Genomic DNA, 46,364 nt, shown 5'->3' on the forward strand with positions numbered 1-46,364 from the left:
TGCTCAACTGCCTGACCGCCAATGTGGCTGCCGTGGTTGACAAGAAGCTCGTGCTGTCCAAAGAAGTGAACGGCGACCTGGGTTACGCCTGGCTCAAGACCAACTACGCCGGCTCGGGCGCGATGAAACTGCGCGAGTGGCGCGCCAACGAGGTGCTGGTGCTGGAGCGCAATGACAACTTCTACGCCGACAAGTCGAAGCTGGCCCGCGTCATTTACCGTTTCAGCAAAGAATCGGCTACGCAACGGCTGATGCTGGAAAAGGGTGACGTGGATGTGGCGCGCAACCTGTCGCCGCAAGATCTGGCTGCGGTCGCTGCCAACAAAGACATCAAGACAACAGCCACCCCCAAAGGCACGGTGTACTACATCAGCCTGAATCAAAAGAACCCGGCGCTGGCCAAGCCCGAAGTGCGCGAAGCCTTCAAGTGGCTGGTGGACTACTCGGCCATTGGCGACACCATTATCAAGAACATTGGCGTGGTGCACCAAAACTTTTTGCCCGTGGGCTTGCTCGGTGCCAGCACCGTCAACCCCTACAAGCTCGATGTGGACAAAGCCAAGGCACTGCTGACCAAGGCCGGCTACCCGAATGGTTTCAAGGTCACCATCGATATGCGCACCATTCAGCCGGTGCAGGGTATTACCGAGGCCTTCCAGCAAACCGCCAAGCGTGCCGGCATTGATGTTGAGATCATCCCCGGTGACGGCAAGCAGGTGCTGACCAAGTACCGTGCCCGCACGCACGACATGTACATCGGCCAGTGGGGCGCTGACTATTGGGACCCGCACACCAATGCCGACACCTTCGTGCGTAACCCCGACAACGCCGATAACGCCAAAGCCAAGCCTTTGGCCTGGCGCAATGCCTGGGACATCCCGGAGCTTACCAAGCAGGCGGATGCCGCCGTGCTGGAGCGTGACCCGGCCAAGCGTAAAGCCATGTACGAAAAGATGCAGGCCGAGTTCCGCGCCACCAGCCCGTTTGTGATGCTGTATCAGCAGACCGAAGTGGCCGCTTACCGCACCAATGTGGATGGCCTGCGCATTGGCTCAACGTCTGACTCGACCTACGTTTACCGCGTCTCCAAACGCTGAAGTCTGAAGCGCTGGGCACCGCCTGCGGGTGGTGCCCTTTTGATTCATGAAAATCTCCCGCGCTCTGGCGCGATTTATTTTTGCCATTGTCCTGACCTACCTGGGTCTGCTGGCGGTCACCTTCTTTATCGGTCGGGTGATCCCGATCGACCCGGTGCTGGCGGTGGTGGGCGACCACGCCCCCGAGCATGTGATTGCCCGGACGCGCGAAGAAATGGGACTCAACAAACCGCTTTACGCCCAATTCGGCATTTACGTGACCAAGGTGTTGACGGGCGACTTTGGCACCTCGGTGCTCACCTCCAACCCGGTGCTGCAAGACATCCGCCGCGCATTCCCCGCCACCTTTGAACTGGCCACACTTGGCATCCTGATTGGCGCGGGTTTTGGGGTTCCGCTGGGCGTGTGGGCGGCGGTGCGCCGAGGTGGCGTGGCCGACCAGGTGGTGCGGGTGATGGGGCTGATCGGTTATTCGGTACCGATTTTCTGGTTGGGCCTGATGGCGCTGGTGCTTTTCTACGCCAAGCTCGACTGGGTGGCCGGCCCCGGCCGCATTGACGTCACGTATGAATATATGTTCACTGCCACGACCGGCATCCTGTTGCTTGATACCGCCATGCAAGGTCAGTGGGAGGCGTTTCGCAATGTGTTTTCGCACCTGATTCTTCCGGCCTCGCTGCTGGGCTATTTTTCGCTGGCCTACATCAGCCGCATGACGCGCTCGTTCATGCTCAATGAGCTGAGTCAGGAATATGTGGTGGCGGCACGTGCCAAAGGTCTGAGCGAGGCACGCATTATCTGGCGCCACGCACTGCGCAATGCGATGGTGCCTTTGGTGACGGTGATCACGCTGTCTTATGCCGGACTGCTCGAGGGTTCTGTGCTGACTGAAACCGTGTTTGCCTGGCCGGGTTTGGGCCTGTACATCACCAACTCACTGCAAAACGCTGACATGAACGCAGTGCTGGGTGGGACGATTGTGGTGGGGTCGGTGTTTATCGGGCTGAATTTGCTGTCTGACCTGCTTTACCGCACGCTGGACCCAAGGACGCGCGCGCGATGAGCTGTACGCCAGAAATGACGATTGCCCAGGCCGGTGGCCTGCATGCCTGGCTGATGTCGGAGCACCCGGCCTCGCGCCGGCAGGCAGCGCTGGGCCGGGCGTATGGTGCGTGGCGCACTTTTGCGCGCAACCGCTTGGCCATGGCTGGTTTGCTCATCGTTGTGTTGCTGGTCGGGGTGGCGGTATTTGCGGATGTGCTGGCGCCTTTTTCACCGTTCCAGGGTGATTTGCGCACCACCCGATTGCTGGCTCCCTCTGGTGTGCACTGGTTTGGCACGGATGATCAGGGACGTGACATCTTGTCGCGGCTGATCTACGGCTCGCGCATTACCTTGTTTGTCGTGGTGCTGGTGGCGGTGCTGGCGGCGCCCATTGGCCTGCTGGTTGGCACGGTCGCGGGCTACGCTGGGGGTTGGGTGGATGCCGCGCTGATGCGCATCACCGACATTTTCCTGGCCTTTCCACGGCTGATTCTGGCGCTGGCCTTTGTGGCGGCACTCGGCCCAGGCATTGAAAATGCGGTGATTGCCATCGCCATCACGTCCTGGCCTGCCTATGCGCGTCTGGCACGTGCCGAGACGCTGACGATACGCCAGACCGACTACATTGCCGCAGTCAAACTGATCGGTGCCTCTCCCTGGCGCATTGTGTTTCGGCATGTGATGCCGTTGTGTGTGTCCTCCGTCATTGTGCGCGTCACGCTTGACATGGCGGGCATCATTCTGACCGCTGCTGGCTTGGGTTTTCTGGGTCTGGGCGCGCAACCCCCCAGTCCGGAGTGGGGCGCCATGATTGCCAATGGTCGTCACTATGTACTGGACCAGTGGTGGGTGGCCGCCGCACCCGGTGCAGCGATCTTTTTGATCAGTCTGGCGTTTAACCTGCTGGGCGATGGCCTGCGCGATGCGCTCGACCCCAAGGGAGTGAAATGAACCAGACCGCGCCGTCGCAGGAGCCGATGCTGGTCGTGGATGACCTGCGTGTGTCTTTCCCAAGCCGTGATGGGGGTTGGGTGGAGGCGGTGCGCGGTGTCTCGTTCACCTTGGGGCGTGAGCGGCTTGGCATTGTGGGGGAGTCGGGCTCGGGCAAGTCGCAAACCGGCCGCGCCATCTTGGGCTTGACCGCCCCTGAAGGGCGGGTCAGTGCCAAGCGCCTGGCCTTTAACGGCGTGGACCTGCTCAACTGCTCGCCCAAACAGCGCCGCGAGCTTCGTGGCGGACGCATCGCCATGGTGCTGCAAGATCCCAAGTTTTCGCTCAACCCGGTGATGACCATTGGTCGCCAGATCATGGAAACCCTGCAGGCGCACAGCCGCGTGTCGACTGCCCAGGCACGGGCACAGGCGCTGGCCGCTCTGGCGTCGGTGCAGATCGATGACCCCGAGCGCGTCTTCAAACTTTATCCACATGAGGTTTCGGGTGGCATGGGTCAGCGCGCCATGATTGCGATGATGTTGATTGCCAAGCCTGACTTGTTGATCGCCGATGAACCGACCTCGGCGCTCGATGTCACCGTGCAATTGCAGGTGTTGCAGATTTTGGATGCTCTGGTGCAGCAGCGCGGCATGGGCCTGATTTTTGTCTCGCACGACCTGCGCCTGGTGTCTACCTTTTGCGACCGCATTCTGGTGATGTACGCTGGCAAAGTGGTCGAGGAATTACCTTCGGGCAACCTGGCACACGCGCGACACCCCTACACCCAGGGCCTGCTGAACTGCCTGCCCAAGCTGGGTGACGACCGCCACCCCTTACCCACGCTGAACCGGCAGCTGGAGTGGGCGCAATGAGTCAGATGCGCGCCGGCTTGAATGCGGTGGGGCTGCAGGTGAAAAACCTGCGCGTTCGTTTTGGTGAGTTTGTGGCGGTGGCGGACAGCTCTTTTGAGGTGTTGCCTGGTGAGAGTTTTGGCATCGTCGGTGAGTCGGGTTCGGGCAAGTCGACCGTGCTGCGGGCCATTTGCGGACTGACCCCCATGGCCGGTGCGGTCAAACTGCTGGGTGATCCCGGTGCAGTTTTGCCCGCGCCGGGAAGCAAGGCGTTTCGCCGTCTGGTGCAAATGGTATTTCAAGACCCCTATGGCTCACTGCATCCGCGCCACACGGTGGACCGCATTCTGGCCGAGCCGCTGGCGATCCACGGGCTGGACGACGAGCAGGGTCGTATCGAGCGCGCTCTGGACGAGGTGGGTTTGGGTAGCGGTTTCCGGTTTCGTTACCCGCATCAGCTCTCAGGCGGGCAGCGCCAGCGCATTGCGGTGGCGCGCGCGCTGATTCTGGAGCCGCAGATTCTGCTGCTCGACGAGCCCACCTCGGCACTGGATGCTTCGGTGCAGGCTGAAGTGCTGAATTTGCTCGAGGATTTGCGACGCCAGCGGGGTTTGACCTTCATCATGGTCAGCCATGACCTGGCGGTGGTGACACACCTGTGTGAGCGCTTGATGGTGATGCAGCGCGGCAAGACCGTTGAATTGCTGGACTCGTCGGATCTGGCGGCACACCGCGTCAGCGACCCCTACACACAGAAGCTGATGGAAGCCTCTGCGGGCTTTCAACGCGACCGTTGCTGAGTCGGTTGTGCCATGTGCCTGATCGCCTGGAACTGGCAGCCAGACAGCCCGTGCCCTTTGCTCCTGATCGCCAACCGGGACGAGTTTTATGCCCGTCCAACCGCTGCCTTGCACCTCTGGGCGGATGCACCGTTGGTGGCCGGTCGGGATTTGCAGGCAGGCGGAACCTGGCTTGGCGCGAGCCTGAGTGGGCGTGTGGCGGCGCTGACCAATCACCGCGATCCCGCCATGACGCGGTCCGATGCTCCGTCGCGGGGTGAGTTGGTCAGCGCTTTCTTGCAGGGCGAGATGGGCGCGCACGACTATCTGACGCAGCTCAGCGATCGGGCGCCCCGCTACAACCCTTTCAATTTGCTGGTGTTTGATGGGCGCGAATGCTTAGGCTTGCAAAGTCACCCGGCGCGGGTAATGCGTTTTATGCCCGGTGTGGGTGCGGTGTCCAACGCCCGTTTTCATACCCCATGGCCCAAGCTGGTGGCGATCCGGGACGGCCTTCGTGAGTTGCTGGAACGCGGGGGCGAACGTGATGCTGATTTGATGGCCCTGCTGCAAGACCGCCAGGTTGCCGCTGACGCTGATCTTCCGGTCACCGGCATTGCGCCCGCGCTGGAACGCGTGCTGTCGGCCCGCTTCATTGCCACACCCGACTACGGTACCCGTGCCTGCAGTGTGCTGCGTCTGGAAGGTGCGCAGATCAGCTTTCTGGAGCACAGTTTTGATGCACGGGGTGCGACCGGAGAGGCCCTTCAGCGTTGGTCAATTGCTACCAGAAGAGTATCTTGAAAATCAATTGGCCATTTGGCTGAAGGCGAAAAATTGTGAAAATTCCGGGTCAGACCAATTGCAGAAATTCCAGTACTTCACCGAGGTGCTGTTCGTAGTCACTCAAGGCGTGGTCACCGGCGTCCAGCAATTTGATCCTGGCAGCGCTGTAGTGCTGGTGCATTTCACGCCAGTCCAGCACCTCGTCGCCTTTGGCGATCACAGCGAAATAGCGCTCGGGGCGACTGATGTGATCGAGTTCCATGGCGTGAAGTTCGTCGATGTAATGGGGCTCCAGCACGAAGTGGGTATCGGGTTCGTGCCACAGGGTTTGTTTTCCGACATGTGGCGCGAGATCACGGGCCGGGCGAACCGCCGGGTTCAGAAGCACCGCCCTGCAGCCCAGTTGCTCGGCCAGCCAGGTCGCATAGAAACCACCCAACGAAGAACCCACAATGGCCGTCGTTCGGCGGGGCCAATGGGTGATGGCGTCCATCACGTCCACCATGGCTTGACCCGGTGACGCCGCCAGCATGGGGCAGTGCCAGATGGCTGAGGGATGGCGCTGGCGTACTGCCGCCGCCGTCATTCGCGCTTTGTTGGATGCCGGCGAAGACAGAAAACCGTGCAGGTAGAGAAGGTGGGTGGTGAGCATGGCAGTCCGATAAAAAATCACTTTAAATCTTTAAATACATTGAAAAACATTGAAAAATATTAAAATATGGTCATACCGCGCCACAAGTCTTGCGCTGTGGCCTGGAAAATGTTTCCTGCTTGCGCGATTCTGCCCCAGAGCGCGCGGGCCAACCGATTGGTGTATCGGGTGGCATGTTGAAATTTCTTGAAGCGAGTTCCTTTGAGTCAAATCCTGATCGTCGGTGACCATTCCGATGGGGCTCAATCAAGTCAAACCCGAATGGTGGACCCGCGTCTAGGCTTACCCAACGGCTGACCGCAAAAACCCCAAAGCCAATGGCAGACTGACCATGCCCGCCAATGTTGATAGGGTGACCAGTGCTGCCACATAGGCACCGTCATATCCCATGCGTGCTGCCAGCACATAACAGCTTGACGCGGTAGGCAGGGCAGAGAACATCAGCAAAATTGTGGATTGCACCGATGTGAGACCCAGCGACCGCGCGACCACAACCGCGATCAAAGGCATCAGCAAATGCTTGATTAACAACAGCGCGGCACCCATGGATTTGGCATGGTTCAGCGCGCCGAGTTGCATGCCCGCGCCCGCTGCCATCAATCCCAAGGCCAGTGAAGCACCACCAATGCGGCTGACTGTGGGTTCCAGCCAGGCTGGAATCGTGAGGCCCGCCAGATTGGCCAGCAGGCCGCTGGCGGTGGCGATGATCAGCGGATTGCGCAGCAACTCCCTCACAAAGCCACGTTGGCCATGCCGTGCCATCGGCCACACAGCCGCCACATTCATGAGCGGTACGATGACACCAATCAACAGCGCGATCACGGCCAACCCTGGTGCGCCGGCCAGTTTGTCGGCCAGCGCCAGGCCAATGAAGGAGTTAAACCTGAAAGCCACTTGTGCTGCACCGGCATGTTGGCGCGCGGCAAAGTGACGGCGCAAACCCGGTACATAGGGCAGCGCATAGGCCAGTGTGATCCCGCCCAGGGCCAACAGCCATCCCGCCCCGACCAGGTTGCCAGCCGTCCCGAGGTCCAGGGGGCTTTTGATGATGGACTGAAACAGCAAAACCGGGAAGAACAGAAAGTAGACCAGTTGCTCCACCTGCGCCCACACCGGGCGGTTCAGTGGCGTGAAGCGGCACACCAGGTAACCGATCAGGATCAATGAAAAATCGGGAAAGAGCAGTTGGAAAAAGTTCACCCGGCGAGAATAGCAGCCATGGCACACCCGACATTCAGCATGGCGTCCGAACCCGATTCCGTCATTGACAGCTTTGTGGATGCGTTGTGGCTGGAAGACGGACTCGCCAAAAACACCTTGGCCGCGTATCGACGCGATTTGTGTCTGTTTGCCGCCTGGCTGGCGTCCCAGGAATGCAGCTTGCTGCAGGCCACGCAGGATTACATCAACGGCTATTTCGCCACCCGGCACTTTGAAACCAAGGCCACCACCGCCAATCGCCGCCTCACCGTGTTGCGGCGCTTTTTTCACTGGGCCTTGCGCGAACGTCTGATTGGCACGGACCCGACACTCAAGATGCTGGCGGCCAAGCAGGCACAGCGAATGCCCAAGACCCTGACCGAAACCCAGGTGGAAATGCTCCTGGCAGCACCCGATGTCAGCATGGCACGCGGCGTGCGGGACCGCTGCATGCTTGAACTGATGTACGCCAGCGGCCTGCGGGTGAGCGAACTGGTGACACTGCGGGTATTCAATATCAGTCTGGGTGAACAGGTGCTGCGGGTGTTTGGCAAAGGCAACAAGGAGCGGCTGGTCCCTTTTGGCGAAGTGGCAGCGCTGTGGCTGACGCGTTACCTGGCGCAGCCTCGCGCCGAGTTGCTGGGCGGTCACCAGAGTGAGGATCTGTTTGTCACGCAAAAGGGCAGCACGCCGGGTACTGCCATGAGCCGGGTTGCATTCTGGATGCTGGTCAAAAAATACGCTTTCGCGGCAGGCATTGCGGTGCCGATGTCACCGCACACACTGCGCCATGCGTTTGCGACCCATCTGCTCAACCATGGTGCAGATTTGCGTGCCGTGCAACTGCTGCTGGGTCATGCCGATATCTCCACCACCACCATCTACACCCACGTGGCGCGTGAGCGCCTCAAGCAATTGCACACCCGCCATCACCCCAGGGCCTGACAGGGCAGGCTGTCTCAGCCACCCGCCGTGGTGAGTGTTTCGGCCCAGACCAGCGCCTGCAAATGGGCCCAGTTCACCTGGTCCCCGGTCAGTTGCAGAGCCATCGCGTTTTCGGCAAAGGGCTGATCCGAGGCGTTCTCACAGGCCAGCGTCAACTGCAAAAAAGGCGCCAGCTCGCCGCGCTGGTGCAACAGCGCATCGGTCACCGACTGGGGCAGCGAGATACCTGCCAAGGCCTGGTCAAGCGGCACCCCCAGCATGGTGTCCAGCAAGGAAAACACACCGACCACAAAAGCGTTGTCACATTCCTCGGGGGGCAACAGTTCTGCCGCCAGCAGTTCCATCAGCCGGCCCCGCACCACCGCCACGTGGCCTACCGCAGGCGAAACGCTGCTATCGCCTGAAGTGGTCATCAACAAAGCGGCCCAGCGAAACAGTTTTTTCAGTCCCAGCAGCATGACAGCGTGGCGAAACGAGGTGATTTCGCAGCGCAAACCGAAGCCGGCCGAGTTGATGAAACGCAACAGATTGAACGACAGCGTCGGGTCACGCTTGAAAACTTCCTCGATGTCGGTGGTGCTGGCTTGCTTGCGGACCAGGTTGATGAGTTGCACGATGGCCGCCTGGGCCGGGCGCAGGCTTTGTCCCTTGATCATCACGGGCCGGGCAAACCAGTATCCCTGGAACAAGCACATACCCGCCAGACTGGCATGTTCAAACTGCTCGGCACTTTCAACTTTTTCTGCAATCAGCTGCGCTCTGCTGGACTTGTCGAGTTGGCGCGTGAGGCCAAACAGCTGCGCTTGGGTGAAGCAGCTGATGTCGATCTTGATGAACGAGGCCAGTGCCAGCCACGACGCGTAGGCTGGTGCCAGCACCCGGTGGTCAAAGGCCAGACGGAAACCGCGTTTGTGGACCGCGGCCAGGGTTTGTTGAAAGGCGTCAATGTCTTCGGCGCTGTCCTGGTCAATGGTCAAAGCGGGTATTTCCAGCACCACACGCTCCGGGTCAATCAGCTCCAGGTGACCCCCGGCGAGCGTTTGGTGGGTGCAGTTGATGAAGAGGGGCTTGCGTGAACTCTGGATCTCACTGTCGGCAGCGCACAGCAGGTTGAATATCAGGGCAGCATCACTGGCGGCGCTGAAGCTGGACCCAACTGCTGAGCGATCAAACAGCTCATAACCGAAAACCGCACGTTTGGCGTCCAGGATCGGTTGCCGCGCAATGGCCAGCGTTTGGCCGGGTGGTGCGGCGTTTTGCGGCGCTGCGGTCGGTTGGTTCATGATGTCAGTCCGGTCCTGTCAGTCAATTTTCTGGAAGCGACACCGGGTGTAGCACATAAGGCGTCCAGTTCGTCGTCGGCAAAACCTGCCGCCCTGCGGGCGTCAAGGTTGAACGGGCCTTTCAGGACTGGTGCACCGTACTGTTGGGCCAGACGGGTGTAGGCAACGAGCGGGTCAAGCCCTCGCTGCTGGCAGACGAAGCGGTACCAGTGGTTGCCGGTGGCCACGTGGCCAATCTCGTCCCGCAGGATGATGTCAAGAATCTGCGCCCCGCGCAGATCGCCGACCGAGACCAGTTTCTTCCTGATGGCAGGTGTGGCGTCGAGTCCTCGCGCCTCCAGCGTGCGTGGTACCAGCGCCAGGCGTGCCAATACGTCATCACGGGTGCGCTCGGCCATGTCCCATAGGCCATCGTGCGCGGGGAAGTCGCCATACCGGTGACCCAGCGTCATCAGGTGATCGGCCAGCAACTGGTAATGCAGCGCCTCTTCCTGTGCCACACCCAACCAGTCGCGGTAAAAGGCCTCCGGCATGTGGGGGAAGCGCCAGACAATGTCCAGCGCCAGGTTGATGGCATTGGCTTCAATGTGCGTCAGTGCATGGATCAGGCTGGCATGACCTTGCGGCGTGCCCACCGCACGGTGGCTGAGCGCGCCGGGTTGCACCAGCAGCGGCCGCTGAGGGCGACCCGGCACCGCGAGGCTTGGGTGGATCGACTCATCACACCCAAGTGCTTGCGCGCCTGCATCTAACGCGCTGACGGCGCGGACTTTGTCGTCAAGCCGGTCGAGCTGCAACAGGGACAGCGCTTGCTGGCGCAGACTGTTGCCGGCCTGCATGGCCATGGGTTCAGGAGATATCTGCATCAGGGTGTTTGCAAGAGGTCGCCCGACGGTATCCGGACATCCCTACAATTCTAGGTAAACAACGACAAAGGACCGTGATGGCAATCTATGAGCTCGATGGTGTGGTACCGCAGCTGGCTGAGTCTGCCTGGGTGGCCGATAGCGCCGAAGTGATGGGCGAGGTGTCCCTGGGCGAGGAGGTGGGCATCTGGTTTGGTGTGGTGGTGCGCGGTGATACGGCCCCCATCTGTATTGGTGCGCGCACCAACATCCAGGATCTGTGCGTGTTACATGCTGATGTCGGCCAGCCGTTGACCATTGGTTCGGGTGTGACCGTCGGGCACCAAGCGATGTTGCATGGTTGCACCATCGGTGATGACAGCCTGATTGGCATCGGTGCGGTGGTGCTCAACGGTGCACGCATCGGCAAGGGTTGCCTGGTCGGTGCCGGGTCTTTGGTGACCGAGGGCAAGGAGTTTGCCGATGGCAGCATGATCATCGGCAGCCCCGCCAAAGCGATACGTCAGCTGACACCCGAGCAGTTGCAGGGCCTGCGCGAGAGTGCCAGCCACTACGTTGCCAATGCGCGCCTGTTCAAGGCGAGTTTGCACAAGATCGCCTGAAAGGCCAGTGTGTCTGAAATTCACAAGTTCCTGTTTGAGGGAGTGCCGGTGCGGGGTGTGCTGGTGCGCCTGACCGATGCCTGGACGGAGATTCTGCGTCGACGTGCGGGCAACACCACCCACGGTGCGTTTCCGCCCGCCGTGCAGCAATTGCTTGGCGAGATGACCGCTGCTGCGGTGCTGATGCAGTCCAACATCAAGTTTGACGGCGCCTTGGTGCTGCAGGTTTTGGGTGACGGGCCGGTCAAGCTGGCGGTGGTGGAAGTTCAGCCCGGGCTGGGTCTGCGCGCTACGGCGACCGTGAACGGTGAAGTCGCCGCGGACGCCCGCTTGAGTCAGATGGTCAACCTGGGCCGCCAGGGGCGCTGCGTCATCACGCTGGATCCGCAAAATCGCCAACCTGGCCAACAGCCTTACCAGGGCGTAGTGCCATTGGTGGACAGTGCCGATCAAACGCTTGAAAAGCTCAGTGATGTGCTGCAGCACTACATGCATCAGAGCGAGCAGCTCGACACGACCTTGGTGCTTGCTGCCGATGACAAGGTGGCCGCTGGCCTGCTGATTCAACGGTTGCCCACTCAGGGCAGTGGCAATCTGTCGAACATTTCAACCGGCACCGATGGGGTTGACCCGTCCGAGGACTATCGACGCATCGCGTTGCTGGCTTCCAGTTTGAAGCGGGACGAACTGCTGACACTTGACGCCACCACGGTGTTACACCGCTTGTTCTGGCAGGAGGATCTGCGGCGTTTCGATCCCGTGCAGGGTGCACCGGCACCCCATTTCGCCTGTAGTTGCAGCCGCGATCGGGTCAGCAAAATGCTGGTTGGGTTGGGTGCGCAAGAGGCGCACAGCATCTTGCAGGAAACCCAGGTGATCGAGGTGGGTTGTGACTTTTGTGGTGTGCAATACCGTTTTGACAGCGTCGACGTGGAGCAGCTGTTTCACCAACCCGAACAGCGCCCACCCTCGGGCGCGGCGATTCACTGAGCTCTCAGAACAACTGGTCGTCTCGGTTGAGAGCTTCATCCAGCCGTTTGCTCAGGGCGGACAACTTGCGGGATACCTCAACATCACTGTCCGTGGCGGCGCGTGCCTGGCCCGTTGGGGTACTGGTTTGCAGCGCGTGCTGGTCCGACAGGTCAAACGCCAGATTCAGGGCCGCCAAAACGGCAATGCGGTCACGCGCACGCACCTTGCCGCTGTCGCGGATCTTGCACATGGCCAAATCCACCCGTTGCACCGCTTCGAGCAAACGCGCATCACCACCGTCAGGACAACCCAGAAGGTAGCTTTGACCCATGATCTGAACTTCAAGCTGTTTCATGCGCTGGCCTGCGGGTGGGGGCTAGCGACCTTGTTGTCCGACATTTCTGGCAGCCGCTCAAGCAGCACATCCACGCGGGCGCGAGCCGCGCTCAGGCGCGATTTCAGTGAGTCGCGCTCCTGCGTCAGGCTGTCGATTTGCCGGTAAAGCAAAGCGTTGGTGCGCGTCAGCTCTTCGTAGCGCAACAGCAGGCGCTCCACGCGTTCGGTAAGCAGATCAAGTTGTGACGGGTCTGACATAGCGCAGATTGTAGGGTTTCGGCAAGTTGACACGACTAGAATCTTGACCGTTGGTGCTCGCGGTGTGGTTCACATGCCGCAGTTCAACGGGAAGCAGAAGGGCGATGCGGGCAACCGCGGGCCTAACCTGCGCTGCCCCCGCAACGGTAAGTGGACGAACCCTGAACGGTTCCGCTGTGATCGAGGCCACTGGGTGTTTGCCAACACTTGGGAAGGCGATGACGGTTGATTCCACCAGCCCGGATACCGGCCAACACGGTGGTTGTGCACACCCTGCGCAACCGTGACGCCCAGGCGCTGTCGGGGACGACGGTGAGGGTCTTTTGTTCCCGGTTTGTCATGAAATCTCTTGTTTTCTCCCAGTGCAAGCCTGCACCCTGGTGCCTGGCAGTTGCCACTATGGCATTTGTTGCATCGCTGCCCGGTCATTCGGCGGCGCAGTCCGTCGCCCAGCTTGATCAGGTGGTGGTCACCGCCACCCGCATTCCGACCCCTATCACCGAAGTGATCGCCGATGTGTCGGTGATCGACCGCAGCGTGCTCGATCAGGCCGGGCAAACCTCGCTGCGTGATGTGCTGGCACAACTGCCTGGCGTGCAACTGTCCAGCAACGGTGGTTACCGCGCTTTGTCCAGCATATTCCTGCGTGGCGCGTCAGCGGCTCAGACGCTGATTCTGGTGGATGGCATCCGCATCGGCTCTGCCACTGCGGGTGGGGCGGCTCTGGAAAATATGCCGCTTGAACGTATCGAACGCATTGAAATACTGCGCGGTGCCGCCTCGGCGCTCTATGGCCCTGACGCCGTGGGTGGCGTCATTCAGATTTTTACCCGAGATGCCAGCGACACACCACAAGGTGCGGCCCATGCTGGCGTGGGTTCGGATGGTCAACGCCAGATCGGTGCGTCGCTGCGTGGGCGAACCGGTGTCCTGGGCTATAGCCTGGGTGGCTCGCGTGAAAAGGGCAAAGGCATCAGTGTCATCAGCAACAGTGTCAGCGGCAATTTCAATCCCGATGCGGATGGGTTTGACGTCAGTAGTGTCGATGCCAGTCTGAAGGCACAACTCTCGGCACAGCATAGCGTGAGCCTGGGTTGGCTGCGCAGTGAAATGGACTACCAGTTTGATGGCACCGCCTACCCCAACCCGCTGGGCCTGAATCGCCTGACCACCGACGCCTGGGCCAGACCGGCCCTGCAGCAGTTCCATCTGAGCTGGGACGCCCAGTGGTTACCCACGTGGAAGTCAAGTCTGAAACTCGGTCGTAGCGATGATGATTCGGTCAGCGACTACCTGCGCGCCACGGACGGTGCGCCCAATGGCAGTTTTGCCTTCAATACCAAACGCCGACAGCTGAGCTGGCAAAACGAGCTGGCTCTGGCCGACGATGTGTTGACGCTGCTGCTTGAACACCGCAGCGAAGCGGTGGACAGCAGCACCGGCTACACCGTCAAGTCGCGCGATATCAACGCCATGATGTTCTCTTACGCACTCAATCGTGCCAACTGGAACGCGCTGGCGGTGCTGCGACGCGACGACAACTCCCAGTTTGGCGGCTTCAACAACTGGGCCCTGTCGGGCGGCTACAAGCTCAATCCGAACCTGCGTGCCGTGGCCAGTCTGGGCACCAGTTTTCAGGCACCCAGTTTCAATCAGTTGTATTACCCGGGCTTTGGTAACCCGGTGCTGCAACCGCAACAAAACCGTGCCACCGAGCTTGGTTTGAAGTACCAGCAGGGCAAAGCTTCTGCTTCGGCGTTGCTCTACCACAACGAAATTGAGGGGTTTATCACCCCGGTCACCAACGAGCAAAGCAGTCTGGCGGTTTTGCGTGGTTTCACGCTGGCACTACAGAACCAGCACGGCGATACGGTGTACAGCGCCTCATACGACTACGCCGACCCCCGAACACAACCCAACGCGTTGCGTTTTGTCCGCGTTGCGCGCCATGTGATGAATCTGCAGGCACGGCACCAGGGCGGTGCGCTGGGCTGGTTTGGGGAGCTCAGGTTTTCCAGTCACCGCGAGGACAACAACCTGAGTTTCAGTGGTCGTGATGTGTTGGCGGGTTATGGCCTGCTCAATCTGGGCGTCGACTGGAAGATCAGCCCAAAGCTGAATCTGCTGGCACGCCTGAACAATGTCACGGACACCCAGTACATGCTGGCCAACAGCTATCAAATGCCGGGCCGCAATCTGTTCGTGTCGCTCCACTGGGCCAGTTAGGAGTGTCGTCATGACCGGTCATGCCTGGTGCTGGTGGCTGCGCGGCAAAGCCCGCGTGGTGCTGCTGTGGCTGGGTATGGCGCTGTCAGCACCGTCACTGTGGGCGTATGCGGTTACCGACGACCGGGGCGTGACACTCACCTTTGACAAGCCACCGCAACGCATTGTGAGTTTGCTGCCATCGCTGACGGAGACGGTGTGCGCACTTGGCCAGTGCCAGCGCCTAGTGGGGGTGGACCGGTATTCCAATTACCCGCTGCAGGTGCGTCAGTTGCCGCAGCTCGGTGGTGGGCTGGACCCCAATCTGGAAGCCATCGTGGCCTTGCGCCCTGATCTGGTGCTGATGGCCACCTCGACCCGGTTGGGCGAGCGACTGCAGGCGCTGGGCCTCAAGGTGATGGCCTTGGAACCAAAAACCCATGGCGACGTGCAACGTGTGTTGATCGCCATCGGGCAGGTGCTGGATGTTCCGCATGCGATGCAGGTCTGGCGTGACCTGGACGCAGGCGTGGTGGCGGCGGCCCAGTCTTTGCCAGCGGCGGTGCGTGGTGCGCGGGTCTACTTCGAAGCCAGTCAAGGCCCCTACGGTGCCAGCGAGGCATCGTTCATCGGTGAAACCCTGGCGCGCCTGGGTGTCAGGAATATTCTGCCGCGCGAGCTGGGGCCGTTCCCGAAGATCAATCCGGAGTTTGTGGTGCGGGCCAATCCGGACCTGATCATGCTCAGTGCGCGCAGCGCCGATGGTCTGTCGCAGCGCCCCGGGTGGCACAGCATCCGGGCCGTGCGGGAGCAGCGGGTGTGTGTTTTCACGGCCGAGCAGGCCGATATTCTGGTGCGCGCTGGCACCCGTTTGGCCGACGCAGCACGGCTGATGGCGAATTGCTTGCGCGAAAAGGCACCGGCGACAGGGATGAAGGGCCCGCCATGAGCCGTCATCAACCACGCATCGTGCTGTTGTGGCTGCTGGTGCTGAGCCTTTTGGCGACGGTGGCGGGGCTGAATGTGGGCAGCGGTGGCATGGATCTGCTGGCCGGTCAGTGGTTGCAAGCCGGTGCAGACCCCGCTGAAACAGCGATGTTGCAGCAGATTCTGCTGGACATCCGACTGCCGCGCACACTCGGCGCCTGGGTGGCCGGTGCCCTGCTTGGGCTGGCCGGCGCGGTGGCGCAAGGCCTGTTTCGCAATCCGCTGGCCGACCCGTTTTTGCTCGGTAGTGCCTCGGGCGCGTCGCTCGGTGTGGCGCTGGCTTTGGTGGGCATAGGTGGCAACCTGGCATTGGCGGGACCGACGGCCCTGCCCGGTGGTGTGATGGTGAGCATGTTCTCGGGCAGTCTATGGGTGCGCCTTGGGCTCACCGGCGCTGCTTTCGCTGGTGCGGCCCTGGCGGTGCTGCTGACACTGGTGCTGTCACGCGGCGTGCAGCACACCCTGCGGCTGTTGTTGTCGGGGGTGATTGTTGGCGTGGTGCTGGGGGCCTTGACCCAGTTGGTGTTGCAGTTTTCACCCGAATCCCTGCAGTCCATGCAGGCATTTATGTTGGGGTCGAGTGCTTTTGTCGGCTGGACTGCCTGTGGCCTGATGCTGGCGATTTGGCTGCCATGTCTGGTGCTGGCATCGCTGCTGGGGCGGGGGCTGGATGGTTTGAGTCTGGGCGAGGCCACCGCGCAGAGTCTGGGCGTGTCATTGGTCTGGCTCAGGTTGGCTCTGGTGGCAGTTTTGGCCCTGGCCACCGGCACGGCGGTGGCGCAAACCGGCTTGATTGCCTTTGTTGGTCTGGCCGCGCCGCATCTGGTGCGCTCGGCCGTGGCGACCACCCATCGTTGGCTGATGTTGCTGGCCAGCCTGGTGGGCGGCTTGCTGCTGACGGCGGCAGACACGCTGGCGCGCGGCCTGATTGCGCCGCAGGAACTGCCGGTGGGGGTGCTGACCGCCGTGCTGGGTGGTGGTTACCTGCTCTGGTTGATGCATCGTCGACGCCGCACTCTGGCCGCAGGAAGCGGGCAATAGAGCTATGACTAATATAGCTATAAGTGCAAATGGAGTATGCGCTAGCATTGAAAATGTTCAGATTTTGCACAACCTCACACTGGCGCTGCCGCGTGGCCGCTGGACCTGCATCGTTGGCCCCAACGGTGCCGGCAAGTCCACTTTGCTCAAGGTGTTGGCCGGACTTTTGCCTTGCACCGGGCAAGTCGGTTTGCTTGGTCATTCCATGCGCAGCCTGACCGATCGCGCCCGTGCCCGGCAACTGGCCTGGCTCGGGCAGAACGAAGTTTCAGGGGATGATTTGACGGTTTGGGATGTGGTGATGTTGGGGCGCCTGCCCTATCAGAACTGGCTGGCTGGCCCGACTGCTGCCGACACTGCAGCAGTGCAATGGGCGCTGCAGGTCGTGCAGGCATGGGCGTGGCGTGCCCGCAGCTTGGGGCAGTTGTCGGGTGGTGAACGCCAGCGCGTGTTGCTGGCGCGTGCCCTGGCGGTGCAGGCGCCGGTGCTGCTGATGGATGAGCCGCTTGCCAATCTTGATCCACCCCACCAGGCCGACTGGCTGGCCCTGGTGCGTCAACTGGTGGCGCAGGGCACCACGGTGATCAGTGTGCTGCATGAAATTTCGATGGCGCTGCACTCGGACGAACTGGTGATCATGGCAGAAGGCCGGGTGCGGCATCAGGGTGGCAGCGCCGATGGAGCGACACACCGTGCGCTGGAGGCGGTGTTTGATCAACGGATCGCCATCTATCCGTTGGCGCAGCAATGGGTGGCATTGCCGCGATGAGTGCCACGGTTGTCCAATGGCAGGAGCCAGCCAGGACGTTGGCGACTTGCATCATGGTTTTGGGCACCACCAGTGGTGCCGGCAAAAGCTGGCTGACCACCGCGCTGTGCCGCCTTTACGCGCGCCAGGGCTTGAAGGTGGCCCCCTTCAAGGCGCAGAACATGAGCAACAACGCGCGGGTGGTGGCCAGCGACCAAGGGCTGGGTGAAATTGGCAGTGCCCAGTACTTTCAGGCGCTGGCTGCCAAAACCGTGCCGGATGTCCGCATGAATCCGTTGCTGCTCAAACCCGAGGCTGACAACCACAGCCAGGTGGTGCTGCTGGGGCAGGTGAATGCCGAACTGACCGCCCTGCCATGGCGTGCCCGCAGCGAGCATGTCTGGCCGCTGATTGCTGCTGCGCTGGACGCCTTGCGCGCTGAGAACGATCTGGTGGTGATCGAGGGCGCAGGTTCACCCGCCGAGATCAACCTGCACGATAGTGACATCGTCAACATGCGTGTGGCTTTGCACTGCAATGCCGCCTGCCTGCTGGTGACCGACATTGACCGGGGCGGTGCCTTTGCGCATTTGTACGGAACCTGGGCGCTGCTGCCGCAACACGAGCGCATTTTGATCAGGGGTTTTGTGCTCAACAAATTTCGCGGCGACGCCGCCCTGCTGGCACCGGCACCGCAAATGCTGCAGGACTTGACCGGCATTGCCACCGTCGCCACCTTGCCGATGTGGTGGCACCATGGTCTGCCCGAGGAGGACGGGGTTTTTGACGACCGGTCCGTCAGTGTCGGTGCAGTGAAACTCACGGTGGCCGTGATCGCCTATCCGCGCATCAGCAATCTGGACGAGTTTCAACCGCTCAAAAATATCCCTGGCGTGCGCCTGATGTGGGTGCGCAGTCCGTCACAACTGGCCGGACTGCAGGCCGGTGACTGGATGGTTCTGCCCGGTTCCAAATCGACTGTGGCCGATTTGCTCTGGCTACGGCATCAGGGGCTGGATGTGGCCGTGGCGGCACACGCCGCGCAGGGTGGGGCGGTGCTTGGCATTTGTGGGGGCTTGCAAATGCTGGGTGAAACACTGGTTGATCCCGTCGGCATGGATGGCTCCGCGCCTGGCCTGGGCTTGTTGCCCTTGCAGACCCGGTTTGCACTCACCAAGTCGGTTCGCCACACGCGGTCGGTTTTCAGTGACTCCATGGCGGGTGCTTCGGCTCGGCCATGGTCGTCTTTGGCGGGTGTGAGTGTCTCGGGTTACGAGATTCACCACGGTCAGACCGTTGCCGTCTCTGGCACGCATCCGGACGCATGCCAGGAGGTATTGCCGGGAGGTTTGGGCTGGCAAAACGCCGCTGGCAACGTGTTGGGGCTGTATTTGCACGGGTTGGTGGAGGATTCGAACGTATTGCGGGCACTGTTTGCTTCTGAATGCAGCGTGTCCGTTCCCACACTCGACCGTGTTTTTGACGGGTTGGCGGATTTTGTGCAACAGCACTTTGCACCCGGTTTTTTGCATAGCTTGCTCAGCGAAAGATAACAGCGATTCGGGTGAACTTGCCAGAAAGCTGAGGGGTTTATGACGAATGCGGACGAAGCATCGTTTTGGGGGTGAAGTCGCACTGTGCCGCCACCTGGCACTCCCAGCACCGCGGTGTTCTGGCCTGGCACACATAGCGGCCATGCAGGATCAGCCAATGGTGGGCATCGCGCAGGTAGGCACTGGGAACCCGCTGCAGCAGGGCATCTTCTACGTCGCGGGGTGTCTTGCCGGGTGCCAGACCGGTCCGATTGCTCAGGCGCAAGATATGGGTGTCCACCGCCATGGTGGGCTCGCCAAACGCCACGTTGAGCACCACGTTGGCGGTTTTGCGGCCAACTCCCGGCAATGCCTCCAGTGCCTCGCGGGTGCGCGGCACCTGACCGCCATGTCGGTCCAGCAGCATCTGGCAGGTTTGCAACAGGTGACGCGCCTTGGCGTGGTACAGGCCAATGGTGCGGATGTGTGACTCCAACCCGGCCAGACCCAGGTTCAATATTTTTTGCGGCGTGTTGGCCACCACAAACAAGCGGCTTGTGGCCTTGTTGACACTCACATCGGTGGCCTGAGCCGATAGCAAAACGGCGGTCAGCAGCTCAAACACGCTGGCAAACTCCAGCTCGGTCTGAGGCTCCGGGTTGGCCTGGGCCAGGGTGGCAAAAAAAACCTCGATGTCCCGCGTCTGCATCGGCTCAAGCCACGTTGATGAACGAATCGCTCGACGGGAAACTGCGCCTCATCCAATCCACATCCAGCGCCAGCTCGGCGATCACATCCTGCGGCAGGGTGTCGACCGTCTCGGCCTGTGCTTGCAGGGTATCGGCCAACAGGCCTGCCAAATGGATCACCGCCCCCATGCGTGAGAAAGCTTGCTCCACCAGCGGATCGTAGGCACGCTCCAGGGCTTGTACCATCAGCATCGGGAAGTTCCAGCGCCGTGCCAGCTCGGCGGTGATCTGGCCCTCCGAGAAACCGATCAGGCGTTTCTCGCGTTCCCAGCGACTCCCCGGCCAGGTGGGTGCTTTTTCAATTTCGATTAAAGCTTCCGGACGGGATTGGGCAATCAGCAACTCACCCAGACGAAGCATCATGCCGGTCAACCAGGCCTGGCCAGCGTCCATGTCCAAACCGCCAGCGAGCCAGCGCGCATAACCTGCGCAGGCCATGCTGCTGCGCCAGAATTCCTGCGCATCGAGACCGGGAATCGGTGGAAAGGCATAACACAGGCTGGCACCCAAAGACAGGCTGCGCACCTTGGCCATGCCGACCATCTGGATCGCCTCGTCGATCGAGCCAACGCCGCGCGGCAAGCCGAACTGTGCGCTGTTGGCCAGCCGAAGCAATTTGGCCACCAGCGCCGGGTCTTTGGCGAGGATGTCCGCCACTTCCTGCACCCCGGCGTCCTCGTCATTCAGCGTTTTCACCAGCGCCTGTGTGACCTGTGAGATGGACGGCAGTTTGACCGTGGCAAAAAAAGCGTCGAGGGAGTGCATGAGGATGTCCTGTTGAAGTATGCAGCTTATCAGAGACAATTTACCCCAATTCGTTGCCTCTCAACGCCGTAACGGACCCGACCTGCCGCCCGGACCACAGATATTTTGTTACTTACCTTTCACCAGACACCATGCAATTTGCTGACCGCCTCCAGAACGTCGAAACCTCGGCCATTCGTGAACTCTTCAAACTGTTGGGCAAGCCCGGCATCATCAGTTTTGCCGGGGGGTTTCCGGATCCGGCGCTGTTTGACGCCGAGGGTATTGCCATGGCCTCGCACGCGGTGCTGGCGGACAAGCCTGGCCCGGTCCTGCAATACGGTGCCACCGAAGGGTATCAGCCCTTGCGCGAAGCCATCTCTGGTTTTATGGCGGGCAAAGGCAGTACCGTGGGGCCGGACGGGTTGATCGTCACGACCGGCAGCCAGCAGGCGCTGGATCTGATTGGCAAAACCATGATCTCGCCCGGCGACAAGGTGATTGTGGAGGCACCCACCTTCCTGGCCACCATTCAGTGCTTCAGACTCTACGGTGCCCACATCATTGGGGCACCGATCGACGCCGACGGTGTGGATGTGGACAAGCTCGAAGCGCTGATCGATCAACACAAGCCCAAGCTGGTTTACCTGATTCCGACCTTTGGCAACCCCAGCGGTGCCACCTTGAGTCTGGCGCGGCGGCAACGGATTTTGCAGATGGCGGTGCGCACGCGCACCCTGGTGGTGGAGGACGACCCGTACGGTGAGCTGTACTTTGACCAGCCGCCGCCGCCGAGCCTGCTGGCCCTGAGTGACAGCGTGCCGGGCAGTCGCGACTGGTTGGCGCATTGCGGCTCCTTCAGCAAAATCCTCAGTCCGGGCCTGCGCGTGGGGTGGTTGATCGCACCGGCGGCCTTGCTGGCCAGGGCCACCATGTGCAAGCAGTTCAGCGACGCCCATACCAGCAACCTGACCCAGGCCATCTGTGCACACTATCTGACCTTGAACCGGCTCGACGCCACGCTGGCGGTGGTGCGTGCCACCTACGCCGAGCGCGCGCGTGTGATGGGGCAGTGTTTACAGCAGACGCTCGGGGCGGCCATCGCCTTTGACGCGCCGCAAGGTGGCATGTTCTTTTGGGCCAGGCTGACCGGCGCGACAGGCCAATGCGCCCTTGCGGCCGATTTTGCCAAGCGGGCGATTGACCGGGGTGTGGCCTTTGTACCCGGTGCCCCGTTTTACGCCCATGACCCGGATCTCGCCACCTTGCGGCTGAGTTTTGCCACCGCTGACCTGGGCCGGATCAGCGAGGGGATTGATCGTTTGCGATCCGCCATTTGATTGGCAAAAATTGCCTCTAGCGCAATTTCCAAAAAGCTTGATAGCTATCAAAAAAACTAGGTCTGGTGGGCAAAGCTGATCCGGTCGCGCCCCTCGCTTTTTGCCTGGTACATGGCGACATCGGCCCATTTGGTCAGATCCTCGGGGCTGGCGTTGTCGCGGCTGCCAAAAATGACCAGCCCGATGCTGGCGGTGCAGCGGTGCGAGACGGGTTGCCTGTGCGGGTCTCCGGAATGCACCTGCAGCGTATAGGGTTCCGCCAAGCTGGCAAGGATCTTCAGGGCCACCGCGTGGGCGTGTTGCTGTGAGGTGTCGCGATCGGCATCAAGTTCGGCCAGCAGTACCACAAACTCATCGCCACCAAAGCGCGCCACCGTGTCGGTTTCGCGCACACAGCTTTTGATCCGGTGTGCCGCTTCAACCAGTAAACGGTCGCCGACCGAGTGGCCATAGGTATCGTTGATGGGTTTGAAGTTATCCAGGTCAAGAAACATCAAGGCACCGTAAACCGGGTTGCGTCGGTTGGCCATGATCGTCTGGCCCAACCGGTCGTCGAGCAAACGGCGGTTGGGCAGACCGGTCAGGTTGTCGTAAAACGCGAGTTGGCGAATTTCGTATTCAAGTCGCTTGCGCTCGGTCACATCGCGTATCGACACATGAATGGCAGCGATGCCATCAAACTCGATGGCGGTGCCTTGCACTTCGACGTCGATCACCGTACCGTCAAGCTTGAGGAATTTTGCCTCGGCAATGGGGTCCAGGTCTTCACCCTGCTCGATCTGGCTCATGCGCTGCTTTTGCTGCACCAGGCTGTCTGGGTGGATCAGATCCTGGGTGGATCGGCCCGACAGCGTGTCCGCATCGGGCGCACCAAAAAGTCTCACTGCGGCCGGATTGGCGTACAGAATCCTGGTGTTTTGGTGCACCAGGATGGCTTCGGGTGTCCACTCGATCAGGGTACGGTGACGTTTCTCGCTCTCCCGCAGCGCCATTTGCATTAATTTGCGTTCGGTGATGTCCTGTGCGATGCCTAGCGCATGGGTAGCTCGGCCGTGCGCCATGTCCAATTCGGCGCGTTGGCGGATCCAGCGGACCTCATCTTTCAGCAGGATGCGGTGCTCGCAATCGAGCAGTCCGTCTTTCAGCGCGTGATGCCATTGCTGTAATAAATCGGGTTGGTCATCCGGATGCACCATCGCAAAGTACTGCGACAGATGGATCGAGGAGCCGGTCGGCAGCCCCAGAATGGCACATCCCTGAACTGACGGGGTAATGTGATTCGCAGCAATGTCAACCACCCAGCTGCCAATTTTTGCCACTGCCTGCGCTCGTTCCAGCAGGTCGCTGTTTTGCTCCAGCAGACCCGTATACTCAGTCAGTTCGTCGCTGAGTTTGTTGAGGTCCTTCAGTCGGAGCTGATACGCCCGCAGGATGAACACCACCAGCACCGAGGACAGTGCATAAACCACCAGACTGTGCAGGGCATAGATTGCAGCACTGGGCAGACCGTTGTCCTGGATCAGCTCCAGACGCTGGGCTACCCACAGTCCCAAGGTCAGTCCGGCCACCAGCAGCGTCAACGTGAGGGCGGCGCGCACATGGCTGAGCCAGCCGATACTCAGGATCAATACCGGGTAGATCACCATGACCGGAGAGCGTACGCCGCCGGTAAAGGCGGCGATGCTGGTGGTCACGGCACACACACCGTACACCAGCACCTGACTGGCCAGCATCGGCTTGCCCAAGCGCAAAATGACCCAGGCACAAATACCGACGGCAAGCATCAACAAAGGGCCAAACAGATTGACCCGGGACTCGGACAGGGACGCCCCCAATGTCAGCATGGTGGCGAACGACCCGACCACCAGCACGGCGATCGCATACCTCAGCAGCACCGCTGAACGCTCAGTGTCTATCGAGATATGGGTCTGGTAGCGCATGGGCCCTTCATGGTGGCGGATTCGACCAGCGACACATCGTGCGTTTTGCCCCGGATTCTACGTTCGACCCACACGATCCACATGCACCTGCAGCCACCACTCCAGCAGCGCAAGGTGCCACAGTTTGCTCCCGTTGATGCGGGTGAAGTGCTCAGGCGCCTCGGGTGCTGCCAGCAGCCTGTCTACATAGTCGCGCTGGTACAGGCCGCGCGCCAGGCAGGCAGGCGACATCAGAATGTCACGCATCATCTCCAGGAATGGCCCGCGCACATAGCGCAGCGCCGGCACCGGGAAATAGCCTTTGGGCCGATCGATCACCGAGTCCGGGATCAGGCCCCTCGAAATCGCCTTCAGCGGGAACTTGCCACCTTCCTTGAGTTTGAGTTCCGGCGGCATTTTGGCTGCCAGCTCGACCAGCTCATGGTCGAGAAACGGGGTGCGTACTTCCAGCGCCCAGGCCATCGGCATGTTGTCAACCCGTTTCACCGGGTCGTCCACAATCAGCGTGGTGGCGTCAAAGCGCCACACCTGATCCAGAAATGTATCAGCGGCAGGCTCAGACAGTCTGCTTGCTACCAACTCAGAAGTGACATCCGCAATCTGGTAGGGCGCTGTGACCATTTTTAGGTACTCATCATGGTCCCGGTCAAAATAGTGCGGGGCAAAACGCTGCAGGGGTGTGCCGCTGCTGGCGTCCATCTTGGGGTACCAGAAGTAGCCGCCAAACACTTCGTCAGCGCCCTGGCCCGACATCACCACCTTGACCTCTTTGGACACCCGCTCGCCCAGCAGGTAAAAGGCAATCACATCGTGGCTGACCATGGGTTCGGTCATTTGTGCCACCGCTTCCGGCAGGCGCGCCATCACCTCGCTGTTGGGAATGCTGAATTTGTGGTGGCGGGTTTTGAAATGCGCCACCACCTGGTCGGAATACTCAAACTCGTCGGCTTTTTCGGCGCCGCCACCCAGGTCTTCAAAGCCAATCGAGAACGTACGCAGGTCTTTCACATGTTCGGCCAGCAGACCCACCAGCAGGCTCGAATCGAGCCCGCCCGAGAGCAGCACGCCTACCGGCACATCGGCGGCGAGCAGCCGGCGCTCGACACTCCGGTCCAGGTAGGCGCGGGTTTGTTCCAGCCATTCCTGCTCGGACGGCGCAACCTCGGGCCGGGTGGCGTCGAGCGACCAGTAGCGCTGCTGCTCGACGCTGCCGTCGGGGTTAAATACCATGGTGTGCGCAGGCGGGAACTTGCGCACGCCTTTCAAGATGGTACGCGGCGCCGGTACCACCGTGTGCAGGGTGAAATGGTGATGCAGTGCCACCGGGTCGAGTGTGGTGTCAACCCCTCCGGCGGCCAGCAGCGCAGGCAGGCTGGAGGCAAACCGCAGGCGGTGGCAGTCCTGGGTGAGATACAGCGGTTTGATGCCAAAGCGGTCGCGCGCCAAAAACAGCTGGCTGCTGCGCTGGTCCCAGATGGCAAAGGCAAACATGCCCTTGAAACGCGTCACGCACTGCTGGCCCCAGGCGTGATAGGCCTTGAGGATGACTTCGCTGTCACCGTTAGAAAAAAACTGGTACCCCTGCGACTGCAGTTCCGTGCGCAGTTCGCGGTAGTTGTAAAGGGTGCCATTGAATACCAGGGTGAGCTGCAGCGTGGCGTCGACCATGGGTTGGTGCGCGTGGCTGGAGAGGTCGATGATCGACAGGCGCCGGTGGCCGAAAGCCAGTGGACCGTCGCTGTAGGTACCCGCATGGTCCGGCCCCCGGCGCGCCAATTGGTCCGACATGTGGCCAATCGCCGCCATGTCAGGGGATTGGCCGTCAAAGCGCAGTTCGCCACAAATGCCACACATCAGATCGTTCCTTGGTCAGGCACCACGATGACCGGCGCAAAGCCGCCGCCCTGGGTGCGAAAGTTGGTGGTCTGTCCTGCGTACATACGCGCGGCCAGCAGTTGCACCTGGCCACCATAGGTGTAGGCGCGAATGTCAAACTTGAGGTCAGTCAGCACGCCATCCACTTCGATCATGCGCGCAGCAGGTGGCACCAGGGCCTGGGCCACAAAATCGCCCACCAGGATATCGCCCCAGACACGGCGTGTCAGCTTGTCACCCCGGTACGCTGCCTTGGCACCGTACCCCGCCACCGGCTTGAAAAACAGGTCGCGCCGTTGTGACCACAGCGCATCCGCCTGGTCATGGGTAACCAGCCGGGTTCGGGGTACCGTGCGGCCTAGCAATAGACGGTCTGCGCTGCTGGCGCCCCAGGTTTGCAGAAGCTCGTCCTGGCTGAGTGCCACCAGATTGCGCTTGTCGGCCAGCAGGGCGTGGGCGCGCGGGTGCGGTGTCAGCACCACGGCACCGGTTTCATAGGCCTGTCGCAAGGGCCGGTTCTCCGGTTCTTCCAGGTAGAAATCAGTGAGACGGTTGTAGATCATGTCTACCGGTGTGTTCTGGTACTGCAGCTGGTCGTCGATCCAGCTCAACTCGCTGGGGTCGGCAATATGGGCGGTCACGCCGTGTGAGGCAAACAATTGTTGAAACAGCGTAAATTCCGGTGCCAGATACTGCGCCGTCGGGTTGCGGTCCACAATCAGCACGTTGCGCCAAGGGGAACCGCCACGCTGCAACTGCCATTCGTTGGCAAACATCGCAAAAAGGGCGTGATGAAGGCTCTCGTGTTGAAGGTTCGATTGAAAAGCCAGGTTCAGCTCGTCGCAACAGGCTTCCTGCGCGCGTGCCAACGCTGCATTGAGGAGCAGGCCGCCCGCATTGGTGTTGATCTCGATCAGTTGTGGGCCGAGGGCGCTGAGGTGAAAGTCATAACCCATGCAGGCCGCAAGCGGCCCCCAGCGGTGTTGCGCGACGGCATCGGCCCGGTCCAGCGCCTGCGCCTGGAAACCGGGTAAGGACGCGACCCGCTCGATGGCAGCCACAGCGGCCTCGATCTGCCCCTGCACGCGGTCGGACATGAACACCACGCTGCTTGAAAACAGGTTGGGGCGGGTGTGGCTGATGTCGTCCAGCAAGCCCTTCAGGCTGGGGTCTGCCTCCAGTTGCTCCCGCAGGCGTTGTGTGTTGAGGGTGCGGCAATAGCAGTCTCGGTTCAGCGCTTCAGCAGAACTGGGGCGCAAGGCAGGTTCGGGGAAGTGGGCAGTGGTCATGAAAACGTGGCAAATTCGGGGCCGCCACGCGCAACGGTGGTCGCCCGGCGTGACAGGGACTGATTTTGCCTCAGACGCGCTCTGCGAGTACGATGTGCGACCAGCATGCGAATTCCCCCCAACCAAACCCGTCAACCGCAGGACCCTCCAGATGAACCCAGTGCTTTTTTCCAGCCGTCGTCGCAGCACCGTAGGACTTGCTTTGGGATGGCCATTGGGTCTTTTTCTGGGGGTGAACCGAGCAGCGCTGGCGCAGTCGACGCCGGCGGGTGCGGCAATGCTCAGTCCGGCGCAGATGGAACGCATGGCAGGCGCCTTGCCCGCCACCGGCAGCCGGATTGCTTTGCCTGAAGTGGCGCTGCTGGGGGGTGGGCAGTTCCGTCCGGCACAAACTGCCGGGCAGGTGACGGTCATTTACTGGTGGGCCAGTACCTGCCCGTTTTGCGCCCAGCAAAGTCCCGAGATACAAAAACTCTGGCAAAGTTATCAGGGCAAAGGTCTGCAGATGCTGGCCTTGTCGGTGGACCGCCAGCCCGAGGAAGCGTTGGCGTATCTGAACAAGAAGGGGTATACCTTCCCATCCGCCTGGGTCAGCGCCGAGGTGCACCGGCGTCTGCCCAAGCCACGGGGACTGCCGGTCACGCTGGTCCTCGGGCGCGACGGCAAAGTCTTGCAGGCCGAAAAAGGCCAGATGTTTGCCGAAGACGTGGCGCAAATTGCCCAGTGGATCCAGTAAGCAGCGTGCGGCTCAGGCAAAACTGTCGCCCATCAAGGTGGTGAACCAGGTGTTCATCTGCCTGAAGTTGTCGCTGCTGATGGTCGCCGCCTCGGTGGCTTTGGCACCCACCGTGTTGCCACCATTGGCGGCCACCACCATTTTGCGATTGACGCCATCATATTGGTAGACCGTGGATAGCCATGACGCCGTGCTGGCGGTGATGGGTGAATAGCAGGCGGAATTCGCCACCGGTGCCGGATCGGGTTGCTGCCCGCCGAGCAGGCGGATGATGGCGTCGGCGCAAATTTTGGCTTCCTGGTTGGCCACGTGCCCGGCTTTGGGCATGGCGCAACTGGCGGCGTCGCCAATCACGTGAATGCCGGGCGCGGTGGTGGATTCGTAGCTCAGCACATTCACCACACACCAGCGCCCATCCGGCTTGCCGCTGGCATCTTGGCTGTTGTTCAGCCCGGCATTGTGCAGCCAGCCACCGGTGCTTGCACCGCGTGCGCGTTGCGGTGCGATCGGGTTGACGACCTGCGCCTGAATCGACTGTGCGGTCTGCAATCCGTCTTTGTAAGTCACCACCTTCGTGTCGGGGTTGACGGTGATGCCGCTGATACCCGGGCGATAGTCAATCACCCCCTTGTGCAGCGTGCCAAAGGCGTAGCTGAAATTGTCAACTTCGGCCTGAATGCTGGCGTTTTCATCCAGAATGATCACTTTGGAGCTGGTGCCGCTGCCAAAGCGCGTTTTCAGGAAATCAGCCACCAGGCAAGCCCGCTCATAAGGGCCGGGTGGGCAGCGGTAGGGCGCCTTGGGGATGGTCATGACAAAAACCCCGCCATTGACCATGCCAGCAATCTGGCTGGCCAGCAAGGTCGTTTGGGTACCCGCGTGCCAGGCATGAGGGGTCTGGTTGTCGTAGTGGCTTTGACTCAGGCCGTAAGCGTTGTCAAACTCGATGCCGGGTGCCAGTATCAGTCGGTCGTAGGCCAAGACGCTGCCATCCGATAGTGTGACGGTCTTGGACGCCTTGTCGATCGACTGCAACGCAGCGTGTTTGAGCGTGACGCCGTATTTGCTGCTCAGATTGGCATACGAATAGGCCAGGCTTGCCACATTGCGCGAGCCATTGAGCACCAGGTTGCTCATGATGTTGGAGGTGTAACTGGCATTGGGCTCAACCAGCGTCACGGCGATGCCGCTGCCACCCCAAAGCCGCAAGTATTTGGCCACGGTGGCACCGGCCATACCTCCACCGACGACCACAACGCGGGCACTGAGCCCGGTCGTGGCCGCTGTCACGGTGGTACTGCCCGAACTGCTACCGCCAGAATCGTTGTCGTCATCGGTGTGGCCAAGCACCGGCACCAGACCGGCACCGAGTGTGGCCATGGCCGTGAGCAACCAGCGGCGACGATTGGGCAAAGTTTTAAGGTTGTGCTGCATGTTCAGGTTCCTGATTTATTGGTTGAGGTAGGCGGCAATGGCATCAATCTGCGCGACGGTATAACCCTGCACATGCGCCGCCATGATGTTGCTGTTGGCGGCTTTGGTCAAAAATTCTTTGATCTCACCTGCACTTTCACCCCGGATGTTGTCAAAACCACCGGTCCCTTCAGTGCCGTGGCACTGGAAACAGTTGGATGCCAGCAGTCGGCCGCTGGTATTGCCGACCTGAACCGTCTGGGTGGGAGAGCCCGGTACGACGGGCGTGGTGGGTGTCGTCACCACAGGGGTTGGCGCAGTGGCCGAGTTTTCGTCGCTGGTGGTGGTGCTTCCACCGCCACCACCACAGGCAGTCAGCAGGGCAGCGGTGAGGGCCAGGATCGACAGGCGGCAATGAGATGCTCGGCGTGGGGTTGCATCGGGATTCATGAGGCTCCTTAAGAATGGTCGGGTCGGTTGACGGCATGACTTGCCGTCGGTGCACAGGACTGAATTCTTGCGATCTGTGCTTAAGAAGGACTTAAGAGCGCGCTCGGCGGCTCTTCTTTCAAGGCTGGCATAGTGCCGATAACTTTCAAGACACAACAAGGAAGCGCCATGACTTATTCGGTACTGTTTGTCTGCATGGGCAATATCTGTCGTAGCCCGACTGCAGAAGGTGTTTTTGCCCACCGGGCGCAGCAGCACGGGCTGGCTGACCGGGTGCGCGTTGATTCGGCGGGTACCCACAACTACCATCCCGACAGCCCGCCTGATGCACGTTCACAGGTGCATGCCAGGCAACGCGGGTACGATTTATCGGCGTTGCGCGCCCGCCAGATTGCTGACGACGACTTCGTTTCCTTCGATCTCATTATGGCGATGGACTGGGACAATCTGGCTTTGTTGCAGGCCGCCTGCCCACCACAGCACCAGCACAAGCTGCGCCGTCTGACCGAGTTCTGTCAGCGGCACGACAGCCCGGTGATACCCGACCCGTACTACGGTGGACACCAGGGCTTTGAGCAGGTACTGGATCTGGTGGAAGATGCCTGTGATGGTCTGCTGGCGCACGCGCGTGGCCAATTGAGAGTTTGAAAGTCGATCCGAACACCAACAGAGCCGCATCTGCAAACGCCGGCAACGGCAACCGAAATCAACGGGTGCCAGGGTGGCGCGGCGGTGCGGTTTGCCGTGATCAATCATCCATTGCCAATGATAATGGCGGCGTCAGAAACTTGGAGTGCAGGGCTTGATGTCAAGGCGTGCTTTGGGGTGGGCAGAGTTTGAAAGGGATCGCTGGCTATGAAGCTGAGAAAGGCATCGAACTGGTTTTCCCTGATTCTGCTGGGGGCTCTGATCGCCAATGCACTCATCATGCTGCAGGTGAAACAGGCCCACGACCAGGCTGTTGCGGCACAGGAGCACAGCCGCCAAGCCATTGCGCTGATCAATGAGATGCGGCTTGAAAGCGAACAGCTCGCACATCTGGTGCGCGCCTACACGGTCACCGGGGAAGCACGCTACTTGCTCTATTACTACGACATCATTGCGATCCAAAAGGGTGAAAAATCGGTGCCGCAGGACTTTGACCCGGGCACTTACTGGGATCGGGTCATTGCTGGCCGGCAGGTTCACGCCCTGCCCAAATCGGGCCTGAAGCGTTCACTGGCCCAGCGTATGCAGACTTTGGGCTTTAGTGCGCGGGAGCTCGACAGCTTTCACTCGCTGATTCGTGCTACCGAAGCTCTGAACAAGATCGAGCAGGTGGCATTCGCTGCCACCCAGGGACTTTACGACCCCCATAAAAAGCAGTTTGTTTCAGACGGAACGCCCGACCTGAAGTTTGCCAGCGGGTTGGTACACGGGCCTCAATACATCGCGCTCAAGGCCATCGTCTCGGATGCGATCCGCAACCTCTCCCACCAAGTTGGCCAGCGGACCGATGATGAAGTCGTCCAGGCCACCCAACAGCTTGATCAGATGATTTCACGTTCGTTGATGTTCATGCTGGGGACATTGCTGGTGGTCAGCGTGGGGTATGCCGTTGTGTTGCGTTCAGTATTGCGGCCGCTGGACCGCATTGGCAAAACAGCAGGCAAACTGGCGGGCGGCGAATACGCCACCCGCTCCGATGTAGGGCATGGGGTGGACGAAATTGTGGCGCTCGGTGCTGCCATGGACGGTATGGCCCAGTCGATACAAGACGACATCACGCACCGCGCTGTCATTCAGGATGAACTGGAAAAGGCTCGCCAACGTGCCGAGGAGGCAACCCACGCGAAGTCGATGTTTTTGGCCAATATGAGTCACGAGATCCGAACCCCCATGAACGCGATCATCGGCATGGCGCATCTGATCCTCAACAGCGAACTCACACGACGTCAGCGCGATTATGCCGGGCACATTCACAGGGCCGCTCAGTCCCTGCTGGCGCTGATCAACGATATTCTTGATTTTTCAAAAATTGAAGCCAACAAGATGGAACTGGATCTCCAGCCGTTTCGCGTGGAGCAGGTGATTGACAGTGCGCTGAGCCTGCTTCGATTGCGAGCGCAGGACGGTCAGGTCGAACTGCTGCTTGAGATTCCCTCGCCGCTGCTGTCGGATGAGAGTGTTGTGGTCATGGGCGACGCCATGCGTCTGGGGCAAGTTTTGACCAATTTATTGAGCAATGCCATCAAATTCAGCCCTTTGGGTCAGGTTCGATTGCGGGTGCTTGTTCAAGAGTACAGTGAAAATCAGCTGATCCTTCGTTTTGAAGTCGAAGATACAGGCATTGGCATTTCGCCTGAACAAAGGGAGCATCTGTTTCAGGAGTTTTCGCAGGCTGACGGCTCAACTACACGGAAATTTGGCGGCACCGGCCTGGGCTTGGCGATTGCCCGGAAATTGGTGGAACTGATGGGGGGGCACATTCAGGTTGAAAGCGAGCTTGGCAAGGGCTCGCGCTTTTACTTCAGCGTCCAGTTTGACCTGGCTGACAGAGTGGCACATCAAGAACGGCCGGAGCCGTCTTTTGCAAGCGTGGTGGAATTGCCGGGTCTTGCGACGGCTGGTTCAGGTCAAGCGCCGGCGTCAGTTTCTGCGTCTGGTTCCAGAACGCTGCCGGCCTGTTTGCCGCGCCTGCGGCAGCTTCTGGGCGAAGGCGACAACCAGGCCGTTCACTTGTGGCGCACGCACACGGTGGCGTTCGCCGCTATATTGGAACCGTTTGACATCCAGCGCATCGAGAATGCACTGAGCCGATTTGACTTCGATACTGCGCTGGAAATACTTGCGACCTTAACGCCGAATGACCATGACTGACGCCGTACTTCATGACTCGGGCCTGGCCCGTCCAACGTTGCTGATCGTTGACGACACACCGGCCAACCTGACGGTGTTGGCCGATCTGCTGCAGGAGGACTACCGGGTCAAGGTTGCCAACAACGGTATCAAGGCGCTGCAATACGCGCGTGCCGCCCCGCCCGATTTGGTATTGCTTGACATCATGATGCCGGGAATGGATGGTTACGAGGTTTGCCGTCAACTCAAGTCTGATGCCACGACACGGAATGTTCCGGTGATTTTTCTTACCGCCAAAGTGGCCATCGAAGACGAGGAGCGCGGCTTTTCTGTGGGGGCGGTCGATTTCATCCACAAACCGATCAGCCCACCGATTGTGGCTGCACGGGTGCGCACCCATCTGGCCATGAAGCATTGGCAGGACTTCATGCGGGACAAAAACCATTGGCTCGAACAAGAAGTCCAGCGTCGCCTGTCGCAGGTACATCGCCTTCAGGATGCATCCATTTACGTCATGATCTCCCTGGCCGAGTTCCGGGACGAATGCACTGGCAACCACATCCGGCGTACCCAGGAATATGTGCAGCTGCTGGCACGGCAGTTGGCCTTGTTGCCTCGGTACACCACGCTGTTGACACCGGACTATGTGGAGATGCTGGCCAAATCCGCGCCGCTGCATGACATTGGCAAGATTGCTATTCCAGACCACATCCTGCTCAAACCCGGCAAGCTCGATGCCGCAGAGTTCGCCATCATGCAAACGCATGCCGAACGCGGCTACGACATTCTGCAGCGAGCCGACAATTTCATGGGCGATCAGGGTGAGTTTCTGGATATCGCTCTGGACATTGCCCGCCACCATCACGAAAAGTGGGACGGTTCCGGCTATCCGCACGGCCTGGCCGGCGAGGCCATACCGCTGACCGCACGTCTGATGGCCCTGGCCGATGTTTATGACGCCCTGCACAGTGCGAGACCCTATAAACCCGCGATGACACATGCCCAGGCAGCAGATATCATTCTGCAAGGTCGCGGTCGTCATTTTGATCCGGAGATTGTGGACATCTTTATTGCCAATGCGGCAGCTTTTGTTGAAATCGCCGACCGTTGGCCCGATGCTTGAGACCCATTACCAGCCAAATTCATCGCCCTCTCATCATGAAACCACTGCTGCTGGCACTGCTTGGCCCTTTGTTTTGCATCTTGCCCGGCACGGGCTATGCCGTGGACTTTGCCGTTTCCGGCTTTGGTACGCTGGGTTATGCCGTTTCTGACCAGCCGTTCAACTATCAGCGCTTCATTGATAACACCGGCACATTGACTCGGGACAGTCTTTTCGGAGTGCAGCTGGACACCCAGTTCACACCGCAATGGAGCACCACGGTGCAGGCCAAAGTGGCTCCGTCGATCAAGAACGACAGCCGTTGGGATGCAACACTTTCGTGGGCATTTCTCTCCTGGCGACCCAGCAATGACTGGTTGATCAGAGCTGGCAAATTGCGCGTTCCCGGCTATCTGAACTCCGAAAATCTGGATGTTGGCGCCACGCTGGATCTGGCCCGCCAACCTCTGGAGGTGTATGCAACCTCACCGATCGTCGATATGACAGGGGCCTCGTTCAACAAGACCTGGGGCTTCGAGAATAGTGAGTTGAGCCTGGACGGCTATTGGGGCAAGGGCAAGACCGAGCTGCGCATCCATGTGCGCGATGGCATTCCCGGCTTGCTGGCGGCAGGTGCGAATTTCACGCCCTTGAATGCTGAGGGCACAGGGCTTCTGCTGACCTATCGTCCTGGAGAGAGTGTGTACCGGGTCGGATATCACTTGGCTTCGGTTGAGCGCACGGATGGGCAGGAGTGGCTGGAAGATCCCAATTTTGTTGCCCTGGCACCCGGCATTGGTTACTACAACTTCCAGCCGGGTCCTGGAATCCGCAGTACCAAGAGCCTTGATTTCACACTGTTCAATTTGGGTGCCGATCTGGATCTCGGGCAAAATATTCGTCTGACCACCGAGTACGCACGCCGCCGCAGCACGACCGGAAATGGCGGTGGCATCGATACTGACGGTGGCTATGTGTCTTTGCGCAAACGCATTGGCAAATGGACGCCTTACCTTTATTGGGCCAGTTTGCGCACCGAAAGCGCTTCACTTGAGCGCTACCAAACCTTCAACACCACCACGGTGCCCGCAGCGCTTGTGGGGCCGGCGGCCGCCGTGATCAATGCATCGCAGCGGGCCGGCGCCGATTTTTATCAGGCGTTTGATCAGGTCTCCTGGGCCATTGGCACCTCTTATGCACTGAGTTCGACACAAAAAATCAAGACCGAATGGGTACGCACCCGTGTTGGGGTTGCCAGCAGTCTGGTCGATGCACCAGCAGGCGGCAATGTCAGCCATAAGAGCATCCATGTGTTCTCGCTGTCGTACAGTTTCGTGTTCTGAGGGGGCGGAACCATGAAACCATTCCGTCACCTCATGTTCACTGTGGCAATTTGCTGTGTCTCTGTTTCAGCCCTGGCGCAAAACGTCGCCGTCATTGGACACCCGTCATTGCGTAAGCTTGATTTGGTCACGATTCAAAAAATTTTCACTGGAAGGGTGATCGAGGTGAACGGCATCGCCATCGTCGCCGTCAATCAGGTGCCTGACAGTCTGGTTCGCAGCCAGTTTCTGGCGGCTTACCTCAGTCAGGACGAAGAAAAGTATCAAGCGTATTGGACCGTACGCAAGTTCATCGGCAAAGGAAGCCCGCCGAAAGACCTTGCAGCATCCAGTGAGGTCATTGACTTTGTCCAGTCGCACCCTGGTGCCATCGGCTACATTCTGGACAGCGATGTCAAACAGAATATCAACGTGCTGAGCCGTAAATAGCCTGGCAGGTTTGACTCAAATGCCGGTGTGTATCCGTCTTTGATCTGGCTGATGGAGCCAATCCAATGACGACGACCTCCATGCGCCTACAACTTCTCGACGATCACGACCCGATGTGCAGCGGGTGCCGGGCCTTTCGCTCGGTCTGCCCCCGCTGAAGGTGATGGACCCCACCTGCCCATGACCCCCAGTTTTGTTCCGCAAGAGTTTGACCGTGTCATGGGCTGCACGCCGGCTGACCTGTTGTCGTGGTTGCCGGGGGCATTACCCGCCGCCGTCTTGAAGCTGGAGCCAGACCATGCCCGCTGCAGCGCGACCTGGCCGGACGGTGTGTTGAACTTGTGTTGGGCGGTTTTGCCGGATGCGCGAATTGCCTTGTTGACGATACCGCGATTGAGGCTGTGTTTTACGTACAGCGGGCTCAACGATGCGCGGCGTTACCAGGTGCAACGCCGCTTTGATCTGGGCACCCAACGCGGCGGTGGGTGAATTGATTCACCCTGGGTGCATGTTTCTGGCCTATGGGTCGCCTGCCTTGCCGCCATCGGCGCGAAGGCCTTGCCCATCAGGTTGTCTCCTGCGCAGTGTAAGAAATGCAGGGTCATGCACGACTATGTCCGCATAAGGTGCGCATTTGTTGCCATCATCAGGTGAACTCCAAAGCCACCAGCCATGAAAAAAATTCTGATTCTCCTCACCGCGGTCGTGCTGGTTATTGGCTTCTTTGTGCTGGATCTGAACCAGTACCTGACTCTGGATGGTTTAAAGGCCAGTCTGGGGCAGTTTGAAGCGCAGCGTGCCGCGTCACCGCTGCTGGTGGGTTTGGGCTTTTTTGCCGTCTATGTGGTGGTCACCGCCTTGTCACTGCCGGGTGCAGTGATCATGACCCTCGCGGCGGGTGCCCTATTTGGCCTGGCGGTGGGCACCGTCATCGTGTCATTCGCCTCCAGCATCGGTGCCACTTTGGCTTTTCTGGCGTCTCGTTATGTGTTGCGGGATTCCATACAACGCCGTTTTGGCGAGCGGCTCAAGGCCATCAACGACGGCATGGCCAAAGATGGCATGCTCTATCTGTTCACGCTGCGACTGGTGCCAATCTTCCCCTTCTTTCTGGTGAATTTGCTCATGGGTCTGACCCCTGTGCGCACCCTGAGTTACTACTGGGTCAGCCAGTTGGGCATGCTGGCGGGCACCCTGGTCTATATCAATGCTGGTACCCAGTTGGCGCAAATTACCAGCTTGTCGGGCATTGTGTCGCCTGGTCTCTTGTTCTCGTTTGCGCTGCTCGGTGTGTTTCCCATGTTGGCCAAGCAATTCATGGGCTTTTTGCAAGGTCGACGGATCTACGCCAAATGGCAACGTCCGGACAAGTTTGATCGCAACCTGATCGTCATTGGCGGTGGTGCCGCTGGCCTGGTGACGTCGTACATTGCGGCGGCAGTGAAGGCCAGGGTCACCCTGGTCGAGGCACACAAGATGGGTGGCGATTGCCTGAACTATGGTTGTGTGCCCAGCAAGGCACTGATCAAGTCGGCCCGTATCGCCAACCAGATGCGTCACGCCGGAAACTATGGCTTGACGGCAACCGAGCCCGAGTTCAGTTTTGGCAAGGTCATGGCCCGCGTGCACGAGGTCATTGCGGCAGTGGCACCACACGACAGTGTGGAGCGCTACACCCGGCTGGGCGTCGAAGTGCTGGCGGGCTACGCAAAGATTGTCGATCCCTGGACGGTGGAAATCCACTTGAATCAGGGTGGCACCCAGCGTCTGACCACCCGTTCCATTGTCATTGCAGCCGGTGCTCGCCCCTTCGTGCCACCGTTGCCCGGCCTGGATGACGTGGGTTACGTCACCAGTGACACACTGTGGGACGAGTTTGCCAAGCTCGACACCCCACCGGCGCGCCTGGTTGTTTTGGGGGGTGGTCCGATTGGCTGTGAGCTGGCGCAGAGCTTTGCCCGCCTGTGCTCCAAGGTGACACAAATCGAGATGGCACCACGCATCATGATGCGTGAGGACATCGAGGTGTCTGACCTGGCGCGCGATGCTCTGACCCGCGATGGTGTTGCGGTGTTGACCAGCCACAAAGCCTTGCGCTGCGAGCGTGATGGCGAGCGCAAAGTCATTGTCGTGGAGCACCAGGGGCAAGAAAAACGCATTGAGTTTGATGCCCTGCTATGCGCCGTGGGTCGCGTGGCGCGGTTGCAGGGGTACGGACTGGAAGACTTGGGTATTCCCACCCAGCGTACCGTGGCCGTGAACGACTATCTGGAAACCCTGTACCCCAACATCTATGCGGCCGGCGACGTGGCTGGCCCGTACCAGTTCACCCACACCGCCGCGCACATGGCCTGGTACGCTGCGGTGAATGCGCTGTTGGGCGATTTCAAGAAGTTCAAGGTCGATTATTCGGTGGTGCCGTGGGCCACCTTCATCGAGCCCGAGGTGGCACGGGTAGGACTCAATGAACAAAAGGCCAAGGAAAAAGGCATCGCCCATGAAGTCACCCGGTACGGCATCGACGACCTCGATCGCGCCATTGCCGATGGCACAGCGAACGGTTTTGTCAAAGTGCTGACGGTGCCAGGCAAAGACCGCATTCTGGGCGTCACCATCGTGGGTGAACATGCCGGTGACCTGTTGGCCGAATTTGTGTTGGCGATGAAACATGGCCTGGGTTTGAACAAGATCCTGGGCACCATTCACACCTACCCAACGCTGGCCGAGGCCAACAAGTTTGCAGCGGGTGAGTGGAAGCGCGCGCACGCCCCACAAACCGTGCTGTCATGGCTGGCGCGGTTTCATACCTGGAAGCGAGGCTGATTGGCATGTTGAAGAGACTATTTTTTGCCCTGATGGTGCTCGCCGGTCAGGCCGGTGGGGTGAGGGCCGAAGGGCCAGACAGTGCCGCCTGGGACGGCTTGCTCAAGAAACATGTGCGAACCTTGCGCAATGGCCAGGCCAGCGCGGTTGATTACGCGGGCCTGAAAACCGATCGTGCCGCCTTGCAAGCTTATCTGGCCAGCGGCGCCAAAGTGAGCCGAACCGAGTTTGACGGTTGGGGCAACCCGGTGCAGCTGGCGTTTTTGATCAATAGTTACAACGCCTGGACGCTGGAACTGGTGCTGACGGCTTACCCGGGTGTCAGATCCATCAAGGATCTGGGCTCTTTTCTCCAGTCGCCCTGGAAAAAGCGCTTCATCCCTTTGCTGGGCGAAACCCGGTCGCTCGACGATATCGAACACGGCCTGATCCGCGGCTCGGGCCGCTACAACGACCCACGCATCCACTTCGCGGTGAACTGCGCCAGCATTGGCTGCCCGGCACTGCGTGCTGAAGCCTATGTGCCCGAACGCCTGAGTGCCCAACTGGACGACGCGGCGCAAAAGTTCTTGTCGGACCGAACACGCAATCGCCTTGAATCGGAAGCGCTCAAGGTCTCCAGTATTTTCAAATGGTACAGGTCAGACTTTGAACAAGGATGGCGTGGCGCCCATACCCTGGGTCAGTTTTTGGCGCTTTACAGCGGCGCTTTGGCGCTCACGGCCGACCGGCTCGGTCCATTGGCAGTTGGCAAGCTTGACATCTCGTTTCTGGACTATGACTGGCAATTGAACGACATCCGCCATGCCGTACCCGTGCTTCAACGCTGATGGCGTCGATCGGGGTGGGTGCGGTAACCACCACCCCACCCGGCCCATGCGCGCTGCAAGGCGGCACGCTCACACCTGGCCGCCTTGCCAGTCTGTGATTTCAATCACGCGACCCCCGGGCGGCACGTCGGCCGGGTCATGGGTGACGAGCAGGGTGGGAATGCGCAAACGCGAGATGTGCTCAAACACAAAGGCGCGAAACTGGGTTCGCAGGACGGCATCGAGCTTGGAGAAGGGCTCATCCAGCAACAAGGCCTGGGGTTCGGCCAGCAGCGTGCGCATCACACTGACGCGCGCCCGTTGACCACCCGACAGCGTGGCCGGATCCCGGTCCTGAAAACCAGCCAGACCCATGTCAGCCAGCGTGTCCACCACGCGCTGGCGGCGTTCATTGGCTGCCTTGAAGCGTGCCGGCAAGGCAAACGCCAGGTTGTGGCCGACACTCCAATGGGGAAACAACAGGTCGTCCTGAAACAGCAGACCAATGTGACGCGCTTCGGTGGGCAGCCGGTCGCAGCGTGTGCCGTTCAGCCACAGCTCACCGCTGGCAGCAAAGTGCGGGTCCAGGTCGCCAATCAGCCAGTTCAGGAGGGTTGACTTCCCGGAGCCCGACGCCCCGCTCACCGTCACGACCTCACCCGGCTCGACACGCAACGACAGCCCCGAAAACAAGGGGGTGGTGGCATGGGAAATGCTCAGATCGCGGATTGTCAACATGTCAGCGCAGTCCCTTTCGATGCCGCCCGAGCCCATAGGCCGCCGCAGCCGCCAATGCAAAAACCGCCATTGGCAGCGCAACTTGCAACAAAGCCTGCACCGCCAGCACGCGGCGGTTGCCACCCGCGCTCAAGGCCACCGCCTCGGTGGTGACGGTGATGAAACGGCCACCCCCGGCAAACAGGGTGGGCAGGTACTGCGCCACACTCACTGCAAAACCCACCGCCAGCGTGGCCAAAATCGGCCGTGCCAGGATCGGCCATTTGACGCGCAGGCAGGCGCGCCAGGGTGCATTGCCCAAGGTCCGTGCGCTGGTCAGCAGGCGCTGGTCAAACGCTCGGTACGGCCCGATCAGCGTCAGCACCATGTAGGGCAGCACCCACAACAGGTGACTCCAGACCAGGGCCAGCGCACTGCCGTCCAGTTGCAAATGCAGCAGGGCAGCGTATTGAGCGGCCACCAATGGCAAGGCCGGTACGATCAGTGGCAGGTAAAGCCACCCAGTCAAGCGCTGTGGACCCCATTCCAGCCAGATCAGCACCAGCGGCAAAGACAGCAGACTTGCCGCCGCGGCCAGCCACAGGGTAGTCCAGAAGGGCAGCAAGTCGGCCTGTTGCCAGGTGGCCATGGACACGGCAGCGGGCAGCAGGGCCGGGAAAAACCAGCTTTGCGCCACTGACCAAAGCAGCAGTACCGCCATCACGGCGTAGCCCACCCACACCAGGGGGATCGGCACCCAGAGCCAACGCCAGCCGGTCCCGGGCTGACGCTGCCCGTCCGGGTAAGGCCGATGATGTTGGCCCAACCACCACAGCGTCCGCACGCCGAGCACACCCAGCAACAACAGCCACAGCAAAACCATGGATGCAGCACTGCCGCGTGCCTGCATGGCGGGGTCAGGGTCGGTCAGCCAGCGCCACACCAGCACCGCCAGGGTTGGCGGTGTACCCGGCCCCAGGATGACGGCCATGTCCACCACCGACAAGCCATAGGCAAACACGGCCAGCAGCGGCCAGGCCATGCGTGGCAACACCTGGGGCCACAGAATCAGCCGCCAGGCTTGGCTGCGGTTATAGCCCAGCGAGCGCGCCATTGCCATCTGTCGGGCCACCGCCTGCTCCCCCAACACCGCAGCCAGCACCCAGAGCAAAAACCAACTCTCCTTGATCGCCAGCGCGAGTGCCAGACTCAAGGCATAGGGGTCTTGCACGGTGACCCAATCGGGTGGACTGGTCCAGCCAACAAAATGCGCGACAGCCCTTGCCAGCCAACCAGAAGGCGCTATCAAAAAAAATATTCCGACGGCAAATGCGGCGTGTGGTACCGACAGCAACAGGGGCAAGCGGCGCTGCAGCCGCATCCACCAGTGACCGGGGTAGTGCAGAGTAGCCAGCCAAACGGCCACCCCACCCGCCAGCATCGTGCTCAGCACGCTGGATAGCACGCTGGCCCGCAAGGCCAGCGGCCACTGCGTGTCGTGCCACAGCGCCAACCACACGCTGGCATCCATGGCGGGTGCCAGAGCCCAACCAAGCCCCGGCAGCAGCGGGGCAAAGATGAGCAGCACAGGCAAAGCCGCCAACCGCGCGCGTTGGGTGTCCGCTAGGGGCTTGTCCACAAGGCGAAGTACCTCACTTCAACGTGCGCCGTAACGTCTGAGCCATTCGGCCTCCAGGGCTTCCACCCAGCTGGCGTGCGGCTCCGGCAAGGTGGGCACCACTTCGGTCAGGGCGCCGGGCGCTGTCTGGCGGATCCGGGCCTGGGCGGCGGGCGGAAGTTTGCCGATGTCCAGCACTGTGCCGTCGCCCCAGACGGCAATGTCGGCCTTGTGCGTTTGCGCCTCGGCAGAGAGCAGAAAATTGGCAAACACCTGCGCGGCGGCTTTGGCGCGCGCATTGACAGGTATGGCGACGAAATGCACGTTGCCGATGGTGCCTGCGGTGAAACCAAAACTGTAGGCGCTGGCGGGCAGTTGTTGGCTGGCGATCAGATTGGCGGCCTCGTTGGGGTTGAAGGTGATCGACAGCTTGAGCTCCCCATCGCCCAGCATGCGGTGCATCTCGGCGGCGCTGGCGGCGAAGGTCTTGCCCGCTCGCCAGAGATGCGGGTGCAACTGGTCAAGGTAGGCCCACAGGGGCTGTGTGGCGGTGGCAAAGCCTGCTGGCGTAACGGCTTGTTGCAAGGGAGCCGAATTGGGCGTCAGCGCCAGCAGCATCTGTTTGACAAAAGTGGTGCCATGAAAATCCGGCGGTTGTGGGTAGCTGACGCGCCCCGGATTGGCCCGGGCAAACGTCAGCAGCTCGGCAGCTGAACGCGGTGGCGTGGGTGTTTTGGCCCGATCAGCGATGAACGTGAGCTGGGCGGTACCCCAGGGCGACTCGTAGCCCTCGGTGGGTACCGAAAAATCGGTTCGTACCGGTTTGTTCAAGTCCACCAGGCCCCAGTTGGGCAGACTCTGTGCCCATGGGCCGAACAGCAGACCGTTGTTTTTGAGGTTGCGGAAGTTTTCACCGTTGACCCACAGGAGGTCGATCGAGCCGTCGCGGGCTCGCCCGGCCGCCAGCTCGGTCTGTACCCGCTTGACGACTTCTGCCGCATCGGTGATCTTGACGTGCCGCACGTCGATACCATAGCGCGCTTTGGCTTCCTTGGCGGCCCAGGCAATGTAGTGGTTGCTGGCCTCGCTGCCCCCCCAGGCATTGAAATAGACAGTCTGCCCTTTGGCTTCCGTTTGAATCTGTGCCCAGTCGGCGCTGGCCCCGGTGGGCGCAACCAGACTGAGCGCGAGGGTGGCAAGCGTTAAAAATTTCATGCAGAATACTCCGTGGGTGAACGATTTTGCTGTTTGGTCGCCGAGACGAGGCAAAACCTTACAGTCGAGGGTGGAATCAGTGTCGATGATTCACCCCATTGTTGCCTGCCAGACGAATTTGCCCCTGCGCCAAGTTCTTGTCATCCAGCGTGCCAAATTTCAGTGCACGGTCCAAGCGTACACCCGCGTTTTCCGGCGGATTGGCGGACGCCAGGCGCTACCATAGCGACATGAAACAAGCTCAGGACGACATGGACAGTGATGCAAGCAGTTTTGCGCTCACCCTGATCACCACCCGCCAGACCATTTTGCCCAAGCGCCTGTTTGCACCCGGCCCCAGCGCGGATCAGGTGAGGGCAATGTTCCTTGCCGCTGCCGCAGCGCCGGATCACCGCACTGTTTTGCCGTGGCGGTTTGTGCTGGTACCGACCACGGCACGCGCCGCACTGGCCGAAGTTTTTGCGCAGGCCCTGATCGAACGCGATCCGGATGCCGCGGCGCAACAAGTTGAACAGGCGCGCGAAAAGGCCTTTCGGGCACCGTTTCTGGCGCTGGCAATCGCCCGGTTGGGGCCATGTGAACCCGATGTGGAGCCGCTGGAGCGCATGGTGTCACTGGGCGCGGCCATTCAAAACCTGTTACTGATGGCGCACAGCATGGGTTTTGGCAGCAGTCTGACCAGTGGCCTGGCCATGCGCAGCCAGGCGCTGCGTCAGCTTTTTGGCCTGGTCGACGGCGAGCAGGCGGTTTGTTGTGTCAATGTGGGCACTGCAGACCGACGCAAGCCGACCCGCCTGCGCCCCGACCCCGGCACCTTTGTCAGCAGCCTGTGATCGGACAAGAACCGCAGGACCACACCATGCCAACACCGGACTCAATCGTGGCTTTATCCGACCCCTGCGTCGACGGCGTCCCTGCCTGCCTGCCGGCGGACGACCCGTTGCGCGCTGTGCTGCACAACGAGGTCCACGCCCGACCCACGGCGCGCATCCATTTGCCGGCGCTGATCATTGACATTGCCGTCATTCATGATGCTGTCACCCGTGAGGCGGCGTGTGCCCACCTGCAGCGCTTGCCAGGCCATGCCGATCTGCAGCCAGCCCAGCTGCGTGACAACTTCCTGCGTTTGCGTGGCGAGCGCTTCAGCCTGCGTTGGGAGCGCCACACCGAGTTCAGTCGGTACACGCTGGTGCAAGCGCTGCCTGAGGCCGCGCAACTCGACGTGGCCGAGCCCGAGCTGATGTCGGCCTTGGCACTGCCGGCGGGCTGGCTGGCACAAATCCCTGGGCGCACCGTGTCGGCGGTGCAGCTGGTCATGCTCAACGCCGCGTTGGACGATCCGCAGCGTCTCATGGGCCGCGCCATGCGCTGGCTCGGTGCGCGCAGCGTGGTGGCATCGCTGATGGGCAGCAATGCGTTCAACGCAGCAGAGCAGGGCAGTGCGGGTCCGATCTCGCCGCATTACCGCCATCCACTGGGGCATTCATGGGTGCTGACGCAGTTCCAGCTGCAGCGCGACGGCTTCGAGCGCATGCTGGTGATTGCGCCTGAAGGTACCAGCCCGACCCGGGCCGGGCGCATCGCCAGCCGCTTGCTGGAGCTTGAAACCTACCGTTTGATGGCGCTGCGTGGCCTGCCGGTGGCCAAGGCGCTGGGGCCATTGCTGACCCGCTCTGAAACGGCGCTGGCCGAAATCACGGCGCGCCTCGAAAACAAAAGCGCGTCGGACCAGGAGCTGCTCGACACCCTGGTGGCGCTGGCCGCCGGTGTGGAGCGCGCCATTGCCGAGAACGTCTACCGGTTTTCCGCCACCCAGGCTTATTACGCCCTGGTGGGGCAGCGCATCGCCGAGTTGCGGGAAAAGGCCATTCCCGGTACCCAGATGATTGGCGAGTTCATGCAGCGACGGATGTCGCCAGCCATGGCCACCGTGGTGGCGACGCAGCAGCGCCTGACTTCGCTGTCAGAGCGGGTGGCGCGCACCAGTGACCTGCTGCGCACCCGGGTCGATATCGCCACCGAGGTGCAGAACCAGCAACTGCTGGAAAAACTCACCCGTGGCCAGGCGCTGCAGCTGCGCTTGCAAAGCACCGTGGAAGGCTTGTCCATTGCGGCCATCTCGTACTATGTGATCAGTCTGCTGTTGTATGGTGGCAAAGCCCTCAAAGCGGCGGGTGTGCCGCTCAACCCCGAGATGGCTGCGGGTGCCATGGTGCCGGTGGTGTTGTGGGCGGTCTGGCGGACCACCCAGAAGATCCACGCCAGATTGCACGATGGGCATTGATTTTGATGTGAAAGTGGCCTCTAGCCCAATAGCAGTGAGATATTATTGCTATGAATTTGCAATTTTTTCAGCAATCAACCAGGAGACAGGATGAAAGCCTTCCAAGAGTATTACCCGGAGAATCTCGCCCACTGTTACGGTTGTGGTGCCAAAAATGAGCACGGTCACCGTATCAAGACCTATTGGGATGGCGACGAAACTGTCACCCGATTTACTCCTGAGCCCTACCATACCGCCATTCCGGGCTTTACCTACGGCGGCTTGCTGGCCTCGCTGATTGACTGCCACGGCACCGGCACCGCCGCTGCGGCCATGTACCGCCAGGCCGGGCGCGAGATGGACACGCTGCCGGCGTTCCGGTTTGTCACCGGCTCACTCCATGTGGACTACCTCAAACCCACCCCCATTGGTGAAACGCTGGAAATTCGTGGCCGCATCAAGGAGATCAAAGGCCGCAAGGTGGTGGTGGAAGCGACGGTGTACGCCGCTGGCGTGGCCACCGCCAAAGGTGAGATTGTGGCAATCCAGATGCCGGATAATTTTGGCGCGGCTTAAGCCGTGCCCCCTCGGATCGCAGCCGCTTGATTTGCGTGGAAAGTGCTGCTTTACCCCTTGATGATTGGTTGACCCATCGGAGATCCCAAAATGAAGACAAATTTCGTCACCATGGCTGGCACGCTGATCGGTGCCACCCTGCTGTTGGGCCTGTCGGCACAGGCCGACGACGCCGCGCTGCTGGAGAACGCGCGCACCGTGGCAGGTGCTGTGCCACCAAAACTGCTGGATGTGCTGAACCAGGAAATTGCCAAGGACGGCGTGGTGTCGGCGATCACCGTCTGCAACGAAAAGGCCCCCCAGATGGCCAAGAACGCCTCTGAGCAGACCGGATGGGCGATTCGCCGTGTCAGCCTGCGCAATCGCAACCCCAAGGCAGTGCCAGACAGTTGGGAGCGTGCCGGCCTTGACGACTTTGACCGTCGTGCCGCTGCCGGTGAGGCACCTTCAGGTCTGGAAAAATTTGGTGTGGTTGAAACCGATGGCCGCAAGGAGTACCGATACATGAAAGCGTTGCCGGTTCAAAGGGTTTGTGTGGCCTGCCACGGCCCGGCGGCCTCCATCAAGCCCGAGGTGGCCGAAAAGATCAAGGCGCTGTACCCGGACGACAAGGGAGTTGGCTACGAGCTGGGCCAGATTCGCGGTGCCATCACCATCCGCAAGGCGATGTAGGGCGGTCAACACCGGGCGTCCCGCGGTGTGATGAGGGTCGCGGGGCGAGGCTCGTTCATTTCTTGCCACCGCCTCCCTTGCCGCTACCACCTTTGCCGCTACCGGAAGAACCTGAGCCCGATCCAGACGATCCAGACGATCCAGACGATCCAGACGATCCAGACGATCCAGACGATCCGGACGATCCGGACGATCCGGACGATCCGGACGATCCGGACGATCCGGACGATCCGGACGATCCGGACGATCCGGACGATCCGGACGATCCGGACGATCCGGACGATCCGGACGATCCGGACGATCCGG

The 46,364-nt window shown here is 60.7% G+C and carries 45 protein-coding genes and 1 riboswitch; of the genes, 29 read left to right on the forward strand and 16 right to left on the reverse strand.

The window, feature by feature from the left end; all coding sequences use genetic code 11:
• The 6 genes from KBF66_RS07180 to KBF66_RS07205 form a co-directional block, all read left to right on the forward strand.
• On the forward strand, positions 1–1,097 hold a 1,097-nt coding region (locus tag KBF66_RS07180), incomplete at its 5' end, for an ABC transporter substrate-binding protein (RefSeq protein ID WP_296654544.1).
• A gap of 46 nt (positions 1,098–1,143) precedes the next feature.
• Positions 1,144–2,160, forward strand: a complete 1,017-nt coding sequence (locus KBF66_RS07185) for an ABC transporter permease (RefSeq protein WP_296654546.1) — start codon at positions 1,144–1,146, stop codon at positions 2,158–2,160.
• Positions 2,157–3,092 (forward strand): nickel transporter permease, encoded by a 936-nt coding sequence (nikC, locus tag KBF66_RS07190; RefSeq protein ID WP_296654548.1) that lies wholly within the window; start codon positions 2,157–2,159, stop codon positions 3,090–3,092. Before KBF66_RS07185 ends, nikC begins: the two co-directional genes overlap by 4 nt.
• Positions 3,089–3,946 carry an ABC transporter ATP-binding protein gene (locus tag KBF66_RS07195; protein WP_296654550.1) on the forward strand — a complete coding sequence of 286 codons (858 nt, stop codon included), beginning with the start codon at positions 3,089–3,091 and terminating at the stop codon, positions 3,944–3,946. Before nikC ends, KBF66_RS07195 begins: the two co-directional genes overlap by 4 nt.
• Before the next feature lie 5 nt (positions 3,947–3,951).
• Entirely contained in the window at positions 3,952–4,725 is a 774-nt protein-coding gene (locus tag KBF66_RS07200; protein ID WP_296654639.1) for an ABC transporter ATP-binding protein, read from the forward strand.
• A gap of 12 nt (positions 4,726–4,737) precedes the next feature.
• A complete protein-coding gene (locus tag KBF66_RS07205; protein ID WP_296654553.1) occupies positions 4,738–5,508 on the forward strand; it encodes an NRDE family protein in 771 nt (256 codons plus the stop codon).
• 49 nt (positions 5,509–5,557) lie between these two features.
• Here the strand turns inward: KBF66_RS07205 and KBF66_RS07210 are convergent, their stop codons facing one another.
• Positions 5,558–6,142 (reverse strand): YqiA/YcfP family alpha/beta fold hydrolase, encoded by a 585-nt coding sequence (locus tag KBF66_RS07210; RefSeq protein WP_296654556.1) that lies wholly within the window; start codon positions 6,140–6,142, stop codon positions 5,558–5,560.
• Between the two features lie 282 nt (positions 6,143–6,424).
• Positions 6,425–7,342: an AEC family transporter gene (locus KBF66_RS07215; RefSeq protein WP_296654558.1), complete on the reverse strand. Its 918-nt coding sequence runs from the start codon at positions 7,340–7,342 to the stop codon at positions 6,425–6,427.
• A gap of 18 nt (positions 7,343–7,360) precedes the next feature.
• On the opposite strand from KBF66_RS07215, the gene xerD reads away from it, so the two are divergent.
• Positions 7,361–8,287 (forward strand): site-specific tyrosine recombinase XerD, encoded by a 927-nt coding sequence (gene xerD / locus KBF66_RS07220; protein ID WP_296654561.1) that lies wholly within the window; start codon positions 7,361–7,363, stop codon positions 8,285–8,287.
• A gap of 14 nt (positions 8,288–8,301) precedes the next feature.
• Here the strand turns inward: xerD and KBF66_RS07225 are convergent, their stop codons facing one another.
• Complete coding sequence (locus tag KBF66_RS07225; protein WP_296654563.1) at positions 8,302–9,570, reverse strand: HDOD domain-containing protein; 1,269 nt, start codon at positions 9,568–9,570, stop codon at positions 8,302–8,304.
• Positions 9,567–10,436 (reverse strand): ferritin-like domain-containing protein, encoded by an 870-nt coding sequence (locus KBF66_RS07230; RefSeq protein WP_296654565.1) that lies wholly within the window; start codon positions 10,434–10,436, stop codon positions 9,567–9,569. The genes KBF66_RS07225 and KBF66_RS07230 overlap by 4 nt, the downstream gene beginning before the upstream one ends.
• A gap of 77 nt (positions 10,437–10,513) precedes the next feature.
• On the opposite strand from KBF66_RS07230, the gene KBF66_RS07235 reads away from it, so the two are divergent.
• Positions 10,514–11,038 (forward strand): gamma carbonic anhydrase family protein, encoded by a 525-nt coding sequence (locus KBF66_RS07235; protein ID WP_296654567.1) that lies wholly within the window; start codon positions 10,514–10,516, stop codon positions 11,036–11,038.
• A 9-nt stretch (positions 11,039–11,047) separates the two neighbouring features.
• The gene (locus KBF66_RS07240; RefSeq protein WP_296654570.1) at positions 11,048–12,028 is read left to right on the forward strand and encodes an Hsp33 family molecular chaperone HslO; all 981 of its coding nucleotides are present in this window, start codon (positions 11,048–11,050) and stop codon (positions 12,026–12,028) included.
• A gap of 4 nt (positions 12,029–12,032) precedes the next feature.
• Here KBF66_RS07240 and KBF66_RS07245 read toward each other — a convergent pair whose 3' ends face one another.
• Together KBF66_RS07245 and KBF66_RS07250 are read right to left on the reverse strand one after the other, a co-directional pair.
• Positions 12,033–12,365 carry a cell division protein ZapA gene (locus tag KBF66_RS07245; protein WP_296654573.1) on the reverse strand — a complete coding sequence of 111 codons (333 nt, stop codon included), beginning with the start codon at positions 12,363–12,365 and terminating at the stop codon, positions 12,033–12,035.
• Entirely contained in the window at positions 12,362–12,604 is a 243-nt protein-coding gene (locus tag KBF66_RS07250) for a DUF904 domain-containing protein (RefSeq protein ID WP_296654575.1), read from the reverse strand. The genes KBF66_RS07245 and KBF66_RS07250 overlap by 4 nt, the downstream gene beginning before the upstream one ends.
• Before the next feature lie 34 nt (positions 12,605–12,638).
• Positions 12,639–12,874: riboswitch (cobalamin riboswitch) on the forward strand.
• Positions 12,875–13,003: 129 nt separating this feature from the next.
• Here KBF66_RS07250 and KBF66_RS07255 point away from each other — a divergent pair.
• Genes KBF66_RS07255 through KBF66_RS07275 form a run of 5 tightly spaced genes read left to right on the forward strand, consistent with a single transcriptional unit; the run spans position 13,004 to position 19,138 of the window.
• The gene (locus KBF66_RS07255; protein ID WP_296654578.1) at positions 13,004–14,830 is read left to right on the forward strand and encodes a TonB-dependent receptor; all 1,827 of its coding nucleotides are present in this window, start codon (positions 13,004–13,006) and stop codon (positions 14,828–14,830) included.
• A 10-nt stretch (positions 14,831–14,840) separates the two neighbouring features.
• Positions 14,841–15,758, forward strand: a complete 918-nt coding sequence (locus tag KBF66_RS07260) for a helical backbone metal receptor (RefSeq protein ID WP_296654580.1) — start codon at positions 14,841–14,843, stop codon at positions 15,756–15,758.
• Complete coding sequence (locus tag KBF66_RS07265; protein ID WP_296654583.1) at positions 15,755–16,837, forward strand: iron ABC transporter permease; 1,083 nt, start codon at positions 15,755–15,757, stop codon at positions 16,835–16,837. Before KBF66_RS07260 ends, KBF66_RS07265 begins: the two co-directional genes overlap by 4 nt.
• 4 nt (positions 16,838–16,841) lie before the next feature.
• Positions 16,842–17,606, forward strand: coding sequence for an ABC transporter ATP-binding protein (locus KBF66_RS07270; protein WP_296654586.1), 765 nt, complete (start codon positions 16,842–16,844; stop codon positions 17,604–17,606).
• Positions 17,607–17,659: 53 nt separating this feature from the next.
• Complete coding sequence (locus KBF66_RS07275; protein WP_296654641.1) at positions 17,660–19,138, forward strand: cobyric acid synthase; 1,479 nt, start codon at positions 17,660–17,662, stop codon at positions 19,136–19,138.
• 37 nt (positions 19,139–19,175) lie between these two features.
• Here the strand turns inward: KBF66_RS07275 and nth are convergent, their stop codons facing one another.
• Both nth and KBF66_RS07285 read right to left on the reverse strand, forming a co-directional pair.
• Complete coding sequence (gene nth / locus KBF66_RS07280) at positions 19,176–19,826, reverse strand: endonuclease III (protein ID WP_296654588.1); 651 nt, start codon at positions 19,824–19,826, stop codon at positions 19,176–19,178.
• A 4-nt stretch (positions 19,827–19,830) separates the two neighbouring features.
• Positions 19,831–20,631, reverse strand: coding sequence for an HDOD domain-containing protein (locus KBF66_RS07285; RefSeq protein ID WP_296654589.1), 801 nt, complete (start codon positions 20,629–20,631; stop codon positions 19,831–19,833).
• A gap of 131 nt (positions 20,632–20,762) precedes the next feature.
• On the opposite strand from KBF66_RS07285, the gene KBF66_RS07290 reads away from it, so the two are divergent.
• The gene (locus KBF66_RS07290) at positions 20,763–21,950 is read left to right on the forward strand and encodes a PLP-dependent aminotransferase family protein (RefSeq protein WP_296654591.1); all 1,188 of its coding nucleotides are present in this window, start codon (positions 20,763–20,765) and stop codon (positions 21,948–21,950) included.
• A 56-nt stretch (positions 21,951–22,006) separates the two neighbouring features.
• Here KBF66_RS07290 and KBF66_RS07295 read toward each other — a convergent pair whose 3' ends face one another.
• The 3 genes from KBF66_RS07295 to KBF66_RS07305 are packed head-to-tail and all read right to left on the reverse strand — an operon-like array spanning position 22,007 to position 27,054.
• The gene (locus tag KBF66_RS07295; RefSeq protein WP_296654593.1) at positions 22,007–23,890 is read right to left on the reverse strand and encodes a sensor domain-containing diguanylate cyclase; all 1,884 of its coding nucleotides are present in this window, start codon (positions 23,888–23,890) and stop codon (positions 22,007–22,009) included.
• A gap of 57 nt (positions 23,891–23,947) precedes the next feature.
• Positions 23,948–25,744, reverse strand: a complete 1,797-nt coding sequence (locus KBF66_RS07300) for an N-acetylglutaminylglutamine amidotransferase (protein ID WP_296654595.1) — start codon at positions 25,742–25,744, stop codon at positions 23,948–23,950.
• Positions 25,744–27,054, reverse strand: coding sequence for a hypothetical protein (locus tag KBF66_RS07305; protein ID WP_296654597.1), 1,311 nt, complete (start codon positions 27,052–27,054; stop codon positions 25,744–25,746). Before KBF66_RS07305 ends, KBF66_RS07300 begins: the two co-directional genes overlap by 1 nt.
• Before the next feature lie 151 nt (positions 27,055–27,205).
• On the opposite strand from KBF66_RS07305, the gene KBF66_RS07310 reads away from it, so the two are divergent.
• Positions 27,206–27,790, forward strand: a complete 585-nt coding sequence (locus tag KBF66_RS07310) for a TlpA disulfide reductase family protein (protein WP_296654599.1) — start codon at positions 27,206–27,208, stop codon at positions 27,788–27,790.
• 12 nt (positions 27,791–27,802) lie between these two features.
• Here the strand turns inward: KBF66_RS07310 and KBF66_RS07315 are convergent, their stop codons facing one another.
• Together KBF66_RS07315 and KBF66_RS07320 are read right to left on the reverse strand one after the other, a co-directional pair.
• A complete protein-coding gene (locus tag KBF66_RS07315; RefSeq protein ID WP_296654602.1) occupies positions 27,803–29,224 on the reverse strand; it encodes an FAD/NAD(P)-binding oxidoreductase in 1,422 nt (473 codons plus the stop codon).
• 15 nt (positions 29,225–29,239) lie between these two features.
• Positions 29,240–29,653 (reverse strand): cytochrome c, encoded by a 414-nt coding sequence (locus KBF66_RS07320; RefSeq protein ID WP_296654603.1) that lies wholly within the window; start codon positions 29,651–29,653, stop codon positions 29,240–29,242.
• 168 nt (positions 29,654–29,821) lie between these two features.
• Between KBF66_RS07320 and KBF66_RS07325 the strand changes: the two genes are divergently transcribed.
• From KBF66_RS07325 to KBF66_RS07360, 8 genes are all read left to right on the forward strand, one after another.
• Positions 29,822–30,301, forward strand: coding sequence for a low molecular weight protein-tyrosine-phosphatase (locus tag KBF66_RS07325; protein ID WP_296654605.1), 480 nt, complete (start codon positions 29,822–29,824; stop codon positions 30,299–30,301).
• A 207-nt stretch (positions 30,302–30,508) separates the two neighbouring features.
• Positions 30,509–32,512: a hybrid sensor histidine kinase/response regulator gene (locus KBF66_RS07330; protein WP_296654608.1), complete on the forward strand. Its 2,004-nt coding sequence runs from the start codon at positions 30,509–30,511 to the stop codon at positions 32,510–32,512.
• Positions 32,505–33,614 (forward strand): two-component system response regulator, encoded by a 1,110-nt coding sequence (locus tag KBF66_RS07335; RefSeq protein WP_296654609.1) that lies wholly within the window; start codon positions 32,505–32,507, stop codon positions 33,612–33,614. Before KBF66_RS07330 ends, KBF66_RS07335 begins: the two co-directional genes overlap by 8 nt.
• 35 nt (positions 33,615–33,649) lie before the next feature.
• Entirely contained in the window at positions 33,650–34,936 is a 1,287-nt protein-coding gene (locus tag KBF66_RS07340; protein ID WP_296654610.1) for a hypothetical protein, read from the forward strand.
• Between the two features lie 12 nt (positions 34,937–34,948).
• Complete coding sequence (locus tag KBF66_RS07345) at positions 34,949–35,365, forward strand: hypothetical protein (protein ID WP_296654614.1); 417 nt, start codon at positions 34,949–34,951, stop codon at positions 35,363–35,365.
• A gap of 180 nt (positions 35,366–35,545) precedes the next feature.
• Positions 35,546–35,854, forward strand: coding sequence for a hypothetical protein (locus tag KBF66_RS07350; RefSeq protein ID WP_296654616.1), 309 nt, complete (start codon positions 35,546–35,548; stop codon positions 35,852–35,854).
• A gap of 183 nt (positions 35,855–36,037) precedes the next feature.
• Positions 36,038–38,188 (forward strand): bifunctional TVP38/TMEM64 family protein/FAD-dependent oxidoreductase, encoded by a 2,151-nt coding sequence (locus KBF66_RS07355; RefSeq protein ID WP_296654619.1) that lies wholly within the window; start codon positions 36,038–36,040, stop codon positions 38,186–38,188.
• A 5-nt stretch (positions 38,189–38,193) separates the two neighbouring features.
• Positions 38,194–39,018, forward strand: coding sequence for a DUF547 domain-containing protein (locus tag KBF66_RS07360; RefSeq protein WP_296654620.1), 825 nt, complete (start codon positions 38,194–38,196; stop codon positions 39,016–39,018).
• A gap of 69 nt (positions 39,019–39,087) precedes the next feature.
• On the opposite strand, the gene KBF66_RS07365 is transcribed toward KBF66_RS07360, so the two are convergent.
• Genes KBF66_RS07365 through KBF66_RS07375 form a run of 3 tightly spaced genes read right to left on the reverse strand, consistent with a single transcriptional unit; the run spans position 39,088 to position 42,547 of the window.
• Positions 39,088–39,735: an ATP-binding cassette domain-containing protein gene (locus KBF66_RS07365; RefSeq protein WP_296654621.1), complete on the reverse strand. Its 648-nt coding sequence runs from the start codon at positions 39,733–39,735 to the stop codon at positions 39,088–39,090.
• Between the two features lies 1 nt (position 39,736).
• Positions 39,737–41,353: an ABC transporter permease gene (locus KBF66_RS07370; protein WP_296654622.1), complete on the reverse strand. Its 1,617-nt coding sequence runs from the start codon at positions 41,351–41,353 to the stop codon at positions 39,737–39,739.
• A gap of 18 nt (positions 41,354–41,371) precedes the next feature.
• Positions 41,372–42,547 carry an ABC transporter substrate-binding protein gene (locus KBF66_RS07375; protein WP_296654623.1) on the reverse strand — a complete coding sequence of 392 codons (1,176 nt, stop codon included), beginning with the start codon at positions 42,545–42,547 and terminating at the stop codon, positions 41,372–41,374.
• 230 nt (positions 42,548–42,777) lie between these two features.
• Here KBF66_RS07375 and KBF66_RS07380 point away from each other — a divergent pair, with 230 nt between their 5' ends.
• The 5 genes from KBF66_RS07380 to KBF66_RS07400 form a co-directional block, all read left to right on the forward strand.
• Positions 42,778–43,380: a nitroreductase family protein gene (locus tag KBF66_RS07380; RefSeq protein WP_296654625.1), complete on the forward strand. Its 603-nt coding sequence runs from the start codon at positions 42,778–42,780 to the stop codon at positions 43,378–43,380.
• A gap of 26 nt (positions 43,381–43,406) precedes the next feature.
• Positions 43,407–44,831: a DUF3422 domain-containing protein gene (locus tag KBF66_RS07385; RefSeq protein WP_296654628.1), complete on the forward strand. Its 1,425-nt coding sequence runs from the start codon at positions 43,407–43,409 to the stop codon at positions 44,829–44,831.
• A gap of 90 nt (positions 44,832–44,921) precedes the next feature.
• Complete coding sequence (locus KBF66_RS07390) at positions 44,922–45,386, forward strand: PaaI family thioesterase (RefSeq protein WP_296654630.1); 465 nt, start codon at positions 44,922–44,924, stop codon at positions 45,384–45,386.
• A gap of 90 nt (positions 45,387–45,476) precedes the next feature.
• Positions 45,477–46,058 carry a DUF3365 domain-containing protein gene (locus KBF66_RS07395; protein ID WP_296654632.1) on the forward strand — a complete coding sequence of 194 codons (582 nt, stop codon included), beginning with the start codon at positions 45,477–45,479 and terminating at the stop codon, positions 46,056–46,058.
• Between the two features lie 77 nt (positions 46,059–46,135).
• The coding region (locus KBF66_RS07400) for a hypothetical protein (RefSeq protein ID WP_296654634.1) at positions 46,136–46,364 on the forward strand (229 nt) is incomplete at its 3' end.

This window comes from Rhodoferax sp. (genome assembly GCF_018063565.1).
In the GTDB taxonomy this organism is placed as follows: Bacteria; Pseudomonadota; Gammaproteobacteria; order Burkholderiales; family Burkholderiaceae_C; genus Rhodoferax.

Bases quoted from the DNA above. Each gene is read 5' to 3' on its own strand.
- nth (WP_296654588.1), bottom strand. From the start codon at position 19,826: ATGCAGACGCGGGACATCGAGGTTTTTTTTGCCACCCTGGCCCAGGCC.
- KBF66_RS07390 (WP_296654630.1), top strand. From the start codon at position 44,922: ATGAAAGCCTTCCAAGAGTATTACCCGGAGAATCTCGCCCACTGTTAC.
- KBF66_RS07315 (WP_296654602.1), bottom strand. From the start codon at position 29,224: ATGCAGCACAACCTTAAAACTTTGCCCAATCGTCGCCGCTGGTTGCTC.
- KBF66_RS07185 (WP_296654546.1), top strand. From the start codon at position 1,144: ATGAAAATCTCCCGCGCTCTGGCGCGATTTATTTTTGCCATTGTCCTG.
- KBF66_RS07365 (WP_296654621.1), bottom strand. From the start codon at position 39,735: ATGTTGACAATCCGCGATCTGAGCATTTCCCATGCCACCACCCCCTTG.
- KBF66_RS07385 (WP_296654628.1), top strand. From the start codon at position 43,407: ATGCCAACACCGGACTCAATCGTGGCTTTATCCGACCCCTGCGTCGAC.
- KBF66_RS07320 (WP_296654603.1), bottom strand. From the start codon at position 29,653: ATGAATCCCGATGCAACCCCACGCCGAGCATCTCATTGCCGCCTGTCG.
- KBF66_RS07340 (WP_296654610.1), top strand. From the start codon at position 33,650: ATGAAACCACTGCTGCTGGCACTGCTTGGCCCTTTGTTTTGCATCTTG.
- KBF66_RS07250 (WP_296654575.1), bottom strand. From the start codon at position 12,604: ATGTCAGACCCGTCACAACTTGATCTGCTTACCGAACGCGTGGAGCGC.
- KBF66_RS07395 (WP_296654632.1), top strand. From the start codon at position 45,477: ATGAAGACAAATTTCGTCACCATGGCTGGCACGCTGATCGGTGCCACC.
- KBF66_RS07195 (WP_296654550.1), top strand. From the start codon at position 3,089: ATGAACCAGACCGCGCCGTCGCAGGAGCCGATGCTGGTCGTGGATGAC.
- KBF66_RS07265 (WP_296654583.1), top strand. From the start codon at position 15,755: ATGAGCCGTCATCAACCACGCATCGTGCTGTTGTGGCTGCTGGTGCTG.
- KBF66_RS07325 (WP_296654605.1), top strand. From the start codon at position 29,822: ATGACTTATTCGGTACTGTTTGTCTGCATGGGCAATATCTGTCGTAGC.
- KBF66_RS07200 (WP_296654639.1), top strand. From the start codon at position 3,952: ATGCGCGCCGGCTTGAATGCGGTGGGGCTGCAGGTGAAAAACCTGCGC.
- KBF66_RS07375 (WP_296654623.1), bottom strand. From the start codon at position 42,547: ATGAAATTTTTAACGCTTGCCACCCTCGCGCTCAGTCTGGTTGCGCCC.
- KBF66_RS07310 (WP_296654599.1), top strand. From the start codon at position 27,206: ATGAACCCAGTGCTTTTTTCCAGCCGTCGTCGCAGCACCGTAGGACTT.
- KBF66_RS07205 (WP_296654553.1), top strand. From the start codon at position 4,738: ATGTGCCTGATCGCCTGGAACTGGCAGCCAGACAGCCCGTGCCCTTTG.
- KBF66_RS07300 (WP_296654595.1), bottom strand. From the start codon at position 25,744: ATGTGTGGCATTTGTGGCGAACTGCGCTTTGACGGCCAATCCCCTGAC.
- KBF66_RS07235 (WP_296654567.1), top strand. From the start codon at position 10,514: ATGGCAATCTATGAGCTCGATGGTGTGGTACCGCAGCTGGCTGAGTCT.
- KBF66_RS07345 (WP_296654614.1), top strand. From the start codon at position 34,949: ATGAAACCATTCCGTCACCTCATGTTCACTGTGGCAATTTGCTGTGTC.
- KBF66_RS07290 (WP_296654591.1), top strand. From the start codon at position 20,763: ATGCAATTTGCTGACCGCCTCCAGAACGTCGAAACCTCGGCCATTCGT.
- xerD (WP_296654561.1), top strand. From the start codon at position 7,361: ATGGCACACCCGACATTCAGCATGGCGTCCGAACCCGATTCCGTCATT.
- KBF66_RS07350 (WP_296654616.1), top strand. From the start codon at position 35,546: ATGACCCCCAGTTTTGTTCCGCAAGAGTTTGACCGTGTCATGGGCTGC.
- KBF66_RS07245 (WP_296654573.1), bottom strand. From the start codon at position 12,365: ATGAAACAGCTTGAAGTTCAGATCATGGGTCAAAGCTACCTTCTGGGT.
- KBF66_RS07285 (WP_296654589.1), bottom strand. From the start codon at position 20,631: ATGCACTCCCTCGACGCTTTTTTTGCCACGGTCAAACTGCCGTCCATC.
- KBF66_RS07295 (WP_296654593.1), bottom strand. From the start codon at position 23,890: ATGCGCTACCAGACCCATATCTCGATAGACACTGAGCGTTCAGCGGTG.
- KBF66_RS07270 (WP_296654586.1), top strand. From the start codon at position 16,842: ATGACTAATATAGCTATAAGTGCAAATGGAGTATGCGCTAGCATTGAA.
- KBF66_RS07355 (WP_296654619.1), top strand. From the start codon at position 36,038: ATGAAAAAAATTCTGATTCTCCTCACCGCGGTCGTGCTGGTTATTGGC.
- KBF66_RS07225 (WP_296654563.1), bottom strand. From the start codon at position 9,570: ATGAACCAACCGACCGCAGCGCCGCAAAACGCCGCACCACCCGGCCAA.
- KBF66_RS07360 (WP_296654620.1), top strand. From the start codon at position 38,194: ATGTTGAAGAGACTATTTTTTGCCCTGATGGTGCTCGCCGGTCAGGCC.
- KBF66_RS07335 (WP_296654609.1), top strand. From the start codon at position 32,505: ATGACTGACGCCGTACTTCATGACTCGGGCCTGGCCCGTCCAACGTTG.
- KBF66_RS07380 (WP_296654625.1), top strand. From the start codon at position 42,778: ATGAAACAAGCTCAGGACGACATGGACAGTGATGCAAGCAGTTTTGCG.
- KBF66_RS07210 (WP_296654556.1), bottom strand. From the start codon at position 6,142: ATGCTCACCACCCACCTTCTCTACCTGCACGGTTTTCTGTCTTCGCCG.
- KBF66_RS07260 (WP_296654580.1), top strand. From the start codon at position 14,841: ATGACCGGTCATGCCTGGTGCTGGTGGCTGCGCGGCAAAGCCCGCGTG.
- KBF66_RS07230 (WP_296654565.1), bottom strand. From the start codon at position 10,436: ATGCAGATATCTCCTGAACCCATGGCCATGCAGGCCGGCAACAGTCTG.
- KBF66_RS07330 (WP_296654608.1), top strand. From the start codon at position 30,509: ATGAAGCTGAGAAAGGCATCGAACTGGTTTTCCCTGATTCTGCTGGGG.
- KBF66_RS07305 (WP_296654597.1), bottom strand. From the start codon at position 27,054: ATGACCACTGCCCACTTCCCCGAACCTGCCTTGCGCCCCAGTTCTGCT.
- KBF66_RS07275 (WP_296654641.1), top strand. From the start codon at position 17,660: ATGGTTTTGGGCACCACCAGTGGTGCCGGCAAAAGCTGGCTGACCACC.
- KBF66_RS07255 (WP_296654578.1), top strand. From the start codon at position 13,004: ATGGCATTTGTTGCATCGCTGCCCGGTCATTCGGCGGCGCAGTCCGTC.
- nikC (WP_296654548.1), top strand. From the start codon at position 2,157: ATGAGCTGTACGCCAGAAATGACGATTGCCCAGGCCGGTGGCCTGCAT.